Source organism: Streptococcus fermentans, from assembly GCF_040888305.1.
GTDB classification, from domain to species: Bacteria; Bacillota; Bacilli; order Lactobacillales; family Streptococcaceae; genus Streptococcus; species Streptococcus fermentans.
Map to the genome: position 1 here is coordinate 1 of NZ_JBFNFG010000011.1, position 57,671 is coordinate 57,671.

At 40.5% G+C, this 57,671-nt stretch carries 50 protein-coding genes (1 of these 50 running past the window's edge); 41 read left to right on the forward strand and 9 right to left on the reverse strand.

The genetic code is table 11. The annotated features are described in order from the left end of the window. The first annotated feature begins 600 nt into the window (after positions 1 to 600). The 17 genes from AB2B50_RS08810 to AB2B50_RS08890 all read left to right on the forward strand — a co-directional run bounded on the left by AB2B50_RS08810 (position 601) and on the right by AB2B50_RS08890 (position 18,554). Positions 601 to 1,023 carry an RbsD/FucU family protein gene (locus AB2B50_RS08810; protein WP_320693093.1) on the forward strand — a complete coding sequence of 141 codons (423 nt, stop codon included), beginning with the start codon at positions 601 to 603 and terminating at the stop codon, positions 1,021 to 1,023. Positions 1,024 to 1,165: 142 nt separating this feature from the next. Continuing rightward, positions 1,166 to 2,317 (forward strand): iron-containing alcohol dehydrogenase, encoded by a 1,152-nt coding sequence (locus AB2B50_RS08815; RefSeq protein WP_045762786.1) that lies wholly within the window; start codon positions 1,166 to 1,168, stop codon positions 2,315 to 2,317. A gap of 185 nt (positions 2,318 to 2,502) precedes the next feature. Then, positions 2,503 to 3,774: a glycosyltransferase gene (locus AB2B50_RS08820; protein ID WP_320693092.1), complete on the forward strand. Its 1,272-nt coding sequence runs from the start codon at positions 2,503 to 2,505 to the stop codon at positions 3,772 to 3,774. Then, positions 3,774 to 4,754, forward strand: a complete 981-nt coding sequence (locus tag AB2B50_RS08825) for an NAD-dependent epimerase/dehydratase family protein (protein ID WP_320693091.1) — start codon at positions 3,774 to 3,776, stop codon at positions 4,752 to 4,754. Before AB2B50_RS08820 ends, AB2B50_RS08825 begins: the two co-directional genes overlap by 1 nt. Continuing rightward, positions 4,729 to 5,544, forward strand: a complete 816-nt coding sequence (locus AB2B50_RS08830; protein ID WP_320693090.1) for an MBL fold metallo-hydrolase — start codon at positions 4,729 to 4,731, stop codon at positions 5,542 to 5,544. Before AB2B50_RS08825 ends, AB2B50_RS08830 begins: the two co-directional genes overlap by 26 nt. After that, positions 5,522 to 6,784: a F390 synthetase-related protein gene (locus AB2B50_RS08835; protein WP_320693089.1), complete on the forward strand. Its 1,263-nt coding sequence runs from the start codon at positions 5,522 to 5,524 to the stop codon at positions 6,782 to 6,784. Before AB2B50_RS08830 ends, AB2B50_RS08835 begins: the two co-directional genes overlap by 23 nt. A 14-nt stretch (positions 6,785 to 6,798) precedes the next feature. Beyond that, positions 6,799 to 7,743 (forward strand): 3-oxoacyl-[acyl-carrier-protein] synthase III C-terminal domain-containing protein, encoded by a 945-nt coding sequence (locus tag AB2B50_RS08840; protein ID WP_320693088.1) that lies wholly within the window; start codon positions 6,799 to 6,801, stop codon positions 7,741 to 7,743. Between the two features lie 170 nt (positions 7,744 to 7,913). Beyond that, positions 7,914 to 9,446 carry a cardiolipin synthase gene (gene cls / locus AB2B50_RS08845; RefSeq protein ID WP_320693087.1) on the forward strand — a complete coding sequence of 511 codons (1,533 nt, stop codon included), beginning with the start codon at positions 7,914 to 7,916 and terminating at the stop codon, positions 9,444 to 9,446. A 441-nt stretch (positions 9,447 to 9,887) separates the two neighbouring features. Continuing rightward, positions 9,888 to 10,178, forward strand: a complete 291-nt coding sequence (locus AB2B50_RS08850) for a thiamine-binding protein (RefSeq protein WP_320693086.1) — start codon at positions 9,888 to 9,890, stop codon at positions 10,176 to 10,178. Further along, positions 10,141 to 10,899: an ABC transporter permease gene (locus AB2B50_RS08855; RefSeq protein WP_320693085.1), complete on the forward strand. Its 759-nt coding sequence runs from the start codon at positions 10,141 to 10,143 to the stop codon at positions 10,897 to 10,899. The genes AB2B50_RS08850 and AB2B50_RS08855 overlap by 38 nt, the downstream gene beginning before the upstream one ends. 37 nt (positions 10,900 to 10,936) lie before the next feature. Further along, positions 10,937 to 11,944: an ABC transporter substrate-binding protein gene (locus AB2B50_RS08860; RefSeq protein WP_320693084.1), complete on the forward strand. Its 1,008-nt coding sequence runs from the start codon at positions 10,937 to 10,939 to the stop codon at positions 11,942 to 11,944. Then, positions 11,944 to 12,672, forward strand: a complete 729-nt coding sequence (locus AB2B50_RS08865) for an ABC transporter ATP-binding protein (RefSeq protein ID WP_320693083.1) — start codon at positions 11,944 to 11,946, stop codon at positions 12,670 to 12,672. Before AB2B50_RS08860 ends, AB2B50_RS08865 begins: the two co-directional genes overlap by 1 nt. 116 nt (positions 12,673 to 12,788) lie before the next feature. Further along, positions 12,789 to 13,247, forward strand: coding sequence for a CtsR family transcriptional regulator (locus AB2B50_RS08870; protein WP_001211286.1), 459 nt, complete (start codon positions 12,789 to 12,791; stop codon positions 13,245 to 13,247). Between the two features lie 6 nt (positions 13,248 to 13,253). Next, the gene (locus tag AB2B50_RS08875; RefSeq protein WP_320693082.1) at positions 13,254 to 15,686 is read left to right on the forward strand and encodes an ATP-dependent Clp protease ATP-binding subunit; all 2,433 of its coding nucleotides are present in this window, start codon (positions 13,254 to 13,256) and stop codon (positions 15,684 to 15,686) included. 248 nt (positions 15,687 to 15,934) lie between these two features. Next, positions 15,935 to 16,993, forward strand: a complete 1,059-nt coding sequence (locus AB2B50_RS08880; protein ID WP_320693081.1) for an AAA family ATPase — start codon at positions 15,935 to 15,937, stop codon at positions 16,991 to 16,993. Positions 16,994 to 17,002: 9 nt separating this feature from the next. Then, entirely contained in the window at positions 17,003 to 17,779 is a 777-nt protein-coding gene (pnuC, locus tag AB2B50_RS08885; RefSeq protein ID WP_320693080.1) for a nicotinamide riboside transporter PnuC, read from the forward strand. Position 17,780: 1 nt separating this feature from the next. Then, on the forward strand, positions 17,781 to 18,554 hold the full coding sequence (locus tag AB2B50_RS08890) for an NUDIX domain-containing protein (protein WP_049503793.1): 774 nt from the start codon (positions 17,781 to 17,783) through the stop codon (positions 18,552 to 18,554). A gap of 221 nt (positions 18,555 to 18,775) precedes the next feature. Here AB2B50_RS08890 and AB2B50_RS08895 read toward each other — a convergent pair whose 3' ends face one another. Continuing rightward, positions 18,776 to 19,006, reverse strand: coding sequence for a hypothetical protein (locus tag AB2B50_RS08895; RefSeq protein ID WP_320693079.1), 231 nt, complete (start codon positions 19,004 to 19,006; stop codon positions 18,776 to 18,778). A 281-nt stretch (positions 19,007 to 19,287) separates the two neighbouring features. Here AB2B50_RS08895 and AB2B50_RS08900 point away from each other — a divergent pair, with 281 nt between their 5' ends. Further along, on the forward strand, positions 19,288 to 19,980 hold the full coding sequence (locus AB2B50_RS08900; protein WP_320693078.1) for a hypothetical protein: 693 nt from the start codon (positions 19,288 to 19,290) through the stop codon (positions 19,978 to 19,980). Positions 19,981 to 20,192: 212 nt separating this feature from the next. Then, a complete protein-coding gene (locus AB2B50_RS08905; RefSeq protein ID WP_320693077.1) occupies positions 20,193 to 20,879 on the forward strand; it encodes a YoaK family protein in 687 nt (228 codons plus the stop codon). A 43-nt stretch (positions 20,880 to 20,922) separates the two neighbouring features. Here the strand turns inward: AB2B50_RS08905 and dusB are convergent, their stop codons facing one another. After that, positions 20,923 to 21,903 (reverse strand): tRNA dihydrouridine synthase DusB, encoded by a 981-nt coding sequence (dusB, locus tag AB2B50_RS08910; RefSeq protein WP_320693076.1) that lies wholly within the window; start codon positions 21,901 to 21,903, stop codon positions 20,923 to 20,925. Continuing rightward, positions 21,890 to 22,762 carry an Hsp33 family molecular chaperone HslO gene (gene hslO, locus AB2B50_RS08915; protein ID WP_320693075.1) on the reverse strand — a complete coding sequence of 291 codons (873 nt, stop codon included), beginning with the start codon at positions 22,760 to 22,762 and terminating at the stop codon, positions 21,890 to 21,892. The genes dusB and hslO overlap by 14 nt, the downstream gene beginning before the upstream one ends. Positions 22,763 to 23,151: 389 nt before the next feature. On the opposite strand from hslO, the gene dltB (AB2B50_RS08920) reads away from it, so the two are divergent. The 12 genes from dltB (AB2B50_RS08920) to AB2B50_RS08975 all read left to right on the forward strand — a co-directional run bounded on the left by dltB (AB2B50_RS08920) (position 23,152) and on the right by AB2B50_RS08975 (position 36,475). Continuing rightward, entirely contained in the window at positions 23,152 to 24,306 is a 1,155-nt protein-coding gene (gene dltB / locus AB2B50_RS08920) for a D-alanyl-lipoteichoic acid biosynthesis protein DltB (protein ID WP_320693074.1), read from the forward strand. 37 nt (positions 24,307 to 24,343) lie between these two features. Continuing rightward, positions 24,344 to 25,516, forward strand: coding sequence for a D-alanyl-lipoteichoic acid biosynthesis protein DltD (gene dltD, locus AB2B50_RS08925; protein ID WP_320693073.1), 1,173 nt, complete (start codon positions 24,344 to 24,346; stop codon positions 25,514 to 25,516). A 451-nt stretch (positions 25,517 to 25,967) separates the two neighbouring features. Then, positions 25,968 to 26,099: a teichoic acid D-Ala incorporation-associated protein DltX gene (locus AB2B50_RS08930; RefSeq protein ID WP_004254020.1), complete on the forward strand. Its 132-nt coding sequence runs from the start codon at positions 25,968 to 25,970 to the stop codon at positions 26,097 to 26,099. 20 nt (positions 26,100 to 26,119) lie between these two features. Next, on the forward strand, positions 26,120 to 27,670 hold the full coding sequence (gene dltA / locus AB2B50_RS08935) for a D-alanine--poly(phosphoribitol) ligase subunit DltA (RefSeq protein ID WP_320693072.1): 1,551 nt from the start codon (positions 26,120 to 26,122) through the stop codon (positions 27,668 to 27,670). Next, on the forward strand, positions 27,667 to 28,911 hold the full coding sequence (dltB, locus tag AB2B50_RS08940) for a D-alanyl-lipoteichoic acid biosynthesis protein DltB (RefSeq protein ID WP_320693071.1): 1,245 nt from the start codon (positions 27,667 to 27,669) through the stop codon (positions 28,909 to 28,911). The genes dltA and dltB (AB2B50_RS08940) overlap by 4 nt, the downstream gene beginning before the upstream one ends. A gap of 13 nt (positions 28,912 to 28,924) precedes the next feature. Then, positions 28,925 to 29,164: a D-alanine--poly(phosphoribitol) ligase subunit DltC gene (dltC, locus tag AB2B50_RS08945; RefSeq protein ID WP_075227755.1), complete on the forward strand. Its 240-nt coding sequence runs from the start codon at positions 28,925 to 28,927 to the stop codon at positions 29,162 to 29,164. Beyond that, positions 29,157 to 30,425, forward strand: a complete 1,269-nt coding sequence (gene dltD, locus AB2B50_RS08950; protein ID WP_320693070.1) for a D-alanyl-lipoteichoic acid biosynthesis protein DltD — start codon at positions 29,157 to 29,159, stop codon at positions 30,423 to 30,425. Before dltC ends, dltD (AB2B50_RS08950) begins: the two co-directional genes overlap by 8 nt. A gap of 138 nt (positions 30,426 to 30,563) precedes the next feature. After that, complete coding sequence (gene nt5e / locus AB2B50_RS08955; RefSeq protein ID WP_320693069.1) at positions 30,564 to 32,774, forward strand: cell surface ecto-5'-nucleotidase Nt5e; 2,211 nt, start codon at positions 30,564 to 30,566, stop codon at positions 32,772 to 32,774. A 244-nt stretch (positions 32,775 to 33,018) separates the two neighbouring features. Further along, the gene (gene adcR, locus AB2B50_RS08960; RefSeq protein WP_320693068.1) at positions 33,019 to 33,459 is read left to right on the forward strand and encodes a zinc-dependent transcriptional regulator AdcR; all 441 of its coding nucleotides are present in this window, start codon (positions 33,019 to 33,021) and stop codon (positions 33,457 to 33,459) included. Next, complete coding sequence (locus AB2B50_RS08965) at positions 33,459 to 34,163, forward strand: metal ABC transporter ATP-binding protein (protein ID WP_049548546.1); 705 nt, start codon at positions 33,459 to 33,461, stop codon at positions 34,161 to 34,163. The genes adcR and AB2B50_RS08965 overlap by 1 nt, the downstream gene beginning before the upstream one ends. Further along, positions 34,156 to 34,962 (forward strand): metal ABC transporter permease, encoded by an 807-nt coding sequence (locus tag AB2B50_RS08970; protein ID WP_075227759.1) that lies wholly within the window; start codon positions 34,156 to 34,158, stop codon positions 34,960 to 34,962. Before AB2B50_RS08965 ends, AB2B50_RS08970 begins: the two co-directional genes overlap by 8 nt. 10 nt (positions 34,963 to 34,972) lie before the next feature. Beyond that, on the forward strand, positions 34,973 to 36,475 hold the full coding sequence (locus tag AB2B50_RS08975) for a zinc ABC transporter substrate-binding protein AdcA (RefSeq protein WP_320693067.1): 1,503 nt from the start codon (positions 34,973 to 34,975) through the stop codon (positions 36,473 to 36,475). 142 nt (positions 36,476 to 36,617) lie between these two features. Here AB2B50_RS08975 and AB2B50_RS08980 read toward each other — a convergent pair whose 3' ends face one another. Beyond that, positions 36,618 to 37,475, reverse strand: coding sequence for a 5'-nucleotidase, lipoprotein e(P4) family (locus tag AB2B50_RS08980; protein ID WP_060956258.1), 858 nt, complete (start codon positions 37,473 to 37,475; stop codon positions 36,618 to 36,620). A 431-nt stretch (positions 37,476 to 37,906) separates the two neighbouring features. Here AB2B50_RS08980 and rpoB point away from each other — a divergent pair, with 431 nt between their 5' ends. The 3 genes from rpoB to AB2B50_RS08995 all read left to right on the forward strand — a co-directional run bounded on the left by rpoB (position 37,907) and on the right by AB2B50_RS08995 (position 46,024). Next, entirely contained in the window at positions 37,907 to 41,509 is a 3,603-nt protein-coding gene (gene rpoB, locus AB2B50_RS08985) for a DNA-directed RNA polymerase subunit beta (protein WP_075227761.1), read from the forward strand. A gap of 32 nt (positions 41,510 to 41,541) precedes the next feature. After that, positions 41,542 to 45,204, forward strand: a complete 3,663-nt coding sequence (gene rpoC, locus AB2B50_RS08990; protein WP_320693066.1) for a DNA-directed RNA polymerase subunit beta' — start codon at positions 41,542 to 41,544, stop codon at positions 45,202 to 45,204. Positions 45,205 to 45,460: 256 nt separating this feature from the next. After that, positions 45,461 to 46,024 (forward strand): sugar O-acetyltransferase, encoded by a 564-nt coding sequence (locus AB2B50_RS08995; protein ID WP_070461115.1) that lies wholly within the window; start codon positions 45,461 to 45,463, stop codon positions 46,022 to 46,024. 137 nt (positions 46,025 to 46,161) lie between these two features. On the opposite strand, the gene AB2B50_RS09000 is transcribed toward AB2B50_RS08995, so the two are convergent. Then, positions 46,162 to 46,845 (reverse strand): DUF4956 domain-containing protein, encoded by a 684-nt coding sequence (locus tag AB2B50_RS09000; RefSeq protein ID WP_320693065.1) that lies wholly within the window; start codon positions 46,843 to 46,845, stop codon positions 46,162 to 46,164. After that, entirely contained in the window at positions 46,838 to 47,614 is a 777-nt protein-coding gene (locus AB2B50_RS09005) for a polyphosphate polymerase domain-containing protein (RefSeq protein WP_320693064.1), read from the reverse strand. The genes AB2B50_RS09000 and AB2B50_RS09005 overlap by 8 nt, the downstream gene beginning before the upstream one ends. 206 nt (positions 47,615 to 47,820) lie before the next feature. Here AB2B50_RS09005 and AB2B50_RS09010 point away from each other — a divergent pair, with 206 nt between their 5' ends. Then, positions 47,821 to 49,053 (forward strand): carbohydrate-binding domain-containing protein, encoded by a 1,233-nt coding sequence (locus AB2B50_RS09010; protein ID WP_320693063.1) that lies wholly within the window; start codon positions 47,821 to 47,823, stop codon positions 49,051 to 49,053. Positions 49,054 to 49,115: 62 nt separating this feature from the next. On the opposite strand, the gene AB2B50_RS09015 is transcribed toward AB2B50_RS09010, so the two are convergent. The 3 genes from AB2B50_RS09015 to AB2B50_RS09025 all read right to left on the reverse strand — a co-directional run bounded on the left by AB2B50_RS09015 (position 49,116) and on the right by AB2B50_RS09025 (position 50,624). Next, positions 49,116 to 49,319, reverse strand: a complete 204-nt coding sequence (locus AB2B50_RS09015; protein WP_320693062.1) for a CsbD family protein — start codon at positions 49,317 to 49,319, stop codon at positions 49,116 to 49,118. 223 nt (positions 49,320 to 49,542) lie between these two features. Next, positions 49,543 to 50,175 (reverse strand): DUF421 domain-containing protein, encoded by a 633-nt coding sequence (locus AB2B50_RS09020; protein WP_320693061.1) that lies wholly within the window; start codon positions 50,173 to 50,175, stop codon positions 49,543 to 49,545. Next, positions 50,172 to 50,624, reverse strand: coding sequence for a DUF3290 family protein (locus AB2B50_RS09025; protein WP_049503387.1), 453 nt, complete (start codon positions 50,622 to 50,624; stop codon positions 50,172 to 50,174). Before AB2B50_RS09025 ends, AB2B50_RS09020 begins: the two co-directional genes overlap by 4 nt. 191 nt (positions 50,625 to 50,815) lie before the next feature. On the opposite strand from AB2B50_RS09025, the gene AB2B50_RS09030 reads away from it, so the two are divergent. From AB2B50_RS09030 to AB2B50_RS09055, 6 genes are all read left to right on the forward strand, one after another. Next, complete coding sequence (locus AB2B50_RS09030; RefSeq protein WP_320693060.1) at positions 50,816 to 51,580, forward strand: nucleoside phosphorylase; 765 nt, start codon at positions 50,816 to 50,818, stop codon at positions 51,578 to 51,580. A 32-nt stretch (positions 51,581 to 51,612) separates the two neighbouring features. Further along, positions 51,613 to 52,992: a TrkH family potassium uptake protein gene (locus tag AB2B50_RS09035; protein WP_320693059.1), complete on the forward strand. Its 1,380-nt coding sequence runs from the start codon at positions 51,613 to 51,615 to the stop codon at positions 52,990 to 52,992. A gap of 13 nt (positions 52,993 to 53,005) precedes the next feature. Further along, entirely contained in the window at positions 53,006 to 53,671 is a 666-nt protein-coding gene (locus tag AB2B50_RS09040; protein WP_320693058.1) for a potassium channel family protein, read from the forward strand. A 156-nt stretch (positions 53,672 to 53,827) separates the two neighbouring features. Further along, positions 53,828 to 56,092 (forward strand): SSURE domain-containing protein, encoded by a 2,265-nt coding sequence (locus AB2B50_RS09045; protein WP_320693057.1) that lies wholly within the window; start codon positions 53,828 to 53,830, stop codon positions 56,090 to 56,092. Between the two features lie 123 nt (positions 56,093 to 56,215). Further along, a complete protein-coding gene (locus AB2B50_RS09050; protein ID WP_075227771.1) occupies positions 56,216 to 56,914 on the forward strand; it encodes a response regulator transcription factor in 699 nt (232 codons plus the stop codon). Continuing rightward, on the forward strand, positions 56,911 to 57,671 hold the 5' portion of the coding sequence (locus AB2B50_RS09055; protein ID WP_075227772.1) for a sensor histidine kinase. 292 nt of this gene lie beyond the right edge of the window; 761 of the gene's 1,053 nt are visible here — the first part of the coding sequence; the start codon lies at positions 56,911 to 56,913; its stop codon lies off the right edge, out of view. The genes AB2B50_RS09050 and AB2B50_RS09055 overlap by 4 nt, the downstream gene beginning before the upstream one ends.

Consider the following 57,671-nt stretch of genomic DNA (forward strand, 5'->3'; position numbering starts at 1 on the left):
GGGACCAAGGTGTCGCAGGTTCGAATCCTGTCTTCCCGATTGATGTTACAAGAGTAAGAACACTAGTTGTTCTTTTTTTATTTATTATAAATCTTTTTCACTGTGTCAACTGCTGTAGAATGGTGAAAAAATTTCAATTTGAAAGAGTTTAATCGGGTCCTCTCCTTTTTGATATTTTAGCAGTGGATAAAACAACTTTTTGAATTATGGACTCTATTTTTGTCGTATTATTATTAACTCTTGAATAGTCATTAACTGTATTAGGAACACAAAGTTTTAGTAAGAAATAAAATATATCACCGATTCAATCATAATGGGTTGAATCGGTGATTTTTATATAAGGAAAAAATATGTATCTTGTTAAATACTCGTTTTAGTATGAAAGGAATTATATACTTTAGTTTTAATTATAGTCTTACCAAAGAATCTCGCATAAATGTTTTGTCTCAATTGTTGACTTTGGGAATTGTTCAATCAAGAGAGGAAGCACAAAACCTCATTCGACAATCAGAATTACTGAAAAGTTATGCAGTAGAAGATTTGGATAATGTCGAAACTAGTATACAGTTTTTCAAGTCATTAGTAGAGAAGGGGGAGTAAATGTTAAAGAATATTCCTAAAATTATTAGCCCAGAGCTAGTTAAGTATCTAATGGAGATGGGACATGGAGATGAGCTAGTCATAGCTGATGCTAATTTCCCAGCTCACAGGATCGGACAACGCATTGTTCGTTGTGATGGTCATGGAGTTCCTGTGATCTTGGATGCTATTTTGCAACTACTACCTCTCGATACATACAGTGACTATCAAGCAGGCCTTATGCAGGTTGTACCAGGAGATCCAACGATTCCAGTTATTTGGGATGAATATAAAACCTTACTAGGCAAGTATCATACAGGTGCATCTATCAAAGAGTTTGAACGTTTTGAATTTTACGATCAGGCAGAGAAAGCTTATTTAGTGATTCAAACTGGAGAAAGTGCTCTTTATGGAAATATTATCCTGAAAAAAGGCGTTTTGTAAAAAAATAAGGGGGATGTGGGGCTTCCCACTCCCTTCCTTTGCGATTTGTTTGTTAAAAAAATCACAAATATTTGAAAATACAGAAAATATATTATATAATTAACCTAAATATATAGCGTGAAAAGCGCAAGGAGGATAAAATATGGCAACATTTTACGTTCCAGCAGTTAACCTTATTGGTAAAGGTGTGGTAAATGAAGTTGGGCCTTATGTTAAGGAGTTGGGTTATAGTAAGGCTCTTTTGGTGACAGATAAATTTATTGAATCAAGTGATATCTTGCCAAAAATTTTAAAACCTTTAGATGATGAAGGAATTGCTTACGTTATCTTTAGTGATGTTGAACCTAACCCTACTTGTAAAAATGTTATGGATGGGGTTGCTGCATTGAAAGAGCACAACTGTGACTTTATCATCTCTGTCGGTGGTGGCTCTCCACAGGATGCGGCTAGCTGTATTTCTGTAATCGCGACTAATGGCGGTAAACCGCAGGATTATGAAGGTTTGCATAAATCTGCTCAAAAAGGCCTTCCTGTTGTCGCTATTAATACTACTGCAGGTACATCAGCAGAAATTACCATTAACTACGTGATCACTGATGAAGAACGTAAGGTTAAAATGGTAATGGTGGATAAAAACAGTCTTGCCCTTATCTCTGTTAATGACCCTGAATTGATGGTTTCAAAACCTCAAGCTTTGACTGCGGCTACTGGTATGGATGCTCTTACTCACGCCGTTGAAGCTTTGGTAACACCAGGTGCTTATGATGTGACTAAGAAACTTTCTATCGGAGCTATCGAGCTAATCAAAGAATATCTTCCACGTGCGGTAGAAAATGGACACGACATCGAAGCTCGTGAAGGTATGGTTAATGCTATCTTCCTTGGCGGAATGAGCTTTAACAATGCTGGACTCGGCTATGTTCACTCAATGGCTCACCAATTGGGTGCTGTCTATAACTTACCTCATGGCGTGTGCTGTGCTATGCTTTTGCCAGTCGTTGAGCGTGAAAATGCCAAACGTGTACCTGTAGCCTTCCGTAATGTTGCTAAGGCCTTGGGAATGCAAATTGAAGGAAAATCAGATGAAGAATGTGCTGCTTATGCTATTTCTGAAATTGAAAAACTTTCTGAAACTGTCGGTATTCCTAAGAAGTTGACAGAACTTGGTATCGAAGAAAAAGACTTTGACTTTGAATATCTTTCTAAGAATGCCTTGATTGATGCTTGTGCTCCAGGTAATCCATTCATGCCAACTTTGGAAGAAACCATTGCTTTCTATAAGGAATTGTTCTAAGCAAACCTATTTTAGAGCTTTTGTGGGATAGTAAATTTAAGATTCTTACATTACTGAATTCCTCCCGATTATTCAAATAATGTATGAGGAAATCAAATACTATTCCTATGATTTAAAGCCAATAATATTTAAGAAGAACTATCCTCGTGATAGTTCTTTTTTTGAAAATTTGATATGCTAGAACTATGAAGAAAATCAAAATTGATGTTGTAGTTGTCCCTTTAAGTGGTCATTTGTATCCAACTATGAATTTATTACTACCTCTATTAGACAATCCTCAGTATGAGATACGTTTATTTACAGGTCCACAGAAAAAAGCTGTTGCTGAGTCTGCTGGTTTTAATGTAGTTACCATACTAGAAGATCATATTGAGGAATTTGAAAAGGCAGCAAATAATGATGAGCAATTAGGAATTTTATCGGCTTATCATCAACTTTCTGCAAGTATTGATTTAATTAATCTTGTTTCAGATCAATTATTGGTAGAGTGGCAGAAAAATCGACCTGATATTGTTATCGCTGATTTTATAACTTTGTCTGGTGGCCTTGTAGCTGATCAGCTTGGTATTCCTTGGATCACTACCATGGCTACACAATTTGTTTTAGAGACTACTGACGGCCCGCCCTGTTTAATTGGTGGGATGGGGAGTCCCAAGAATGCCTGGCAGGCTGCGGTACAATTTTTAGGTAGAAAGGGAACTCGGTTAGTGAAACGGATTGTGTCTTTTTCGTTTCGTGATCGTTTAAAGAGATATAATTTTAGACTCTATAATCAGCTGGACCAAGAGACTATTTATTCTCCATATTCAATCCTTGGTATAGGGATGAAAGAAGTAGAGTTAAAAAAAGGATTCCCAAAACACTATAAATGGGTGGGACCTTCAGGTGCTTCAGTAGAGGCTGGAGAGGATTATCCATTAGATTTGTCGGCTTTCCCTAATCGAAAGAAGGTTTTGGTAACTTGTGGGACGCAACTAGCTTGGGCTAAAGATAATCTAATCTATCAAACAAAGCAACTAGCTAAAGCACATCCTGATTTTCACTTTTTTGTGACACGTGGAGTTGGTGGAGAACCTTTTCAGTGTGAGAATCTGATGGAGAATCTGTCCGTTGTTTCTTATCTTCCTTACAAAGAATACATCCCTCAGATGGATTATGTGATTCATCATGGTGGAGCTGGAATTTTTTATCAGTGTATCATTTATGGTAAACCGGCTTTGATTTTGCCTCATGACTACGACCAATTTGATTATGCCGTTCGTGGTGTGGAAGCGGGTGTTGCACTGACTGCTAATAAAGAGGATACGAGAGCTATTGGCTTAGCCTTTGAGAAATTAATTGCTAAAGAAGATTGGTCAGAATTAGAAATTTTACGCCAGGCTGCACAATCCTATCATCCAACAGAAATTTTGGAAAGCGAAATCCACCGTCTGTTAGCAGATAAGGAGAAAGAATGATGAAAAAAGTATTAGTTACGGGAGCCACTGGTTTCTTGGGTAAATATGTAGTAGAAGAATTAGTCGAGCATGGCTATCTGGTTCGAGCTTTTGGTAGAAACAGTAAGGTTGGTCGCTCTTTAGAGAATTCTTCGGTTAGTTTTTTTCAGGGAGATCTGACCAAAGCTGAGGATGTGCTAGAGGCTTGCAAGGGGATGGATCTGGTCGTACATGCGGGTGCCCTTTCAACAGTTTGGGGCCCCTGGGAAGATTTTTATCAGGCCAATGTTTTAGGAACTAAATATGTTCTCGAAGCTTGTCGTCAAGCTGGGATTCAGCGTTTAGTCTATGTATCCTCACCAAGTATATATGCTGCCCCTAAGGATCAGCTAGCTATCAAAGAAAGTGATGCTCCAGAGGAAAATAATCTCAATAACTATATACGTAGTAAATTGGCTTCGGAGAGACTCTTTAAGGATTATCCAGATGTTCCTAGTATTATCTTGAGGCCTCGGGGACTGTTTGGGATTGGAGATACCAGCATCTTGCCACGCGTGATCAATCTTAGTCAAAAAATTGGTATTCCTTTAATTGGAGATGGGCGTCAGCTCATGGACATGACTTGCGTAGAAAATGTTGTTCTCGCAATTCGTTTAGCCTTAGAAGCTCCAGAAGCTAAAGGGGAGGTTTATAACATTACTAATGGTGAACCGAGGGCTTTTAGGGATTTGCTAGAGGAAAGTTTGAAAGGTTTGGGTTACCCAATCAAATATAGAAAAATTCCAGCAGCTCTCTTATCAGGAATTGCAAGTAGTTTAGAATTTCTATACAAGACCTTGAACCTTAAAGGGGAGCCGCCTCTAACACGATATACCTATTACTTGCTTCGCTATAGTCAAACACTGGATATTAGCAAGGCTAAGAGGGAATTGGGGTATCGTCCGAAAATTAGTATTTCAGAAGGAATTGAACAATATGTCCAAGATTATCGAAAGCATTGAGTATTTCCCAGCGGGATATTGTACGAGTTATGCCGGTTTGCTTTTTAAGGGTGTCAAGAATAGAAAGATGACTTTCCCGGCAGGTGTCTTTTTGATCAAACATAGGGATAAGGGCTATGTACTTTATGATACTGGCTATCACTACGATATTAAGACAAAACTAAGATATGCTTTATATCGCTTGGGGACGCCCGTTCAAATGACAGAGCAGGATCAGATTTCGCATTTGCTGAAGGCTAATGGAATTAAACCAGAAGAAATTAATTATGTCCTGCTGTCTCATCTACATCCTGATCATTTGGGAGGGGCTAGCTTCTTTCCGAATGCAAACTTTATCCTAACCCAGGAAGTGTATGATGTTTACAAGAAACCAAAACTAAAAGATTTAATTTTTAAAGAATTTTTGCCGAGTGACTTCGAGGAAAGATTGACAGTCATCAAGGCAGATCAGCAAAATTCCAACTTCAATTATCGTTCCACCAAGGATCTTTTTGGAGACGGAAGTATCCTGGTAGCTTCTATTGATGGGCATGCTAAGGGCCAAGCCTGTCTCTTTATGCCAGATTATCGTCTCTTTATTGCAGCAGACCTTTGTTGGGGAATTGACCTCTTACCTTATACGAAACAGATGCATCTGATTCCTTCCTTGGTTCAAGATAGTAAGGCTGACTATATCAAAGGAACAGAGTTGCTGGAAGAGGTGTTAAATGATGGTATAGAAGCGCTTGTCAGCCATGACCCTGTAGAAAGGATTGAGCGGATTTTGTATGAAAAAAATAACCTTTCTTAAAACTTTTATCCAGACTCGTTGGCTTCATAATTTTAAGTCTCGAGAAGCCTTAGAAAGCTATCAGAAAAAGCAACTAGATGCCTATATGGACTTTCTAAAACGTGAATCACCTTATTTTAAAAATGGTGTGCCTCACGACTTTGACCATATGGATAAAGTTTTTATGATGACACATTTCAATGAGCTCAATACTCAAGGAGTGGATCGAGATGAGGCCTTGGCTTTGGCTATCGAAAGTGAAAAGACCAGGAATTTTACAGAGCTCAAGGGAGAAATAGCTGTTGGGTTGTCTTCTGGGACATCTGGACACCGGGGACTCTTTATCACAACTGAAAAAGAGAGAAGTATGTGGGCAGCAGCTATCTTGGCAAAGATGTTGCCTAAAGGTCACCTTTTTGGGCACCGCATAACCTTTTTCCTCAGAGCGGATAATGAATTGTATCAGACTATCAATACGGCGCTCATTCGTTTAGAGTACTTTGATATTTTCAAGAATACAGATGAGCATATCGAGCGTCTCAACAATTATCAACCGACCATCGTGGTGGCGCCTGCTTCTATGTTGATTGAATTGAGCAAGCGTCTAAAAGCTAGGGAGTTAGTCATTCACCCACAAAAAATCGTTTCGGTGGCTGAAATCTTGGAAGATAGTGATAAAGAACGAATTTCGAGCGCTTTTGAGTTGCCGATTATTGACCAAGTCTACCAGGCAACGGAAGGTTTTCTAGCTTGTACTTGTTCGGCTGGGAATCTGCATCTTAACGAAGACATCATCTTTGTGGAAAAACACTATTTGGATGACCGACGTTTTTATCCAGTCATTACTGATTTTAAGCGGAGCAGTCAGCCTGTTTATCGCTATCAGCTCAACGATATCTTGGTTGAAAATCCTGAACCTTGTTTATGTGGGTCTCATTATACAAGGATTGACAAGGTTGAAGGGCGTTCTGATGATATCTTCTATTTTGATGGGCAAGATGGAGGTCAGGTAACGATTTATCCTGACTTTATCAGACGTTGCATTCTTTTTGTGGAGAATGTCGGAGATTACCAAGTCAAACAACATTCTGAGGAGTTAGTGGAGGTTTGTCTGAGTCGAAGGGACGAGCAATTGGAAACAGCAATTACAGAGCAGTTCCAACTCCTGGCTAAACAAAAAGAGTTTAAAGAACCTGAAATTCGATTTTCAGATTATCACTGGGATACAAGTCGTAAACTCAAACGTATCCAACGTTTATGAAAGGACAAAAGATTATGACAGAAGTAAAAAGACATGTAGAAATTGCAGGCTATGGAGTTTACCTTCCAAAAAATACAGTGCAATTTAAAGACCAAACGCGTTACCGTGTCGTAGAAAATGAAGAAACACAGCTAGATTTGGCAGAAGCGGCTATCCAAGCTGCACTTGAAAATGCAAATTTAAATATTAAAGATATTGATTGCCTTGTATCAGCTAGTGCGGTTGGTGTTCAACCTATTCCATGTACGGCAGCTTTGATCCATGAGCGCGTGGCAAAAGGACTCTCTATTCCAGCCATGGATATCAATACGACTTGTACAAGTTTTATTTCAGCTCTATCAACGATGTCACATTTGATTGAAGCAGGAGAATATCGTCGTGTCTTAATTGTTTCCAGTGAAGTCGGTAGCTTGGGGCTCAATCCAAAGCAAAAAGAAAGTTATGAACTCTTTGGTGATGGGGCCGCAGCCTTTATTTTCCAAGCAAGTGACAAGGATAAGGGAGTGATAGCAAGCCTTCAACGCACTTGGTCGGAGGGAGCCCACGATACTGAAATCCGTGGAGGTCTGACTTCTTATCAACCAAAAGAGTACTCTGAAGAAACGAAGACCAATTTCATGTTTGATATGAAAGGGAAGAAAATCCTCTTGCTTTCTGCTCGTGTCATTCCAAAAATGTTCCAAGAATTCCAAGAGAAATCTGGTATTTCTAAAGATGCTGTAGACTATATTATTCCACACCAAGCTAGTCGGGCATTACCACTTGTCATGGATAAATTAGGAGTTAGCAAAGACAAGTATCTCAATATTGTCAGTGAGTATGGGAATATGGTTTCCGTTGCGGTACCTTTTGGCTTGGCCTATGCACTCGATCATGGCTATGTGAAGGAAGGAGATACTATCTTCTTGATGGGAACTGCAGCTGGTATGACGGTTAATATGTTGGCATTAAAATTGTAATATAAGAGCAGGCATGTATGTGGCCTGCTTTTTATTGTTCACCTCAGTTGGAGAACTATCGGCCTAAACAGAAAAGACTTGCTAAGTTCTTCTAAACTAAGTATACTAGAAGGTAACAAGCGTTTTCAGATGTTAAATTAGGGAGTAGACTTAGAAATTGAGGGGGAGTTATGGGAACTAGAAAATTGCGACTATTGATGTCCAAGTATGGTTTTAGCATTGCGATTATCCTTATAGAATTAGTTCTTGTTTTCGGAATTATTCTTTACATGAGCCAGATTGCTCCGATTATTTGGGTGACTCTTGTATTTTTGATTAGCGTAGCAACCGTTATAGCGATTGTCAATCGTTCGATGTCGCCTGAAAGCAAAGTGACTTGGTTGATTGTGACCTTTGTACCAGTGTTTGGTCCCTTACTTTATATCATGTTTGGTGAGCGTCGGTTATCAAAAAAGGAATTCAAACAACTGCAGGAACTTCGCTCTATTGCATCTCATGAAAAGCGAGAGCATAGTCTTCATCAGATCTTACAAGAAACTGATAAATCTGCCTACGGTATTATCAATGCCTTGCTACATATGGATAGTAATGCAGAGGTTTATGACTATACAGACTCACAATTCTTTGCTAATGGAGAAGAAATGTGGCAACAGATGCTCGAGGATTTGAAGAGGGCTGAAAAATTTATTTTTCTAGAATACTACATTGTCGACGAAGGTTTGATGTGGGATAGTATGCTTGAAATTCTTGAAGAAAAAGCTGCTCAGGGAGTTGAGGTCAAGATGCTCTACGATGATATTGGTTGTATGGTGACCTTACCTGGGGATTATACCGTTCATTTGCGTTCTAAAGGGATTGATGCTCATAAGTTTAATAAGGTGATTCCTCGTATGACAGTGGCCTACAATAACCGTGACCACCGTAAGATTTTGGTCATTGATGGGCAGATTGCCTATACTGGCGGGATTAATCTTGCAGACGAATATATCAATCAGATTGAACGTTTTGGACACTGGAAAGATAGTGGGATTCGGATAGATGGTCCGGCGACTCAAGCCTTTACCAGACTATTTCTCATGAACTGGTACATCAACCGTGGAGAAATTAGTGACTTTGATCAATATCATTTGGAAAATCAGACACGACCAGGTGGTGGTCTTTGTATCCCGTATGGAAGTGGCCCTAAGCCTATCTATAAAATGAAGGTGGGTAAAATCGTCTATCAAAATCTGATTAATCAAGCGGAAGATTTTGTCTATATCACCACGCCTTATCTCATTATCGATTATGATTTGACAGAGGATATAAAAAATGCGGCCATGCGAGGCGTAGATGTGAGAATTATAACTCCATTTATCCCAGATAAAAAGCTCATCCAGTTAGTAACTAGAGGGTCTTATCCTGATCTTTTATCTGCTGGTGTACGTATCTATGAGTATACTCCTGGTTTTATCCATAGTAAGCAAATGATTGTTGATGATCGATTTGCGGTTGTTGGAACCATAAACCTTGATTATCGCAGCTTGGTTCACCACTATGAAAATGCAGTTTTATTGTATGAAACACCGTCCATTGCAACTATTCGCAATGATTTTGAAGAAATTTTTGAAGAGTCGCAAGAAATTTTTACTGGAACAATCAAGCCTACTTGGTATCAAACATTAATCAAGGAAGTGACCCAGTTGTTTGCGCCAATGCTTTAAGTGGAAGAATTAATTGAGAATAGATGATTAGAGGAGAGGTTGGGACAAAAATCCTAGCCTCTCAATTTTCTTTGGATTGTCGAGCAAGACGCAGTGGTTGAGTGGGCTCTCCTACGCTGATTTCATCAGCTTTTACAGCCCTACTCAACTGTGCGGAGGTGGGACGACGAAATCGAATTCTAACGAATTACCGATTTCTGTCCCACTCTCTTTTCTGTAAGCAGTTTCCTTGACATCTTGTTTGTTTTGCGTTATCATATGTCCATATAATATATGGGAGTCTGTGTACAGTCTGAGAGGAAGTGTTAAACTTCGACCGCACCTGATCTGGGTAATGCCAGCGTAGGGAACGATACTTAGCCTAATTTTGCACCTTTTTCATATATGAAAGAGGTTTTTCTTTTGTCATAAAGAAAAACTGTACATTAAAAGGAGGTTTGAATGAAAGCAAGCATTGCTTTACAAGTCCTGCCCCTGTCACAGGGGATTGACCGCATAGCTGTAATTGATAAGGTCATTGCTTATCTGCAAGCTCAAGGAGTGACCATGGTGGTGACACCATTTGAAACAGTTTTAGAGGGAGAATTTGATGAACTTATGCGCATTCTCAAAGAAGCGCTTGAAGTGGCAGGACAAAAGGCAGACAATGTTTTTGCCAATGTGAAAATAAATGTAGGAGAGATTTTAAGTATTGATGAGAAACTTGAAAAGTATGATGAGACGTCATATTAGCTTATTAGGCTTTTTAGGAGTCTTATCCTTCTGGCAGGTGGCGGGATTCTTAAAACTCCTACCAAAGTTTATCCTGCCGACACCTCTTGAAATCCTCCAGTCTTTTGTTCGTGACAGAGAATTTCTTTGGTACCATAGCTGGGCAACCTTGAGAGTAGCCTTACTAGGTTTGGTACTGGGTGTCTTGATAGCCTGTATCATGGCTGTCCTTATGGATAGTCTGAGTTGGCTCAATGACTTGATTTACCCCATGATGGTGGTTGTCCAGACCATCCCGACCATTGCCATAGCCCCTATCCTAGTTTTATGGTTGGGTTATGGGATTTTGCCCAAGATTGTCTTGATTATCTTGACGACAACCTTCCCTATCATCGTCAGTATTTTAGATGGTTTTAGGCATTGTGACAAGGATATGCTGACCTTGTTTAGTCTGATGCGAGCCAATCCTTGGCAAATCCTGTGGCATTTTAAAATCCCGGTCAGCCTGCCTTACTTTTATGCAGGACTAAGGGTTAGCGTCTCCTACGCCTTTATCACAACAGTGGTATCTGAGTGGTTGGGAGGCTTTGAAGGACTAGGTGTCTACATGATTCAGTCCAAGAAACTGTTTCAGTATGATACCATGTTCGCGATTATTATTCTGGTATCACTGATCAGTCTTCTGGGTATGAAACTAGTCGATATCAGTGAAAAATATGTGATTAAATGGAAACGTACTTAAAATAGAGTGTTTTGGAAAAAGAAAAGAGGAAATAAAAATGAAGAAAACATGGAAAGTGTTTTTAACGATTGTAACAGCTCTTCTAGCTGTCGTGCTAGTGGCTTGCGGCCAAGGAACTGCTTCTAAGGACAATAAAGAAGCAGAACTCAAAAAAATTGACTTTATCCTGGATTGGACACCCAATACCAACCACACAGGGCTTTATGTTGCCAAGGAAAAAGGTTATTTCAAAGAAGCTGGAGTGGATGTTGATTTGAAATTGCCACCAGAAGAAAGTTCGTCAGACTTGGTTATCAATGGCAAGGCGCCATTTGCTATCTATTTCCAAGACTACATGGCTAAGAAATTGGAAAAAGGGGCAGGAATTACTGCCGTTGCAGCAATCGTTGAGCATAATACATCAGGGATCATCTCTCGTAAATCCGATAATGTAACTAGTCCTAAAGACTTGGTTGGGAAGAAATATGGAACCTGGAATGACCCAACAGAACTTGCTATGTTGAAAACCTTGGTAGAATCTCAAGGTGGAGACTTTGACAAGGTTGAAAAAGTACCAAACAACGATTCAAACTCGATCACTCCGATTGCCAATGGCGTTTTTGATGCTGCCTGGATTTACTACGGTTGGGATGGACTCCTTGCCAAATCTCAAGGTGTGGATGCCAACTTTATGTATTTGAAAGACTACGTCAAAGAGTTTGACTACTATTCACCAGTTATCATCGCAAACAATGATTATTTGAAAGATAATAAGGAAGAAGCTCGTAAAGTCATTCAAGCTATTAAAAAAGGTTACCAATACGCTATGGAGCACCCAGAAGAAGCTGCAGATATCCTCATCAAGAATGCCCCAGAACTCAAAGATAAGCGTGATTTTGTCATCGAATCTCAAAAATACTTGTCAAAAGAATATGCAAGCGACAAGGAAAAATGGGGACAATTTGATGCGGACCGCTGGAATGCCTTCTACAAATGGGATAAGGAAAATGGAATCCTCAAGGAAGACTTGACTGATAAAGGTTTCACTAACGAATTTGTAAAATAATGACAGAAATTAGACTAGAACATGTAAGCTATGCCTACGATAATGAAAAGATTTTAGAGGATATTAATCTACAAGTGACTTCAGGTGAAGTGGTTTCTATCCTAGGCCCTAGTGGTGTAGGAAAGACCACACTCTTTAACCTGATTGCAGGGATTTTGGAAGTCCAGTCAGGTAGAATTGTGCTTGATGGGGAGGAAAATCCCAAGGGGCGCGTGAGCTATATGCTACAAAAGGATCTGCTCTTGGAACACAAGACGGTACTTGGCAATATCATTTTGCCCCTTTTGATTCAAAAAGTGGATAAGGCAGAAGCTGTTGCGAAAGCAGATGAAATCCTTGCTACCTTTCAGTTGACGGCGATACGGGACAAGTATCCTCATGAGCTTAGTGGTGGGATGCGTCAGCGTGTTGCTTTACTTCGTACCTATCTTTTTGGACATAAGCTCTTTCTTCTAGATGAGGCCTTTAGTGCCTTGGATGAGATGACTAAGATGGAGCTCCACGCCTGGTATTTGGAGATTCATAAACAGCTAGGCCTGACGACACTCATCATTACGCATAGTATCGAGGAGGCCCTTAATCTTAGTGACCGTATCTATATCTTGAAAAATAGGCCTGGGCAGATTGTTTCTGAAGTCAAACTCGACTGGTCTGAAACCGAAGACAAGGAAGTTCAAAAAATTGCTTATAAACGCCAAATTTTAGCGAAATTGGGATTAAATAATTAGAAAGACAGGGAGTTGGTGAGGATTGTTCATTACCAGCCCCTTTTTCTTTAAAAAAATCGAAAAATTCGGTATAATAGTCAAAGATGGTCAAGGTTCAAAGAAAGAGGTGACGTTCTATGAGATTTAAAAATACATCAGACCATATAGAGGCCTATATCAAGGCGATTTTGGAGCAGTCGGGTATGGTTGAATTGCAACGAAGCCAATTAGCGGATACCTTTCAAGTCGTGCCTAGCCAGATTAATTATGTGATTAAGACTCGATTTACTGAAAGCAGAGGTTATTTAGTTGAAAGTAAGCGGGGAGGTGGCGGTTATATTCGCATTGGTCGGATTGAATTCTCAAACCACCATGAAATGCTCCGCGATTTACTGTATTCGGTAGGTGAAGAAGTTAGCCTAGCTATCTTTGAAGATGTTTTAAGACTCTTGTTTGAGCAGGATTTGGTGACTCGTCAGGAGATGAATCTATTATTAGCAATGGCGACAGACCGAGTTTTAGGCGATGATGCCAATCTTATCCGTGCCAATATGCTCCGTCAGTTATTACAAGAGGTAGATAGAAAAGGAAAATAGAACTAAATGAAATATTCAAAAGCATTGAGAGAATGTATAGAAAGTGCCTTTCTGGTCGCCAGTCATTTTGGGGCAGAATACCTAGAGTCATGGCACCTATTGATTGCTATGGCCAATCATGGTTACAGTGTGGCTGGGGCGACTTTAAACGAATTTCCATATGAGATTGATCGTCTGGAGGAAGTTGCTGTAGAGCTGACTGAAACAAAGTATAGCGATAAGGAACATTATCAGGAGCTGCCTTTTTCACACCGGTTGAAGGTATTGTTCTTGGAAGCAGAGCACGTTGCTTCTGTCGTACATGCCAAGGTATTGGGAACAGAGCATGTTCTTTATGCTATCTTACATGATGGTAATGCCTTAGCTACTCGCATTTTAGAAAAAGCGGGATTTTCTTACGAAGATCAGAAGGATCAGGTCAAGATTGCTGGACTTCGTCGAAGTCTTGAAGCGCGTGCTGGTTGGACTAGAGAAGATTTGAAGGCCCTTCGCCAGCGTCATCGTACGGTAGCGGATAAGCAAAATTCCATGGCTAATATGATGGGTATGCCTCAGACACCAAGTGGAGGTTTGGAAGATTATACGCATGACCTTACGGAGCAAGCTCGTTCGGGTAAATTGGAACCAGTCATCGGGCGCGACCAAGAAATCTCTCGTATGATTCAAATCTTGAGCCGTAAGACAAAAAATAATCCAGTCCTAGTTGGAGATGCAGGTGTCGGTAAAACAGCTCTAGCACTTGGTCTTGCGCAACGTATTGCCAACGGGGATGTACCTGATGAAATGGCTAAGATGCGAGTTTTAGAACTTGATTTGATGAATGTGGTTGCGGGAACTCGTTTCCGTGGTGACTTTGAAGAACGTATGAACAATATCATCAAAGATATTGAGGAAGATGGAAAGGTCATCCTATTTATCGATGAGCTTCATACTATTATGGGGTCAGGAAGTGGGATTGATTCGACCTTGGATGCAGCCAATATCTTGAAACCTGCCTTGGCACGTGGAACTCTGAGAACTGTCGGTGCGACCACTCAGGAAGAGTATCAAAAGCACATCGAAAAAGACGCAGCCCTTTCTCGTCGCTTTGCAAAAGTGATGATTGAGGAGCCAAGTTTAGCAGATAGTATGGCTATTTTGCAGGGTTTGAAGGCAACTTATGAGAAACATCACCATGTTCAAATTACAGATGATGCAGTAGAAACAGCTGTCAAAATGGCTCATCGTTATTTAACTAGCCGTCACTTGCCAGACTCAGCCATTGATCTACTGGACGAAGCAGCTGCAACAGTGCAAAATAAATCGAAACACGCTAAACAAGATGAGTCAGGTTTATCTCCAGCTGACAAGGCCTTGATGGATGGTAAATGGAAGCAAGCTGCTCAACTCATTGCAAAAGAGCAGGAAGTTCCAGTCTATAAAGATTTGGTGACAGAATCAGACATTTTGACCACCTTGAGTCGCTTGTCAGGTATTCCAGTTCAAAAATTGACTCAAACAGATGCCAAGAAGTATCTCAATCTTGAAGCTGAACTGCATAAACGTGTTATCGGACAGGAACAAGCTGTATCTAGTATCAGTCGTGCCATTCGCCGTAATCAATCGGGTATTCGCAATAACAAACGTCCAATTGGATCCTTTATGTTCCTTGGACCTACAGGTGTTGGTAAGACCGAGTTGGCCAAGGCCTTGGCGGAAGTTCTCTTTGATGATGAGTCTGCTCTTATCCGCTTTGATATGAGTGAATACATGGAGAAATTTGCAGCCAGTCGTCTCAATGGAGCTCCTCCAGGTTATGTAGGCTACGAAGAAGGTGGAGAGTTGACCGAGAAGGTTCGTAACAAACCGTACTCAGTACTTCTCTTTGACGAGGTAGAAAAGGCTCATCCAGACATCTTTAATGTTCTCTTGCAGGTCTTGGATGATGGTGTCTTGACAGACAGTAAGGGTCGCAAGGTTGACTTCTCCAATACCATCATCATCATGACATCAAACCTTGGTGCGACAGCTCTTCGTGACGACAAGACAGTCGGCTTTGGAGCTAAGGACATTCGTTTTGACCAAGAAAATATGGAAAAACGGATGTTTGAGGAGCTGAAAAAGGCTTATCGTCCAGAGTTTATCAACCGTATTGATGAGAAGGTAGTCTTCCATAGCTTGTCAAGTCAAGATATGCAAGAAGTAGTTAAGATTATGGTCAAACCATTGATTGCAAGCCTAACAGAAAAAGGAATTGACTTGAAACTTCAAGCATCAGCCCTTAAACTCCTAGCTCAGCAAGGCTATGATCCAGAGATGGGGGCTCGTCCACTACGCAGAACTTTGCAAACGGAAGTAGAAGACAAACTAGCAGAACTTCTCCTTAAAGGTGAATTGGAAGCTGGTAAGACTCTGAAGATTGGTGTCAAAGCTGGTCAATTAAAATTTGAGATTGTTTAAAATTGTGAGGTTGGAACAGATTGTTTCAGCCTCTTTTTTTGGAAAGTTGTTACTCAAATAAGTATTTGAATTGTGCATTTAGTTTAAGGAGTTCAAAAACGAATTTCTACTGATTCAGTTTTGTATATCAAGTAAAAAATCTTATAATTAAGAAATGTTTTTATAAAAAACAATAAAAAAGTCTTGACAAACAGAACAAGATAGAGTATGATATAAAATATAAAAAGTTATAAAAAGGTTGAAAAGACATGAAAAAACAGATAGCAGTGGTTTTTGGAACCTTTGCTCCCTTGCATCAGGGGCATATTGATTTAATCCAAAGAGCAAAACGTCAATGTGATGCTGTATGGGTGATAGTTTCAGGTTATAAGGGAGATCGTGGTGAACAGGTTGGACTTACACTACAAAAGAGGTTTCGCTATATTCGTGAAGCATTTCGAGATGATGAGTTGACCTCTGTTTGTAAACTTGATGAAACTAATATCCCTCGCTATCCAATGGGCTGGCAGGAGTGGTTGGATCAGATGTTGCAGGCAGTTTCCTATGACCAGACTGGTGAGGAACTAATCTTTTTTGTAGGAGAGTCCGAATACCAACAAGAATTGTCAGAACGTGGTTTCGAGACTGTTCTACAGGAAAGAAAATTTGGAATTTCGGCTACTATGATTCGAGAAAATCCAAGCAAATATTGGAAATATATCGCTCAACCTTTCCGCCGTCAGTTTACGAAAAAAGTGTTGATTATGGGAAGTGCTAGTAATGGTAAAACAACTCTAGCCAAGGATTTAGCTCGCTTTTATGATGCGCCAGTCAGTCTGGAGTATGCTCGTGAGTATCAGATAAAAAATAATGTTCGAGATGATGAGCTTACCCCAAAAGATTATTATTACCTTCTTTTGGGGCAATATGACCAAACTTCCAAGTTAATCGATAGCAATGCCAATCGAGGCCTAGTCATTGCAGATACAAACTCTTTGGTAACTAAGGGCTACTACGATTACTACATGGAAAGCGAAGAGCAGGAGGACTTATCCGGAGAGACCTTTGATAATCTCTTTGTTTCCATCTTAGCCAAGGAAAAGTGGGATTTAATCCTCTTTGTGCAACCTGTTGGCTCTTATGTCAATGATGGTTTTCGCGACATGACCATGGCAGAAGACCATATCCGTCATAGTTTTTCTCAGCATTTGGATATGATGAGGGAGCAATATCTTGCCAATATCCCTCATGTTTATCTAGCGGATGACTATCTAGGAAATTATGAAGCAGCAAAAGTGGCTATTGATGCCATTTACCAAGCAGATTAGGAGAAGAAAATGAAAAAAATAACTGAAAAAATCACACGATTTATTGAAAACTTTAAAAATGTTCACGCAGAAGCTCGTAAAATTGGTTTTGCAGGAGTTATGCGTTTGCTTTGGAAAGACCTCTTTGTGGGCCGTAGTCTTTTCCAGTGGCTCTATTTGATTGTTTTATCGAGTGTTCCTCTTATTCTGGAGTTTACACAAAATACAGAAAGTCATGACTGGATTGGTCTCTTGGCTTCTTGGACAGGGATTGTCTGCGTTATCTTAGTAGCTGAAGGTCGAGCTAGTAACTACCTTTTTGGTGCTATTAACTCTGCAATCTATTTGGTCCTAGCTATGAATGCTACTTTCTACGGTGAAGTTTTGACAACAGTTTATTTCTTTGTCATGCAGCCTATTGGTCTCTATACTTGGTTGTCTAATCGGATCAATGAACAAGGAAGACCAGAGGAGTCTCACTTTGAAGCTAAGAAACTTAGCCTGATTGATTGGCTCAAGTACTTGGCTTTGACAGCTCTCATCTGGATTGGCATGGGTTTGGCTTACCAAAGTATCCATAGCGCTCGCCCATTCCGTGATAGTGTAACTGATGCGACCAATGGTGTTGGTCAGCTCTTGATGACACGTCTTTACCGTGAGCAATGGATTTTCTGGATTGCAACCAATCTCTTTAGTATTTACCTCTGGTGGGGTGAAAACATCCATATCCAAGGGATGTACTGGGTCTACACCATCAATAGTCTAGTCGGTTGGTACCAATGGACTAAGGCCGTCAAGGAGGGATAAGATGACTGAAACGATAATCCCGGCTGGAATGACAGAGAGAGAATATTTTGAGATTCATGCGACTGAGAAGGAATTTTTAGACTGGTACTGCAAACAGGATCTTCCTCAGTATGAAAAACCGAGCGTGACGGTGGATATGGTAGCTTATTGCTTTGTGGAAGGAAAAATCAAACTCTTGCTAATTCGTCGCAAGGCCCATCCTTATCAAAACTGTTTGGCTTTGGTCGGTGGTTTTATGGATAAGAGCGAAGATGCAAGACATGCTTGTCAGCGTGAAGTGAGAGAGGAGGTCAACCTCGACCTTCCTTTGGAAAAAATCGAACAGTTGATGACAGTATCTACTCCAGGTCGTGATCCGCGGGGCTGGACGGTTACTATCGCCCATTTGGTGTATCTACCTAGCCGCGCACTTGATCTCGTTCAAGCTGGAGATGATGCCAAGGATGTGGTTTTTGTCGATGTCGATTTTCAGACGGGCAAGTGCTTCCTAGAGGGACTAGAGCTGGGGGAGCAAGCCTTCGCCTTTGACCATTATGCCATTATCCAAGAGTCTATTAAACGAATTCAAGGACGTCTTGACTGGAATCCGACCTTTCTCTATCTGCTAGAGGAGGAATTCACTGTCTATGAAGGAACCGAATTAGTCAATCTCATCAACCCAGGACGACCAATCGTCAGCAATAACTTTCTCGTAAAATACGGTGAGTATGTAGAAGAAGTTGGGCTCAAACGAGTGCCTAAAAAGAAACCAAGAAAAACCTATCGATTGAAATAAAAAGCTTGGGGATAGAAATCGATAGACCAAGTCTCGGTTTCCTAGTCTTGGTCTTGGGATGTTTCAATAAGTCCGATGACTGGTTGAGCTTGAGAATAGAGAAAATACAGTTTGTGTCAAAAGTCAATTCAGCCATCGTGTCAAAGACTCATTAGTCATAAAAAATCGAGGTCGGGATTTTTCCCGACCTCTTTTTTGATACTATTTGATAGCTTTACTAATTAAGGATGTTTATCTGTCTTTGAATTACTCATGATTCGAATGAATAAATCTTTGTATTTATATTTTAAATAGGTTTCGTGTAAATACAATAAAGCTACATAGACAATCATGAAAATGGCAGTTAGGTAGAACAAATCAAATGTTGTTTGAGCGTAATGAGTAGCTACCCCATAAGAAACGAAAGCATCTAAAATCACCCAAGGAAGATACTTGTAATATTTGCTTAACATAAGTCTACACCTCCAATATCCTATTTCAATTTTATTATATCCCTTCAAGAAAAAAATGCAAGCGATTACAAGTATAAAATATAGTATTCTCATAGGAAAAATTTTCCTGTTTTTTTAATTCTTTACGAATAAAAGATATAGGAGGGATAAGGAAATAAATGTACTAAAAAATAATTCTAAAAAATTTTAGATAAATAGTTGACAGATTCAAAAGCAAACATTACAATAATGTTACAAAAATATTTCTTAACATTTCAAAAATGTTACAAAAGGAGCATAAAATGAAAAATAAAACTTCTATCAAATTAATGGCTGCAACTGTACTCGCTTCAACATTACTATTGGGGGCTTGTGGCAATAAGAAAGAGAATACTACAAGTGATAGTTCTAGCAAGATAACACAAGCATCTTCTAGTTCTAAGGCAAGTTCTTCAAGTAAAGAGAACAAGACTCAGAAGTCCTCAAGTTCAGCTTCAACAGAAAAAGCTAAATCATCATCTTCTGATCAGTCAACGACTACTGCTAACCAATCGCAAGCAACACCAGCACCAGAAACAAAACAAAATCAAGAACCTTCTGCTAAGCAAACCCCTTCTCAAGCCCCATCCAATCAACAAGGAACACAAGCGAAATCGAATCAGTCAGCTTATGATCCAGCAACTGATCGCAAACTCCAAGACAAGCAGGCAGAACATAACAAACGTTATAAAGGTGTCTTGACTATGGTGGACAAAGATTTTTCGGCTGCGGCTGGAAATTGGAAGGGTGCTAATGGTGAAACTATCACTGTTTCATCAGGTGGTCAATTTACAGTAGAATCTGCTGATGGCAAGAAAGAAAACTACTCTATTCAAAGCTATTCTTATACCCTTGATGATGGGAAATACAATGCTGAAGTAGGTGGTGGAAAAGTCATCCAAATTACAACAGGTGCAGATGGTACTGTTTCAAGTGTTACTTTGATTAAGCCATAGACTTCAGTACTGAAATAATTTGTTTAAAAATAGTTTAGTTGATGAGTACCTACAGCATTTGAAGTTGATAAGACGTCATAAATGAACTTCAGAGATGAGACGAACTTAGGAGTATATGTAATCATATCTGCCTGAACTGACCGTTTTTCACTTAGTTTCTTTCAGAGAAAGTGGTATAATGAAAAAATCAAAGGGAAACGAGTGATGAATCAATGCCAGATAAATTAATTTTACCTCAAAACACACGACTCATGGGAGTGTTCCTTGGCTTTATCGGTGGTTCTTTGGATGTATTCTGTCACATCCAGTACCATAGTTTGGTGGCAACGCAGACAGGGAACATTCTCCTACTGATATCAGATTGGCACGATTCACATGTCATCAATACCATGTTGCGATTCTGCTCGATTATATTCTTTTCCCTAGGCTTTCTTTTTGCCTTACACATGAAAGAATATCGCACAACAGCCTATTGGCGAGTTAAGATGCTGCTTCCCTTATTTATCGGGACCCTTGTTCTGCCCTTCTTTTCCCGCTTTCCTCTATTAGAAGTTCCTTTTATTGCTTTTGGAACTGGAATGATGATGCTAACATTTACGGGTAGTTTGATTGAAGATCATCCCTATGTCATTTTTATGACGTCTGGAAATTACCGAAAAATGTTGACTGCTTTGTATCACATCGTTAGAGGAGAAGGAGATGTTCAAGAATATCGTCGTCAAGCCTTGAATTATGGCATTGTTGTAGGGAGTTTCGTAGTGGGGGCCATTAGCTTGGCTGTATCTATGCATTTTTTCCATGAATGGTCTATTTGGATTGTCAGCTTTAATTTGTTGTTGATTATGGCATACTATATTGCTAGAGTGAAGCAGCTAGATTTGCAAGATGAAAATATATAAAAAACGGCAGATCTCAATTTGAGATTTGCCAATTTTTATACGTTTATGCTTTTTCTAACTGTAAGAGAGCTTCAATTTCTGCAAGTGTGCTTGCCTGTGAGATAGCTCCACGGAGTTTGGCTGCACCTGATGTTCCACGGAGATAGTGAGGAGCGAGGCCACGGAATTCACGGACCGCAACCTTTTCTCCCTTGAGATCAATCAAGCGTTTTAAGTGCTCATAGGCAATTTTCATCTTGTCTTCAAAGGTTAAATCAGGCAGGATTTCTCCAGTTTCAAAGTAATGATTGATTTGATTGAAGAGGTAAGGATTTCCCATGGCTGCGCGTCCAATCATAACGGCGTCGGCACCGACTTCCTCGATGCGTTGTTTAGCTTCTTGAACCGTACAGATGTCTCCGTTAGCGATAAATGGAATCTTGGTCAGAGCTTGTGCAACCTTATGAAGAGTCTCAAGGTCTGCATGACCTGTATACATTTGTTCACGTGTACGGCCGTGCATAGCGAGGGCAGAGACACCTGCGGCTTCGGCAGCTAGGGCATTCTCAACTGCTAGGGATGGGTCAGACCAGCCCGTACGCATTTTGACAGTGAGGGGGATATCAAGGACAGATTGGACCTTGTTGATGATAGAGTAAATCTTATCTGGGTCCTTGAGCCACATAGCCCCAGCTTCGTTTTTCACGATTTTGTTAACTGGACAGCCCATGTTGATATCGACGATATCGGTCTTGGTGTTTTCTTGGATGAATTCTGCTGCGCGTGCTAGGCTGTCTTCATCGCTACCAAAAAGTTGGATAGAGACTGGGTTTTCGCCTTCATCGATATGAAGCATGTGAAGAGTTTTTTCGTTGTTGTATTGGATTCCCTTGTCAGAGACCATTTCCATGACAACGAGTCCAGCTCCAAGCTCTTTTGCAATGGTACGGAAGGCAGAGTTGGTTACTCCCGCCATGGGTGCTAAAACGGTACGATTGGGAATCTCAACATTGCCAATCATAAAAGGTGTATTAAGATTTGTCACGAATGAGTTCCTCCAGGTCGTTTTCATCAAAGTTGTAAGTAGTTTGGCAGAATTGACAAGTGATTTCTGCCCCGTGGTCTTCCTCTTTCATTTCCTGTAAGTCTGAGCTTGGAAGGCTAGCAAGAGACTTCATAAAGCGTTCATGGCTACAGTCACATTGGAAACGGATTTCTTCTTCAGACAGACGTTTGTATGGTTCGTCTCCGTAGATAGCCTTGAGAAGGGCTTCGATATGGTCGTCGCTTTCTAGAAGAGTCGAAATAGCTGGCATCTCTTGGATACGTTTTTCAAAGCGAGCAATCTCTTCTTCCTTGGCTCCTGGCAAGACTTGAACGAGAAAACCACCTGCAACTTTGACCTTGTCGTCTTCATCCAAAAGGACATTGAGGCCGACTGCAGAAGGGGTCTGTTGACTTTCTGTTAGGTAGAAAGCTAGATCTTCACCGATTTCTCCCGAGATGAGGGGAGTCATAGAGTTGTAAGGATTTCCAGTGCCGTAGTCTGTGATAACGAGGAATTGACCATTTCCGACAAAAGGCCCGACTAGGACTTCGCCAGTTGCAGTCTTTTTGATGTCGACACCAGGATTTTGAACGTAGCCTTTGACATTCCCCTTGGTATCAGCGACGGTGATAATGGCCCCTAGAGAGCTAGTTCCCAGCACCTTAACTGTTAGTTTGGTATTTCCTTTTTCATTGGCTGCGAGAATCTGGCTAGCAATGAGGGTACGGCCGAGTGCCACAGTTGAGCTAGCTTGGGTTTGATGTTTCTCTTGAGCAGTGCGGACGGTTTCAGTGCTGTCTAGAACAAAAGCACGAAAAGATCCACTTTCTGATATTGTTTTTATAATTTTATCCATAACTACTATTTTAGCATAAAAATGCCCAAAGGGGGAGTGGGGTGTTTGCTAGTTCTGAGGATTATTCTGGCATTTTTTATATTATGTTCCGCTTGAAGAAGAAAAGGAAAGGGATAACAAAAGTATTTAGGAGACTTGATGGAAAAAGCTGAGTCAAGTTAATTTTCTACTCTTGGATTTTATTTATTTTGTGAATAATTTTGTCTCGTTATTGGGATTTAGTGGTAAGAGTCATTTATTTTTTATTTTAGGAAATTGGATAATAGAAGTATATAGTTTTTAAATTATGATATAATTAATAAAGTTAATTATCCTTGATAATATGATAGGGGCTAATCCTAAAATGACAAATCAGGAGATGAGAAAAAGAGAAAAGGAGTCCATCTGGTATGAATTATTTTGAGGGGAATGAGTTTTTCCTTCTATTGTTTGTGGTTTTACTGATTGGCTTTGTTTTAAACTATTTTGGCAAGCGTAAGGATTATTATATTTTAAGTCTGTCAATTTTATTTGCAGGAGCCATCTATGGTAAGAGTAAATCCATGGTTGTTTATCTATTGGCTTTCATTATCTACCAATATGTCCTAGTTTTCATAGCACAAAGAATGGATTCAAAACGGTTAAAACCTCTAGTTATGTTATCCATTTTACCTTTAGTGGTCAATAAAGTCTTTGCCATAACCCAGCTACATTTGTTGGCTTTTATTGGGATTTCCTACATGTCCTTTAAGACCATTCAGATTATGCTAGAAATATCGGATGGTTTAATCAAAGAAAAAATCAGTGTAAAAGATTATCTGCAGTTTCTACTCTTTTTCCCTACAGTTAGTTCTGGGCCAATCGATCGTAGCAGAAGATTTCTAAAAGAGATCAATGAAGTCATGCCTAGAAAAGACTACCTAGAGTTAGCAGGAGATGGTATTTATCGCATCGTTTTAGGCCTTCTCTACAAGGTTGTTTTATCAACCTATGTTTACCAGATACTACTTGCTCTAAGCAATACTGGTACAGTTGTCTACTCAATCAAATATATGTACCTGTATACTCTTTATCTGTTTTTTGACTTTGCGGGGTATAGTTTGATGGCTGTTGGAAGCAGTAATGTTTTGGGTATTCAGACACCGATGAATTTCAATAAACCTTTCTTGAGTATTGATATCAAGGATTTCTGGACTAGATGGCACATCACCTTGTCAACATGGTTGAGAGATTTCGTATTTTCAAGAGTTTTGATGCAGGTTATCAGAAAGAAATGGTTTAAGAATAGATTACACAATGCAGCCTATGCCTATATGGTCAATATGTTGGTTATGGGATTTTGGCATGGAATTAGTGTCAGCTACATCGCTTATGGTTTTTACCATGGAATCTTGATGTCTGGATTTGAAATTTATCAAAAGAAAAGCACTTTTTATAAGAAACATAAAAATAAAACTTGGTACAAGCTAATAAGTTGGTTTGTGACCATGAATTTAGTTATGGTTGGTTTCTTTATCTTTTCAGGTGAACCTTATAAGATAATTATGGCAATTCTAAGTAGATAAATAGATCTGCTAAAACAAGGAGATTGGACAAAACAAGATGATTAAGTTAAAAGCATTTTTACTATCGCTTGTGCTCGTAATTGCGACTCTTGCTCTTTTAAATGTGACATATATCAAGAAGATTGACGACTATTATAAAGTCAAGGACAATAGTATTCGCTACAGCACTTCTTATGAAAAGTATAAAAGTAGAGATATTCTAACAAATAATATCTCTCCCAATACACTAGTTCTAATGGGTTCCTCAGAGTTAGTTGCGACGATAAATGAAGATTACCATCCCAATAAAATTTTTAACTACAATGATTTTAATATTATGCAGATAGGAACCAGTTACTCTCAAAATATCATTCAAGCTACAACCTTGAGCTCGATTGAGGGGGCTATGAGTAAGCGAAAAGTAGCCATCGTAGAGTCTGTTCAATGGTTCGAAAAGGATGGGACTCATCAAGACGCCTTCTTAAACAAGGCCTCTCAGGAACATATTTTTCATATGCTAGATAACGAGAAAATCAGTAAGGAAACGAAAGAAAAACTGATTAATCGCATTATTGAGATTACCAAAGGAAACAAACAACAAAATGATATCTATAAAAAGTATAAAAGCTATCTTATAGAAGGAAAAGGAACAATCATTGATAAAAAACTGTTGGAACTTGACAATGCCGTATATTCCTTTAAGCTTAAACGAAAATTCTATGAAAATCATGCCAAATCAGACTATCCTGTACTAGGAGATAAAACGCCGGATTATGATTGGGAGGAGATGACGAAGAAGTTTGTAGAAGAAGTTAAAAAGAAAACAGATAACAATGATTATGCTGTGGATAATAACTACTACAATACCTATTTGAGAGACCGCTATGCTTCGTTGAAAGATTCTAACAAAGACTTGAGCTACATAGAGTCACCAGAGTATTCAGATATGGAACTCTTCTTGACAGTTGCTAAGGAATTGGGAATTGAAGTTGAAGTCATTATCTTTCCTGTAAATGGTAAATGGAATGATTACACAGGTGTTTCACGAGAAATGCGTGAAGAAACTTACAAAAAAATAGAAAATATTGCCAAAAATCACGGTGCTACGGTGTTAAACTATGGAAATAAAGAGTATGAAGATTACTTTTTATTTGATGTGATGCACGTTGGGGTGAAAGGATGGATGGAAGTTGAAAAAGAACTTTACAAATTTGCAAATGAAACTAACTGACACACATCGTTTACTATTGTGGACCTTGTTTTTCTACACAGTTATTTTAAGCATCGTAATCTACTGTTTTGTGACTGATTTTTCGAACATTCAAGATTTTATCTATAGTGAATTTTAAGATTACATATTATAAAAATCTCTAGATAAAGGGAATTCTACCGATAAAGTGAGACATAAGATAAGGCTCTATAATATGTATAGTGGGGAAGTCCTCTATAGGTAGTATAGAGCTTACTTTGTTGTAGCTCCCGATATAATCTATACTGGAAAGCATTAAAGCTATCATTAGAAGGTATCATATGGAACAATTTAATGATGTTGAAATGTAGTGGAAATGGACGGAAAACAATTGAAAAAATAGTTTATAAAGTGGTATAATAGCAGAAAAATAAGTTAGTAAGAAATTGATTTTATTTTAGTTGAAAATTACAGGAATGAAAGGTTTTTCTTGATGAAACAGAGAAATGAACTCTATCTCTTTCTTGGTCGGACAGCCTTGTATTTTATCATTTTCTTGGGCCTACTTTACTTTTTTAGTTATCTCGGTCAGGTTCAAGGTAGCTTTATCTATAATGAATTTTAACTTAAAGGAGAACCCCTATTGTGTCAAATAAACCAATAGTAGATATGATTGAAACCATTGAGCATTATGCTCAAAAGCAGCCTAATTTTCCGGTCTACAATGTCCTTGGAGAAGAGCATACCTATGGCCAATTGAAGGCTGATTCAGATAGCTTAGCAGCCCATATTGACCAAATGGGACTTCCTGAAAAGTCACCTGTTGTGGTCTTTGGTGGCCAAGAATATGAAATGTTAGCAACCTTTGTGGCCTTGACCAAATCTGGCCATGCTTATATCCCAATTGATAGCCATTCTGCCTTGGAGCGCGTGTCTGCGATTGTTGAAGTAGCAGAGCCAAGCTTAATCATCGCCATCAATGAGTTTCCAATTGAAAACCCAGCTGCTCCAATCATGTCCTTGGAGCAAGTGCGTGAAGTTTATGCGGCTCAACATGCCTATGATTTGCAACATCCGGTCAAAGGGGATGATAACTACTACATCATCTTTACCTCTGGTACAACTGGAAAACCAAAAGGGGTGCAAATTTCGCATGATAACTTGCTCAGTTTCACCAACTGGATGATTACAGATAAAGAGTTTGCGACGCCAGAGCGCCCACAAATGTTGGCGCAACCACCCTATTCCTTTGACTTGTCTGTCATGTACTGGGCACCGACCCTAGCTCTTGGAGGAACGCTTTTTGCTCTCCCGTCAGCCATCACTCAAGACTTCAAACAACTCTTTGCGACGATTTTTTCTCTTCCGATTGCTATCTGGACATCGACACCATCTTTTGCAGATATGGCCATGTTATCTGAAGATTTCAATGCTGAAAAGATGCCAGGGATCACCCATTTCTACTTTGATGGGGAAGAGTTGACTGTTAAAACTGCTCAGAAATTACGCGAACGTTTCCCAAATGCGCGCATCATCAATGCTTACGGGCCAACAGAAGCAACAGTTGCTTTGTCGGCAGTTGCTATTACAGATGAGATGTTAGCGACACTTAGACGCTTGCCAATTGGTTACACCAAAGAAGATTCTCCAACCTTCATCATTGATGAGGCAGGAAATAAATTGCCAAATGGTGAGCAAGGTGAGATCATCGTGTCTGGACCGGCTGTTTCAAAAGGTTATATGAATAATCCTGAGAAAACAGCAGAAGCTTTCTTCGAATTTGAAGGTTTGCCAGCCTACCACACTGGAGATGTTGGAACTATGACAGATGAAGGTCTTCTTCTTTACGGTGGACGGATGGACTTCCAGATCAAGTTTAATGGCTATCGTATTGAACTAGAGGATGTCTCTCAAAACTTGAACAAATCCAAGTACGTTGAATCTGCTGTTGCAGTTCCACGTTACAACAAGGATCACAAGGTCCAAAATCTCTTGGCCTATGTTATCTTAAAAGATGGGGTCAAAGAACAATTTGAGCGCGAAATTGATATCACGAAAGCTATCAAGGAAGACTTGGAAGATATTATGATGTCTTACATGATGCCATCTAAGTTTCTTTACAGAGAGGAATTGCCACTGACTCCAAATGGCAAGATTGACATCAAAGGATTGATTAACGAGGTAAACAATAGATGATGGAGCTTCTTAAACAGCTTCCTCATATTGAGCCTTATGGGAATCCTCAGTACTTTTTGTATGTGATTACTGCTATTTTGCCAATCTTTATCGGTCTTTTTTTCAAAAAACGTTTTGGCTGGTATGAATTATTGGTTAGTCTGTTCTTTATAGTCACTATGTTGACGGGAGGCAAGACCAATCAATTAGCTGCCTTAGGAATCTATCTAGTTTGGCAAATGGTACTGGTTCTTTTTTACAAGCAATATCGAAAAGTCCGAGACGGTAAGTGGATTTTCTACCTAGTAAGTTTATTATCATTGCTTCCCATCGTCTTTGTCAAGGTGCAACCAGCTATTAACGGTACACAGTCTCTCCTGGGATTCGTAGGAATTTCTTATTTGACATTTCGTTCAGTGGGAATCATCATCGAACTTAGAGATGGAGTCATTAAGGATTTGAAGATGTGGGAGTATTTGCGTTTTCTTCTCTTTATGCCGACATTTTCAAGTGGTCCTATTGATCGTTTCAAACGTTTTAATGAAAATTATCAGACGATACCAGAGCGCGATGAGTTGATGGATATGCTAGCTGAATCCGTTCGGTATATCATGTGGGGATTTCTGTATAAATTTATCCTAGCTCATATTTTAGGCGAGATCTTATTACCACCGCTAAAGAATTTAGCTTTACAAACAGGTGGCGTCTTTAACTATTATGTAGTAGCCATCATGTACACATTTGGTTTGGAGCTCTTCTTTGACTTTGCAGGTTACTCTATGTTTGCTATAGCTATTTCAAATCTGATGGGAATTCGTAGTCCGATCAACTTCAACAAACCTTTCTTGTCAAGAGATTTGAAAGAGTTTTGGAATCGCTGGCACATGAGTTTATCCTTCTGGTTTCGTGACTTTGTCTTTATGCGCATGGTCATGGTGATGACGAGAAAGAAGATTTTTAAGAATCGAAATGTTACTTCAAGTGTTGCCTATATCCTGAACATGCTCCTTATGGGGTTCTGGCATGGGATAACATGGTTTTATATCGTTTACGGGTTCTTTCATGGGTTAGGTTTAGTGATTAATGATGCCTGGGTTCGAAAGAAAAAAGCGCTCAATAAGGAACGTAAGAAAGCAGGGCAAGCTCCCTTGCCTGAGAATCGCTGGGTTCAGTTGCTTGGCATGGTTATAACTTTCCATGTCGTAATGATTTCATTCTTAATCTTCTCTGGATTTTTGAATGATTTATGGTTTAAAAAATAAAAGGAATTAAAAAATGGATATCAAATCAGAAGTTATTGAAATTATTGATGAATTGTTTATGGAAGATGTTTCTGACATGATGGATGAGGATCTTTTTGATGCAGGTGTCTTGGACAGTATGGGAACAGTTGAATTGATCGTGGAAATCGAAAACCGCTTTGATATTCGTGTCCCGGTTACAGAATTTGGCCGTGATGACTGGAATACAGCTAATAAAATCATAGCCGGAATTACGGAGTTAAAGAATGCTTAAACGCCTGTGGTTAATCTTTGGGCCTATCTTTGTAGCGGGATTGTTGGTTCTTCTACTAATCTTTTTTTATCCAAGTACAAGAAGCCATAATCTGACGGAGGAGAAATACTCTGCGGCTTCTGTTAGTACAGAGAGCTTTAAGGAGAGAAGCCAAAAAGTGAGAGCTCTAACAGACCCTAATATGCGTTTTGTCCCTTTCTTTGGTTCAAGTGAATGGATTCGTTTTGATAGTATGCATCCAGGAGTATTAGCTGAAAAGTACAATCGCTCCTACCGCCCTTATTTTATGGGGCAGGCAGGGGCTGCTTCACTCAGTCAATTTTTTGGGATGCAACAAATCACGTCTGAACTTGAAAACAAACAAGCGGTATTTGTAGTCTCTCCGCAGTGGTTTACCAAAGAGGACCATGAATCAACTATTTTTCAAACCTATTTTAACAATGATCAGTTGACTGCTTTCTTGGAAAATCAATCTGGGGATGTGGCCGCTCAGTATGCGGCTAATAGACTCTTGAAGCAGAATCCAAGAGTACCGATGAAGGGGATTGTTGAGAAGTTAGCTAAGAACGAACAATTGTCGGACTTTGATCATTCAATCATTACAGCTTCTGCAGAGTTCAATGAAAAACAAGCTGCTCTTTTTGGTCAATTCTCGATTCGAGGCCGATTAAAGTACAAAAATCATGTTGAGAAATATTTGAGCAGTCTCCCAGATCAATTTTCTTATGAAGAATTGGAAAATATCGCTCGAAAAGAGGGCGAAGAAAATACAACCAATAATGATTTGGGAATGGAGAACCATTTTTACAATACTCAGTTAAAGAAAGATTTGAAAAAGTGGGAAGGATATCAAAAAAATTACAACTTTCTCAAGTCATCTGAGTACAATGATTTGCAGTTGGTCCTTAATCAATTTGCCAAGTCTAAGGTCAATGTGCTCTTTGTTTTTCAGCCTGTCAATAAAAAATGGATGGATTATACTGGACTGAGTGAGGAAATGTATCAACACGCAGTTGAAAAAATTCGTTACCAATTGGAAAGCCAAGGTTTCACCAATATTGCTGATTTTTCAAAAAATGGAGGGGATCCCTACTTTGTTAAGGATACGATTCATATTGGTTGGTTGGGCTGGTTGGCGTTTGATAAGGTTGTAAATCCTTTTTTGAGCAATCCAACAACCGAACTTAATTACCAAATGAATGATCGTTTCTTTAGTCAAGATTGGGCGGATTACGATGGTAACATCAAAGATTTTCAATAATATAGAAAAGGAGTTTGAGCTTTTTGTTCAGACTTTTTTTTGAAATGTCGGATAGGTTACCTTCAAAAAGGTTAAAAGTTTTAAAATGATGCTAAATAGCTTATAATGGTAAAAGAAAGAAGAGAAAGGGATTTCAATATGAATAAACGTTTTTTGTTGCCTGTCCTATCGACAGCCCTATTAGCTCCAGCCTTTTTAGCTGGACAAGTCTATGCTGAAGAAAGTACTAGTACTTCAGAAGTTACAGAAGTTGTGAGTACTGCAGAAGCACCAGTAGTGGCAGCAACTCCTGAGGTTGTTACAAGTCCGGAAACGCCAGCTGAAGAACCTGCACCTCAAAAAGAAGAAGCAGATACTGTTATCTTGCATACTAATGACGTGCATGGTCGTATCGTAGAAGAAAAAGGAGTAATCGGAGATGCCAAACTCGCAACGGTTATTGAGAAGGAGCGAGAAAAGAGCGATCAAACAACTCTAGTGGTGGATGCAGGGGATGCCTTCCAAGGTCTGCCAATTTCAAACTCTACAAAGGGTGAAGCTCGTGCCAAGATCTTAAACGAGATGGGCTATGATGCTATGGCTGTAGGAAATCATGAGTTCGACTTTGGACTTGATGAAGTTAAAAAATACAAAGAAATTTTGAACTTCCCATTGCTCAGCTCAAACACTTATGTTAATGGAGCTCGTCTATTTGAAGCAGCAACAATTGTTGATAAGAATAAGGATGTTGAAGGTGATGAATTTGTCGTCATCGGTGTGACAACTCCTGAAACAGCTACCAAGACCCACCCTAAAAATGTTAAAGGCGTAACCTTTACAGAACCGATTGCAGAGGTTAACAAGGTTATCGAAGAAATTCAAGCTAAAGCCTTGGCAGAAGGCAAAGACTACAAACACTATGTTGTCCTCGCTCACTTGGGAGTTGATACAACAACACCTGTAGAATGGCGTGGTTCAACACTTGCAGAAGCACTTTCAAAAAATCCTCTTTTGAAAGGTAAGCGTGTTACAGTGATTGACGGTCACTCTCATACAGTAGAATCGACTACTTATGGTGACAATGTGACATACAACCAGACAGGAAGCTATCTCCATAACGTTGGTAAAATCACATACAAATCTCGACAATTATTAGGTAATCCTTCACTCATTGCAGCTGCTGATGCTAAGAAATTGGAAGCTAATCCAAAAATTGAAAAACTTGTCAAGGACATCAAACAAAAGTATGATGCTGAAAATGCTATAGAAGTTGTTTCAAATAGTCCAGTTGAGTTGAATGGTGACCGTGAAAATGTTCGTGTCCGTGAAACCAACCTTGGGAATGTCGTAGCAGATTCTCTCTACCAGTATGGTCAAACAGGATTTAGTCATCCAACAGATATCGCTGTAACAAATGGTGGTGGCTTGCGTGAAACGATTGCCAAGGATAAACCAATTACAAAAGGAAATGTCATTGCGGTTTTACCATTTGGAAACACAATTTCACAAATCCAAGTAACTGGTCAGCAAGTTTTTGACATGTTTGAAAAATCACTCGGATCTATTTTGCAGGTTGATAAGGCAGGAAAAACTGTCTTGGATGAAAATGGTCAACCATTGCTAGAACCAAGTGGTGGATTCTTACAGATTTCAGGATCCAAGGTCTATTACGATACAAACCTAGCTGCAGGCAAACGTGTCTTGGCTATTCAAGTTAAGAATCGTGCGACTGGTCTTTATGAAAAACTAGATTTGGAAAAAGTTTACTACCTAGCAACCAATGACTTCCTTGCAGCAGGTGGTGACGGTTACACCATGCTTGGTGGTGCCAGAGAAGAAGGCCCTTCAATGGATGCTGCCTTTGAAGATTACCTTAAAACAGCTGATTTGACTCAGTATGAAAAGGTAAATCCAAATTCACGCACGATTTCTGTGGATTCAAAAACATTTAAACTACCAGAAGAGCAAGATCCAGCTAAACCAGGAAAAGATTCAGCAACAGATCCGGCTAAACCAGAAAAAGATCAAGCAATAATTCCTACTCAACCAGGAAAAAATCAGGGAACAACTCCGGCTAATTCAAGAAATGATGCAACTAAGCCAGGAAAAACTCAAGAGACCACTCCAGCTAAAACTGAGAAGGACTCAGCAACAAAAACAACTCCATCAGGAAAAAATCAAGGAACAACTCCTGCCCAAACATCTACTGTAAAAGTTGATTATAAGGTTGCAGATAAGTTTGCTAAAAAAACAGTAGTCTCAGAGAAACTACTTCCAAATACAGGTAGTGAGCAATCTATTTTCATGATGCTATTGGGTATGATTCTTGGAGCGACTGCCCTCTGGACTAGTCGTAAACAAGAAAAATAATTCTACAAGATGAAAACATCTCGGGTGTTTTCATCTTTTTTCTTGACTCCGTGCTTGGATGTGATATACTTAACTAGTAAAGGAATGGTGTGATACTCAATAAAAATCAAAGAGCAAACTAGGAAGCGAGACGCAGGCTGTACTTGAGTACGCCAAGACGAAGCTGACGTGGTTTGAATTTGATTTTTGAAGAGTATGAAAACCTTGTATTTATAGAAATTCCGTTCTGAGACAGGAGCAAATCATGAGACAGTTGGCAAAAGATATTGATCAATTTTTAAACGAGATTATTTTAAAAGCTGAAAATCAGCATGAAATTTTGATTGGTCATTGCACGAGTGATGTGGCCTTGACCAATACCCAGGAGCATATTCTCATGCTTTTATCAGAGGAGTCGCTAACCAACTCTGAGTTGGCGCGTCGTCTCAATGTCAGTCAAGCTGCCGTTACCAAGGCTATCAAATCCTTGGTTAAAGAGGGGATGTTAGAGACATCTAAGGATCCCAAGGATGCGCGCGTTATCTTCTATCGACTGACAGACTTAGCACGACCAATTGCTGAGGAACACCAGCATCATCATGAACATACCCTCTCGACTTATGAACAGGTTGCCACTCAGTTCACACCAAACGAACAAAAAATTATCCAGCGGTTTTTAACTGCTTTAGTAGGAGAAATCAAGTAATGAGATACATCACAGTAGAGGATTTGTCCTTCTATTATGACAAGGAGCCGGTTCTTGAGCATATCAACTATAGTGTTGATAGTGGGGAGTTTGTCACACTGACAGGAGAAAATGGAGCGGCAAAGACTACTCTTATCAAGGCTAGTCTAGGTATTTTACAACCGAGAATTGGGAAAGTAACCATCTCAAAGACAAATATTCATGGGAAAAAATTAAGAATTGCCTATCTTCCTCAGCAAATTGCAAGTTTTAATGCAGGCTTTCCAAGTACTGTTTATGAATTTGTCAAATCAGGTCGCTACCCAAGAAAAGGCTGGTTCCGTCGTTTGAATGCCCATGATGAAGAACACATCAAGGCTAGTTTAAACTCAGTTGGCATGTGGGAACATCGGGATAAACGCATTGGTTCTCTTTCTGGTGGGCAAAAGCAAAGAGCGGTCATTGCACGTATGTTTGCTTCAGATCCAGATATCTTTATCTTGGATGAGCCAACGACAGGGATGGATGCTGGCACCAAAAATGAATTTTATGAGCTCATGCACCATAGTGCCCACCATCATGGCAAGGCTGTTTTGATGATTACTCACGATCCTGAAGAAGTTAAGGATTACGCAGATCGTAATATCCACCTTGTTCGTGACCAAGATTCGCCTTGGCGTTGCTTCAACGTCCATGAAAGTGATCAGGAGGTGGACCATGCTTAATCTACTGTCTTATGATTTTATGCAGCGAGCCTTTTTAGCTGTTATTGCCATGAGTCTCTTTTCACCGGTTCTGGGGACCTTCCTTATCTTGCGTCGCCAGAGTCTTATGAGTGATACACTGAGTCACGTCTCCCTTTCAGGTGTTGCCTTTGGCTTGGTTTTGGGGATTTCTCCGACCATCTCAACCATTGTGATTGTCTTGATTGCAGCGGTCTTCCTTGAATACCTACGCACGGTTTATAAAAGCTTTATGGAGATTGGGACAGCCATTCTCATGTCTACAGGACTTGCAGTTTCACTTATTGTTATGAGTAAAGGTAAGAGCTCTAGTTCTATGAGTCTGGACCAATACCTGTTTGGTTCTATCGTGACTATTAGTCAAGAGCAGGTAATTGGGCTCTTTGTCATTGCAGCGGTTGTTTTAATCCTGACCTTCCTCTTTCTAAGACCCATGTACATCTTAACTTTTGACGAGGACACAGCTTTTGTAGATGGTTTACCTGTACGTACCATGTCTATCCTCTTTAACATGGTGACGGGTGTGGCTATTGCTCTTATGATTCCAGCTGCAGGGGCACTTTTGGTATCAACCATCATGGTTTTGCCAGCTAGTATTGCTTTGCGTTTAGGGAAGAACTTTAGTTCGGTGATGATTCTTGCTAGCGCCATTGGCTTTCTGGGCATGGTTGCGGGACTCTATATTTCCTATTATGCAGAGACACCACCGAGTGCAAGTATCACCCTTATCTTTGTAGTTGTCTTTTTATTAGTCAGCTTACTCAAACGTTTTATCAAATAGGAGAAAAAAAATGAAAAAACTAGGCCTACTTTTTGCAAGTCTTGTGACGGTATTCTTAGTGGCTTGTTCCAATCAAAAACAGGCAGACGGGAAATTAAACATCGTTACAACTTTCTACCCTGTCTACGAATTTACCAAGCAAGTAGCAGGCGATACAGCCAATGTCGAGCTCTTGATTGGGGCAGGGACAGAACCACATGATTATGAACCATCTCCTAAGGCAGTCGCTAAGATCCAAGACGCCGACGCCTTTGTGTATGAGAACGAAAACATGGAAACTTGGGTTCCCAAATTGTTAGATTCCCTAGATGCGAAAAAAGTAAAAACAATCAAGGCGACTGGAGATATGTTGCTTCTTCCAGGAAGTGAAGAAGAGGAGGACCATGACCATGGTGAAGAAGGTCATCATCACGAGTATGATCCTCACGTCTGGTTGTCTCCTGCGCGTGCCATTAAGCTTGTAGAGCACATCCGTGACAGTTTATCAGCTGACTATCCTGATAAAAAAGCAACCTTTGAGCAAAATGCAGCTGCCTATATCGAGAAATTGCAAGCTCTGGACAAGGCCTATACTGAAGGACTTTCTAGTGCAAAACAAAAGAGTTTTGTGACTCAACATGCAGCCTTCCGTTATCTTGCCTTGGACTACGGACTCAATCAAGTCTCTATCTCAGGACTTTCACCAGATGCGGAACCCTCAGCAAGCCGCTTGGCAGAATTGACCGAATATATCAAGAAGAATAAGATCTCTTATATCTACTTTGAAGAAAATGCCTCACAAGCTCTAGCGAATACTCTTTCAAAAGAAACAGGAGTTAAGTTAGACGTTCTAAATCCTCTTGAAAGCTTGACAGAAGAGGATATGAAGGCCGGTGAGAACTATATCTCTGTCATGGAGAAAAACCTCAAGGCACTCAAGCAAACAACGGATCAGGCAGGAGCAGAAATAGAACCTGAAAAGGTAGAGGAAACTAAAACAGTTCATAATGGCTACTTTGAGGATGCCGATGTTAAGGACCGTACTCTAAGTGATTACGTTGGTAACTGGCAGTCAGTCTATCCTTTCCTTGAAAATGGGACTCTTGACCAAGTATTTGACTACAAGGCTAAATTGACTGGCAAGATGACCAAGGATGAGTACAAGGCCTACTATCAAAAAGGTTACCAAACAGATGTAAGCAAGATTAACATTACAGATAATACTATGGAATTCATCCAAGGAGACCAAAGTAAGAAATATACTTACAAGTATGTCGGCAAGAAAATCTTGACTTATAAGAAAGGAAATCGTGGAGTCCGTTATCTCTTTGAAGCAACAGATGCGGACGCTGGACAATTCAAGTATGTTCAGTTTAGCGACCACAATATCGCTCCGGTCAAGGCAGAGCATTTCCATATCTTCTTTGGAGGTACTAGCCAAGAAGCTCTCTTTGAAGAGATGGACAACTGGCCAACCTATTATCCAGATAACTTATCTGGTCAGGAAATTGCCCAAGAAATGTTGGCTCATTAAGATACGAATCACATGATAAAAGCGGACAGGAAAGTTTTCTGGTTATCAGAATCCTCTCTTGTCCGCTTTTTTGAGTTTTGTAAGTTGAAGAGCCATTGTCCCTATTTATGTGCTTATAAATTTATTCAGTTTCAAGCTTACTTTATTTGTCAAAGCCTTGTAAAGCTTTTTCGCGTTCTTCTACTTGTCCCTTGGCATCTAGTTTGTTACCACCGTAAACTGCCGTTTCCCATGATCCATACATTGGATTTGGGAAGATGATGAATTTTTCACCAAATTCTTTTTGCAATTCTTCAAGTTGTTTGTCACGATCAGCTTCAGAAGTTTTAGAAAAATCTGCAAAGTCTACAAGGTTATCACCAAATAGTAACACAAGATTTGTTTTTTCTTGAACAGCTTGGCGACGACCTTCTTTAGATTTTACACCACTCTCTAGGAACATGAGATGGTCACGTCCCTGTACAGGGATACCTTCGTTTTCTAGATTTTTAATGGTAGCATCTACTTGGTCAACTGAGCGGTCAGAAATATAGTAGATTTGGACACCATTTTGATCGGCAAACTGAAGAAAATCTTTAGCACCTGGGACGGCTTTAGCTGCAGCTTTTTGGACCCAAACATCCCAATTTTCAGGTGTGAATGCTGTTCCATCTTTGACATTTTGAACTTGGTAAGGACTGTTGTCTAAGACTGTTTCATCCAAGTCCAAAACAATCGAATAAGGCTTGTCTGATTCTGTTTTCAGTAATTCCTTTAGACGATCTGTAGCAACATTATAGCCTTGTAGATACAAAGCTTTTGTTTCAGCTGCTTTTTGATACCAGAGAGTTGACATGGTATTTTCTCTAGACCGTAACTGGTCGTAAGTCATTGTAATCTGATTGTCAGATGAGTTATTAGCGGATGTTTGTGTTTCTGTGGATTTTGTAGCGCAGCTGGTCAATAAGATGACAGATGCAAGTGCAGAAACGACTGTAACAGTGGTTTTAGCTGTTTTCATAAAATGTCTCCTGTCTATTAATTTCAATAACAGTATAGCATGGGGAAATAGTTAAGGCAAGCGTTTTCCTAAATATGGACTTGGTTTTTCAAAGAAAGATACTGATAATTAACGGATTTACGGAAGAGAAAAATCTTTAAAAGACCTTGAAAAATCTAGCTAAATAGGGTATAATATAAATAATCATTTGTCGTAGGTTTTGTCTGAAATATTGTCCGGACAAGGCTCACAGCAGTTAAATCTCCTGAAAAAGTCGGATTTAGCTGCTCTTTTTGTGCTTTTTTTCAGGTTTTTCGATCTTTGTAACAAAGATTTAAAGATTCTGAAAATTAGTCGAGGGGGATAAGTTGATAGGGTTTTTAGAACCCTCTAACGATATTTACTAGCTTAGATCACTAAGCTTGGAACTTTATTTAAAAAGGAGAATCATCTTGGCAGGACATGACGTTCAATACGGGAAACATCGTACCCGTCGTAGTTTTTCAAGAATCAAAGAAGTTCTTGACTTACCAAATTTGATTGAAATTCAAACTGATTCATTCAAAGATTTCCTAGACCATGGTCTGAAGGAAGTGTTTGAAGATGTATTGCCAATTTCAAACTTCACAGACACAATGGAGTTGGAATTTGTTGGCTACGAAATCAAAGAACCTAAATATACGCTTGAAGAAGCTCGTATCCATGATGCCAGCTACTCAGCACCTATCTTTGTAACCTTCCGCTTGATTAACAAAGAAACTGGCGAAATTAAAACCCAGGAAGTATTCTTTGGTGATTTCCCAATCATGACTGAGATGGGGACTTTCATCATCAACGGTGGTGAACGAATCATCGTATCACAGTTGGTACGTTCTCCAGGTGTTTACTTTAATGACAAGGTAGACAAAAATGGTAAAGTGGGCTACGGTTCAACTGTTATCCCTAACCGTGGAGCTTGGTTGGAACTTGAAAGCGACTCAAAAGATATTGCCTATACTCGTATCGACCGTACTCGTAAAATTCCATTTACGACCTTAGTTCGTGCGCTTGGTTTCTCAGGCGATGATGAAATCTTTGATATCTTTGGTGACAGCGATCTTGTTCGTAACACTGTTGAAAAAGATATTCATAAGAACCCAATGGACTCTCGTACAGACGAAGCTTTGAAGGAAATCTACGAACGCCTTCGTCCAGGTGAGCCTAAGACTGCTGAAAGCTCACGTAGCTTACTTGTAGCTCGTTTCTTTGACCCACGTCGTTATGACTTGGCTGCAGTTGGTCGTTACAAGATCAATAAAAAACTCAATGTTAAAACACGTTTGCTCAACCAAACTATTGCTGAACCATTGGTAGATCCTGAAACTGGAGAAATCTTGGTAGAAGCTGGTACAATCATGACTCGTAGTGTGATTGAAAGCATTGAAAGCCATTTGGATGGCGACTTGAACAAGATTGTCTACATTCCAAATGATGCTGCTGTAGTAACAGAGCCAGTTGTTCTTCAAAAATTCAAGGTTGTTGCACCAACTGATCCAGACCGTGTTGTAACAATCATCGGTAATGCAAATCCAGATGATAAGGTTCGCACTATCACTCCGGCAGATATCCTTGCTGAAATGAGCTACTTCCTTAATTTGGCTGAAGGCATCGGTCGTATCGATGATATCGACCACCTCGGGAATCGTCGTATCCGTGCCGTCGGTGAATTGCTTGCCAACCAAGTGCGTCTTGGACTTTCACGTATGGAACGTAACGTTCGTGAACGTATGTCTGTTCAAGATAACGAAGTACTAACACCACAACAAATTATCAATATCCGTCCAGTAACTGCAGCTATCAAAGAATTCTTTGGTTCTTCTCAATTGTCACAGTTCATGGACCAACACAACCCACTTTCTGAGTTGTCACACAAACGTCGTTTGTCTGCCTTAGGACCTGGTGGTTTGACACGTGACCGCGCTGGATATGAAGTGCGTGACGTGCACTACACTCACTATGGTCGTATGTGTCCGATTGAAACACCTGAAGGGCCAAACATCGGTTTGATCAACAACTTGTCTTCATACGGGCACCTCAACAAGTATGGTTTCATTCAAACACCATATCGTAAGGTTGACCGTGCAACTGGAAAAGTAACCAACGAAATCGTTTGGTTGACAGCCGATGAAGAAGATGAGTTCACAGTAGCACAGGCTAACTCTAAATTGAACGCAGATGGCACTTTTGCTGAAAAAGTTGTCATGGGACGTCACCAAGGGGTTAACCAAGAATATCCAGCGTCAAGTGTTGATTACATGGATGTTTCTCCTAAGCAGGTAGTTGCCGTTGCGACAGCATGTATTCCTTTCTTGGAAAACGACGACTCCAACCGTGCCCTCATGGGTGCCAACATGCAACGTCAGGCTGTGCCATTGATTGATCCCAAAGCACCTTACGTGGGTACTGGTATGGAATACCAAGCAGCTCATGATTCAGGAGCTGCAGTTATTGCACAACATGGTGGTAAGGTTACCTATGCAGATGCTGACAAGGTAGAAGTTCGTCGTGAAGATGGCTCGTTGGATGTTTACCACATCCAAAAATTCCGTCGTTCAAACTCAGGTACTGCCTACAACCAACGTACTCTCGTAAAAGTTGGCGATATCGTTGAAAAAGGTGATTTCATTGCTGATGGACCTTCTATGGAAAATGGAGAAATGGCACTTGGACAAAACCCAATCGTTGCCTACATGACTTGGGAAGGTTACAACTTCGAGGATGCCGTTATCATGAGCGAACGCTTGGTTAAAGATGATGTGTATACATCTGTCCACCTTGAAGAATACGAATCAGAAACACGCGATACAAAGCTTGGGCCTGAAGAAATCACTCGTGAAATTCCAAACGTTGGTGAAGATGCCCTTAAAGACCTTGACGAAATGGGTATTATCCGTATCGGTGCTGAGGTTAAAGAAGGGGATATCCTTGTAGGTAAAGTAACACCTAAGGGTGAAAAAGACCTTTCAGCTGAAGAACGTCTCTTGCACGCTATTTTCGGAGACAAATCTCGTGAAGTTCGCGATACTTCACTTCGCGTACCCCACGGTGCCGATGGTGTTGTTCGTGATGTTAAGATCTTTACACGTGCAAATGGTGATGAATTACAATCAGGTGTTAATATGCTGGTTCGTGTTTACATCGCTCAAAAACGTAAGATTAAGGTCGGAGACAAGATGGCCGGACGTCACGGAAACAAAGGGGTTGTCTCTCGTATCGTTCCTGTAGAAGATATGCCTTACCTTCCAGATGGAACTCCAGTCGATATCATGTTGAACCCACTTGGGGTGCCATCACGTATGAATATTGGTCAGGTTATGGAACTTCACCTTGGTATGGCAGCTCGTACCCTTGGTATTCACATCGCAACACCAGTCTTTGACGGAGCAAGTTCTGATGATCTTTGGTCAACTGTTAAAGAAGCAGGTATGGATAGCGATGCCAAGACCATCCTTTACGATGGACGTACTGGTGAACCATTTGATAACCGTGTGTCAGTTGGTGTCATGTACATGATCAAACTCCACCACATGGTTGATGATAAATTGCACGCTCGTTCAGTCGGACCATACTCAACAGTTACGCAACAACCACTCGGAGGTAAGGCTCAGTTTGGTGGACAACGTTTCGGTGAGATGGAGGTTTGGGCGCTTGAAGCCTACGGTGCCTCAAATGTCCTTCAAGAAATCTTGACTTACAAGTCTGACGACATCAACGGACGTTTGAAAGCCTATGAAGCTATTACAAAAGGAAAACCAATTCCAAAACCAGGTGTTCCAGAATCCTTCCGAGTTCTTGTTAAAGAATTGCAATCACTTGGTCTTGACATGCGTGTTCTTGACGAAGATGATCAAGAAGTTGAACTTCGTGATCTTGACGAGGGCATGGACGAAGATGTCATCCACGTAGATGACCTTGAAAAAGCACGTAAAAAAGCTGCTGAAGAAGCAAAAGCTGCTTTTGAAGCTGAAGAAGGTGCAAAAGCGGAAGCAACAGAAGAAGCTACTGAACAAGAATAAGTAGCTCACTTAGAATAGAAAGGGAAGAAATAGTGGTTGACGTAAATCGTTTTAAAAGTATGCAAATCACACTAGCTTCTCCAAGTAAAGTCCGTTCATGGTCTTATGGAGAAGTCAAAAAACCTGAAACAATCAATTACCGTACGTTGAAACCAGAACGTGAAGGACTATTTGACGAAGTCATCTTTGGTCCTACAAAAGACTGGGAATGTGCTTGTGGTAAGTACAAACGCATTCGTTACAGAGGAATTGTTTGTGACCGTTGTGGGGTTGAAGTAACGCGTACAAAAGTTCGTCGTGAGCGTATGGGGCATATCGAATTGAAAGCTCCTGTATCTCACATCTGGTACTTCAAAGGGATTCCAAGCCGTATGGGCTTGACCCTTGATATGAGCCCTCGTGCCCTCGAGGAAGTTATCTACTTTGCGGCTTATGTGGTGATTGATCCTAAGGATACACCACTTGAGCACAAGTCTATCATGACAGAGCGCGAATACCGTGAGCGCTTGCGTGAATATGGTTATGGATCGTTCGTTGCCAAGATGGGTGCCGAAGCTATCCAAGACCTTTTGAAACAAGTAGATCTTGAAAAAGAAATTGCTGAACTCAAAGAAGAGTTGAAAACAGCGACTGGACAAAAACGTGTCAAAGCCATCCGTCGTTTGGATGTTTTGGATGCCTTTTACAAGTCTGGAAACAAACCTGAATGGATGATTCTCAACATCCTTCCGGTTATTCCACCAGATCTTCGTCCAATGTTGCAGTTGGATGGTGGCCGTTTTGCCTCATCTGACTTGAATGACCTTTACCGCCGTGTTATCAACCGTAACAACCGTTTGGCTCGTTTGCTTGAGTTGAATGCACCAGGTATCATCGTTCAAAATGAGAAGCGTATGCTTCAAGAAGCGGTCGACGCTTTGATTGACAATGGTCGTCGTGGTCGTCCAATCACAGGACCAGGTAGCCGTCCATTGAAATCATTGAGCCACATGCTTAAAGGTAAACAAGGACGCTTCCGTCAAAACTTGCTCGGTAAACGTGTTGACTTCTCGGGACGTTCCGTTATCGCCGTTGGTCCAACTCTTAAGATGTACCAATGTGGTGTGCCACGTGAAATGGCGATCGAGCTCTTTAAACCATTCGTGATGCGTGAAATTGTTGCCCGTGATATCGTGCAAAACGTCAAAGCTGCTAAACGCTTGGTGGAACGCGGAGATGAGCGTATCTGGGATATCCTTGAAGAAGTGATCAAAGAACACCCAGTGCTTTTGAACCGCGCACCGACCCTTCACCGTTTGGGTATCCAAGCCTTCGAGCCAGTCTTGATTGATGGTAAGGCCCTTCGCTTGCACCCGCTTGTCTGTGAAGCCTACAATGCCGACTTTGACGGGGACCAAATGGCCATCCACGTACCGCTTTCAGAAGAAGCCCAAGCAGAAGCTCGTATCTTGATGTTGGCCGCTGAGCACATCTTGAACCCGAAAGATGGTAAACCAGTTGTTACTCCATCTCAGGACATGGTTTTGGGTAACTACTACTTGACCATGGAAGAAGCTGGTCGTGAAGGTGAAGGAATGGTCTTCAAAGACCGTGACGAAGCTATTATGGCTTACCGCAATGGCTATGTTCACCTCCACTCACGTGTTGGTATCGCAACAGACAGTCTTAACAAACCATGGACAGAAGAGCAAAAACACAAAATCTTGCTTACAACTGTTGGTAAGATCCTCTTCAACGATATCATGCCAGAAGGTCTACCCTACTTGCAAGAACCAAATAATGCCAACTTGACAGAAGGCGTTCCAGCTAAATACTTCTTGCCACTAGGTGGAGATATCAAGGAAGCTATCAGCAAACTTGAGCTTAACCCTCCATTCAAGAAGAAAAACCTTGGAAATATCATCGCTGAAATCTTCAAACGTTTCCGTACGACAGAAACATCTGCCCTACTTGACCGTATGAAGAACCTCGGTTATCACCATTCAACTCTTGCAGGTTTGACAGTGGGTATTGCCGACATTCCAGTCGTTGAAGACAAGGCTGAAATCATCGAAGAATCACACAAACGTGTAGAACAAATCACAAAACAATTCCGTCGTGGTATGATCACAGATGACGAGCGCTACAATGCTGTTACAGCTGAATGGCGTGCTGCCCGTGAAAAATTGGAGAAACGTTTGGTTGCCAACCAAGATCCTAAGAACCCTATCGTTATGATGATGGACTCTGGAGCCCGTGGTAACATCTCAAACTTCTCACAGCTTGCCGGTATGCGTGGTCTGATGGCTGCTCCGAACGGACGTATCATGGAATTGCCAATCCTTTCAAACTTCCGCGAAGGTTTGTCAGTACTCGAAATGTTCTTCTCAACTCACGGTGCCCGTAAAGGTATGACCGATACGGCTCTTAAGACAGCCGACTCAGGTTACTTGACTCGTCGTTTGGTTGACGTTGCCCAAGACGTTATCATCCGTGAGGATGACTGTGGAACTGACCGTGGACTCTTGATCCGTTCTATTACTGAAGGTAAAGAGATGATTGAGTCTCTCGAAGAACGTCTCAATGGTCGTTACACTAAGAAAACTGTTAAACACCCAGAAACTGGTGCAGTTATCATCGGTCCAAATGAATTGATCACAGAAGACAAGGCGCGTGAAATCGTCAATGCTGGTGTTGAAGAAGTGACTATCCGCTCTGTATTTACATGTAACACTCGTCATGGTGTCTGCCGTCACTGTTATGGTATCAACTTGGCGACTGGTGATGCGGTTGAAGTTGGTGAAGCAGTTGGTACAATCGCTGCTCAATCTATCGGGGAACCTGGTACACAGCTTACAATGCGTACCTTCCACACGGGTGGGGTTGCCTCAAATACCGATATCACTCAGGGTCTTCCTCGTGTCCAAGAAATCTTTGAAGCCCGCAATCCTAAAGGGGAAGCGGTTATCACAGAGGTCAAAGGACAAGTTACTGCTATCGAAGAAGATGCTTCAACTCGTACTAAGAAAGTCTTCGTTAAGGGTGAAACTGGAGAAGGCGAATACGTGGTACCATTTACAGCTCGTATGCGTGTTGAAGTTGGGGACCAAGTCTCTCGTGGTGCAGCATTGACAGAAGGTTCAATCCAACCAAAACGTCTCCTTGCTGTACGTGATGTCTTATCAGTTGAAACTTACCTACTCGGTGAAGTACAAAAAGTTTACCGTAGCCAAGGGGTAGAAATCGGTGACAAACACATCGAGGTAATGGTTCGTCAAATGATCCGTAAAGTTCGTGTTATGGATCCAGGAGACACAGATCTTCTCATGGGAACTCTTATGGACATCAACGACTTTACAGATGCTAATAAGGATGTTCTTATCGCAGGTGGAGTGCCAGCGACTGGTCGTCCAGTCCTTATGGGAATCACCAAAGCCTCACTTGAAACAAATAGTTTCTTGTCAGCAGCTTCCTTCCAGGAAACAACTCGTGTCCTTACAGACGCAGCTATCCGTGGTAAGAAAGACCATCTCCTTGGTCTTAAGGAAAATGTTATCATCGGTAAGATTATCCCAGCTGGTACAGGTATGGCACGTTACCGTAACCTTGAACCACAAGCAGTCAACGAAGAGTCTTACCTAGCAGCTTCACAAGAAGAAGCTCCAGTTGATACGACTGTAGAAGAAGTTGTTGAAACTGTTGAAGTAAGCGAATAAGTAGGTGTTACTTAAGGTCTGATATAAAAAGGACTTTAGAAAACATTCACTATAAATTCTTAAACATTATATATTAGGTAAAAAAGCGAACAAGGCAGAATTCTGATTGTCAGAAAACTGGATTTGTTCGCTTTTTGTATTTAATGTTAGGTTTGCGTTCTACTCACATTTTCAATTCATAAAGAGCGACTTATTTTAACTTGCTCGAGATACAATACTATGCTACAATCATCTAAAAAAGCAAGGAAATTAAAACATGAAAACAGAATATCAAAAAATGATCGCGGGAGAACCCTATCACCCATTCGACCCAGACCTCCGTTCTCTAGCACAAACAGCGCGACAAAAGCAAGCCGCTTTTAATGAAGAGGTAGATCCAGTAAAAGGTATGGAAATCATCAAAGGATGGTTTGGTTCTACTGGTGAAAATCTCTACATCAACACTCGCTTGATGGTAGATTACGGGGTCAATATTCATCTGGGAGAAAATTTTTATTCCAATTGGAATTTGACCATGTTGGACGTATGTCCGATTACTATTGGTGATAATGCCATGATTGGTCCTAATTGTCAGTTTTTAACACCTCTTCATCCGCTGGATCCCGATGAACGAAACTCGGGATTAGAATTTGGGAAACCAATCACGATTGGCAAGAACTTTTGGGCAGGTGGTGGTGTCATTGTCCTACCGGGTGTTACTTTAGGGGATAATGTCGTTGCAGGAGCAGGAGCGGTCATTACTAAATCTTTTGGAGATAATGTCGTTCTGGCAGGAAATCCAGCACGAGTTATCAAAGAGATTCCAGTTAAAGGAAATTAAAGGTTGTAGAAAGAGAAAATGAAGTTTTGTTAAAGTAGTTTTTTGGAGTCTAAGAGGCAAATCAGCTATAGTATCAAAAACTTATTGCTAGCAAAAAAACGAGGTTGGAATTTTTATCCCAGCCTCGTTTTTCGTCTTTAGAGATTCTTTCTCTTTTTAGCTTTTTTAGTTAATGCCACATCGCACTGATCAATATTTTGTGTAAGATAGCTAGTCACTTGGAAATCATCGCTCTCTGTTTTTAGCTCGACTTCATAGACAATGCTAAGGTTGTCCCCTGCATTTGTGCTATTGATCGTAATCATGTCAATTTCTGAGCAGAATTGGTCAAGAGCAGATTGGATAGCATCTTGAATCTTCTCTTGATTAGCTACCGTGATTGTCAAAAGTCTACGGCGTTGATTGTCAGTTTTAATCTGTTGATTTTCCAAAAGGAACCAAACACCCAAGATAAAGAGGGTGAAGAGAATAGCCAAGAAGAGATAGCCTGTTCCACAAGCCAAACCGATAATCATGGCTAGGAAAATAGCAATCAGTTCTCTTGAACCACTCGTTGCAGAACGGAAACGAATCAAACTAAAGGTTCCAGCTACAGCAATTGACGTACCCAAGCTCCCATTGACCAGAAAAATAACCAAGGTCATAAGGCAGGGAAGCAGAGTCAAGCTGATAGCAAATTCTCTGGTGTAGAGGGTCCGATATTTGTAGGTCCAAGTAAGTGCCAAACCGAGGACTAGACTGACTAGAAGTGCCAGCAGTAGTTGGAAGGGTTCTGCACTTGCAGTGGCGTTGTTGAAAATGGAATTAAATAGATTAAGCATAAGCGGTACCTGCGCTTTCTATACTGGGACGTGGTGCATAAGGAAGCCCTTGAGATTTGTGGTAAGCGCAACTGTATTTTGAAAATTTGTGCTCCATCAAACCATACTTGTCTAGAATATCTTGTAACCACTGAGGTTTGTTTCCAGGAGCTTTAATCTCCATAATCACAGTATTGTCATCTAATAGAGGAGCCCCTTGATTTCCTGCGAAGAGACTGACATTTTCATCTCTATAGATTAGATTTTGGTCAATGGTGATACGAATTTTATTATAGTCGTAGCCCTCGATGTATTTTTTTTCTTTTAATGAATAACGATCGTAGTAGATGTACATACGAGGCTTGATAGCCTGCTTGTAATCTTGGTGAAGCTTTTTCACTTTTTCAATGACGACTGTATCAGTAATACTAGCATCCAAGTGCCCTTTGGTCATAAAATTAAGGATAGAAATAGGAGTTGAGAGTAGTCTAAATTTGCGACCAACTCCTTCTTGGTCCTTGGTTTTTATTTCTAAAAATACTTGACTATCTGCTTTGGGTTGGCTGAGATAGGTCCGCATCCGAACCTTTTCTTTTCGATTATTTCCAAAATCATCATCTTGGAGCACAGCAAAGTCTTCCGTATCAAAGTAGATATTTGAAATAGTTGAAATTGGATAGTCGTCTTCTACTAAATATTCCTTTAAATCTTGAATCAGTTTGCCTAGTTTATCTTTGGAGACAATATATTTGGTTTCAATCCGCTTAAAAGTTGTTTCTAATGGTTTCATAAGTCTTTCTCCTCTTTCTTTCAGTTATACTATTTTTAAACAAGGTGAACTTGCTTGTCTACAATTCTAGAGGGGATTTCTAAAACTTTTGTTAAATTTAACTTAATTGAAACTAAGCTTAAGAAAACTTTCAGAAAAAGTTTAGGCTTCTTTTAGGAAAGACCCGTAGACTAAGAGCATGTAAAATGAAAGACGAGGAAACGAGCATGAAAGCAAAAAAATGGACATTCCTATTAACAAGTATAACAACTCTAGCACTGGTAACAGCATGTACCCAGTCAACTTCGAATACAACAGCTAGCAATAGTACTGCAACGACAACAGTAACTACCAATAAGAAAACATCTAGTTACTTTACAGATAAGGACTATGATACTTCTTATGATGAAAAAACAGCAGCAACTGTAACCTTGTCAGGATCAACGGCGACGGTATCAGGTGACGGAGTGGCCGTATCAGGATCTACCGTTACAATCTCTAAGTCAGGTACCTATGTGATTTCTGGTCAATCTGATGGAGTTCAAATCAAGATCGAAGCTGGAAGTTCTGATGATGTACATATCGTACTAAACGGCGCCACCATGACCAACGCCAATGCAGCTATTTCTGCAACATCAGCTGGACATGTTTACCTAACTCTAGCAGATGGCACAACCAATAGCCTTTCAGATTCAGCTTCAAATAGTGATGACAAGGCTGACGCGGCCCTCTTCTCTAAAGTAGACTTGACCATCAATGGTAAAGGAACTCTCAATGTAGATGGTAAGAAAAACAATGCTATCAAGGCCAACGACACACTTCACATCACAGGCGGTACTTACAATATCACAGCAGTTGGAGATGCCTTTAATGTCAATGACGAACTTAACATTACTGGAACCACCATGACTATCGATGCCAAGGAAGACGGAGTTAAGGTTGATAATGATGACGATACTTCTGTTGGAACCATGTATCTCTCTGACAATACCATTACTGTTACCGCAGGTGATGATGGTATCCACGCTTCAGGTGATTTGGTCATCGATAGTGGGACCTATACTGTTCAGAATTCTACAGAAGGACTTGAAGGTAAGTCAATCACTATCAACGGTGGAGATATCACCATCTATTCAACAGATGATGGTGTCAATGCAGCCAACAAAAATGCCCAACAAAGTGAAATTTTCTTCACTATGAATGGTGGGAACTTGACAGTTGAAGTTGGTCAAGGGGATACAGATCCAATTGACTCAAACGGTAATATCACAGTCAATGGCGGAAACATCAAAATGACAGGTCAATCAGGATTTGACTTTGATGGGACAGCGACCTATACAGGTGGAGATATCTACATCAACGGTGAAAAACAAACTGAGATTGTAAATTCGATGCCTGGAGGCGGAGGAGCACCTGGCGGTGGCCCTCAAGGAAATGGAGGCCCTGGTGGACGACCATAAAAGAAAATCTCCTTTCTCGAAAGAGAAGGGAGATTTTCTTATGTTATTAGGACGAAAAAGAATTATTCTTCGTCTTTTTTAAAGATATTTTTTACACCAGCTACTGCACCTTCGACAGCTTCTTTTGCATCTTCAGCAACTTCTTTAGCTTTTGAAGCTACCTTTTCTGCAGCTCCCTCTGCTTGAGTTTTTGTATCGCCAGTTAGTTTACCAAAACCTTCTTTAACAGAACCTTTAGCTTGGTTGAATTTTTCTTCGATTGACATGGGGGATACCTCCGTTAAATTTTTGAATTATCTAAACTAATACTCAATGAAAATCAAAGAGCAAACTAGGAAGCTAGCCGAAGGCTGTACTCTAGTACGGCAAGGCGAAGCTGACGTGGTTTGAATTTGATTTTTGAAGAGTATAAATCAGATATTAATTTAAGTATATACCCTTTTATGCTAAAAAGCAAAAAACTGACACGAAAAGCATCAGTTTATTTTTTTAATAGGTTACAATATTCAATTGACCTTTATCATATTCAGCGATAAAGATATTTGAGACTTCTTCGAAACCTTCTTCTTTCAATTTCTCAGTTAGCCACTCCTCGGATTTGCCAATGGTTTCTAGGATTTCAACTTGGACAACACCGTCTGTAATGACTGGGTACTTAGGATTTTCGTCACCCATTCTTACAACAATTAGCTGTCCATTTTGCTCAATCACAGCTCTCTTGACATCCTTCAGTTGGAAGATTCCTTGAGAGCGCAATTTAAGAGCTACATCTGCAGCCGCAAGACCTTTTGAGCGACAGGCTTCAGGATCTAACTTACCATTTTTAATGATAATAGTTGGTTTCCCGTCAATCAGATGTTTGATGAAGGAAACATTGGTATTCAACCATTTAAGGAGTAAAATGAGAATAGTCCAAATAATGAGGATAACAATGTATTGGATGATGGTAATCGAGCTATTGTAGATAACCCCACCGATAATACCCCCGAGAACAAAGTTCTGGATTTGGTCCACTGCAGAACTTGGTGCTAGATTTCCTTTACCTGTTACGTTAATAACAAAAACAAGAGAAAGAAGCCCCAAGGCCAATTTAATTGCAATTGTAGCAAAAAAGCTTATCATTTTTCAACCTCCACGAGTTCAACATCTGATTTATAGAGTTCCATTTTTTCTAATAAATAGCTATCTTGGTCAGTCCCGCTAATGGCACGATAAAAATGTTCGCCAACCTTAATAATAGCTCCATCAGTTACTGCTGAGGTATTGACATAGACCTCTTTTTTATCTACACCTAATTCTTTTGAAACGACTTCGATAAAGTTTAGGGAAGAGCGGAATTGATTATCATTGGATTGACTGTTTTGAAGATTCGTAATGCTTATCAAAACGAATGCGATTAAGGTCAAAATAGAAATGAGCGATAATTCACGGAACTTGCTCCCTTTTTTATCTTTGAAAGCTTTAAATGCAAAAAATCCAGTCACGATCAGCAGTAAAGCTGATACGATAATCATGGCCCAATTCTGTTGACTGATCTGACTGAGCACATAGTCATAGGAATAGAATTTCATAAGATTTCTCCCTTTTTCAAATTCAATCTATTATAAGATAATTCCTAAGCTATAGCAAGTTTATTATGACGAAAAAAGCATTTAATTGTTGTTTCCTACTTAAGGTAGGTTTTTTCTGATTTGACTTAGGCTTCCGTCTTGACTTTCGTTTTGCTTTTGTTATAATAGTACAAATTTAGAGGAGGTACTCTATGATTCAAAAACATGCCATTCCTATTTTAGAGTTTGATGATAATCCTCAGGCAGTCATCATGCCAAATCACGAAGGATTAGATTTACAGTTGCCAAAGAAGTGCATCTATGCATTTTTGGAGGAGGAGATTGACCGCTTTGCTCAGGAAGTAGAGGCGGAGTGCGTTGGGGAGTTTGTGTCTGCCACTAAAACCTATCCTGTTTATGTCATGAGTTACAAGGGTGAGGAAGTATGTCTGGCTCAGGCTCCTGTTGGTTCTGCCCCTGCGGCCCAGTTTATGGATTGGTTGATTGGTTACGGTGTGGAGAAAATCATCTCCACGGGAACCTGCGGGGTGCTGAGTAATATAGAAGAAAATGCTTTTCTAGTTCCAGTTCGAGTCCTACGCGATGAAGGAGCCAGCTATCATTATGCATCCCCTTCTCGTTATATGGATGTGCATGTTCAAGCAATTTCTGCTATCGAGCAAGTCTTGGAACAACTAGGTGTCCCTTACGAAGAAGTCATGACTTGGTCGACAGACGGATTTTACCGAGAAACAGCTGAAAAAGTTGCTTATCGCAAGGAAGAAGGCTGCGTAGTTGTGGAGATGGAGTGTGCAGCTCTTGCGGCAGTAGCTCAGCTTCGCGGAGCAGTTTGGGGTGAGTTGTTGTTTACGGCAGATTCTTTGGCAGATCTTGATAACTATGACCAACGCGATTGGGGTGCAGAAGCTTTTGATAAGGCGCTAGGTATCTGCCTTGAGATCGTTAGTCATATGTGAGTATTCTCAGATTTTTGTGGTACAATGTAGCTATGTTATTAAAATCAATTGTTGAAAAAATAAATACCATTCTAGGGCGTTTATCACCCGCTCGGAGAATCTTTTTAAGTTTTGCTTTGGTTATCCTCTTGGGGTCTCTCCTTTTGAGTCTGCCATTTGTACAATCTCCAACATCTCATGCCGGTTACTTTGATCATTTATTTACAGCCGTATCTATGGTCTGTGTGACAGGACTTTTTACCTTACCTGTCGCTTCGACCTACAATGTCTGGGGGCAGCTGATCTGTATGTTCTTGATTCAGATTGGTGGTTTGGGTCTCATGACCTTTATCGGAATTTTCTATATCCAGGGCAAGCAAAAACTCAGTCTTCGAGGTCGAGAAACGATTCTGGAGAGCTTTAGCTTCGAAGAAACCCAGTCTCTGAGGGATTTTCTACGTTCCATCTTCGTGACGACTTTTCTAGTAGAAGGATTCGGAGCCTTTCTGCTAAGTTTTCGTTTTGTCCCCGAGTTTGGTTGGGGGCGGGGACTTTTTACTTCCATTTTCGTAGCTATTTCAGCTTTCTGTAATGCTGGATTTGATAATTTTGGAAGTACAAGTTTAGTAGCTTTTCAAACTGATCCTTTGATTAATTTAGTGATTGCAGGATTGATTATTACAGGTGGCCTAGGTTTCATGGTCTGGTTCGACTTGGCTACCCAATTAGGAAAGAAGAAAAAGCGTCGTCTTCGTTTCCATACTAAGCTAGTCCTCTTCTTAACAGTGGGGATTTTATTTGCTGGAACAGTTTCAACCCTCTTGATAGAGTGGAACAATTCGGGAACGATTGGCAATCTCAGTTTCCCAGATAAATTGCTGGTTAGTTTCTTCCAAACTGTCAGCATGCGGACGGCAGGATTTGCTTCTGTTGATTTTACTCAGGCTAGGCCTGTTACCTTGATGATCTATATTTTGCAGATGTTTCTGGGTGGGGCACCTGGCGGTACAGCAGGGGGACTAAAAATCACAACCTTCTTTGTCTTGTTGGTATTCGCACGCAGTGAACTTTTAGGGTTACCTCATGCAAATGTGGCTAGAAGAACAATTGAACCTCGGACAGTTCAAAAATCATTCAGTGTTTTTATCATCTTCTTGATAACTTTTTTATCGGGCTTAATCTTAGTAGGAATAACAGCCGAGGGGAATCCGCGCTTTATCTACATTATATTTGAAACAATTTCTGCTCTTGCTACGGTTGGAGTAACTGCTAATTTGACACCAGAGTTAGGTAAGCTAGCGCTTAGTGTCATCATGCTACTGATGTTTATTGGGCGAATCGGACCTCTGACGCTATTAGTTAGTTTGGCTGAGTATCAACCAGATAAGAAAGATATGATCCACTATATGAAAGCAGATATTACCATAGGATAAGAAAGGATAAACTATGTCAGATCGGACAATCGGAATTTTAGGCTTGGGTATTTTTGGGAGTAGTGTTCTGGCTGCTCTCGCCAAGCATGATATAAATATTATCGCTATTGACAACCATGAGGAACGAATCAATCAATTTGAACCAGTCTTGGTGCGTGGTGTTGTTGGAGATATCACAGATGAGGACCTCTTGCTATCAGCTGGAATTGATACCTGCGATACCGTAGTCGTCGCAACTGGTGAAAATCTAGAGTCTAGTGTTCTTGCAGTCATGCATTGCAAGAGTCTAGGGGTACCGACTGTTATTGCTAAGGTTAAAAGCCATACAGCAAAAAAAGTCCTTGAAAAAATCGGTGCAGACTCAGTCATTTCACCAGAGTTTGAGATGGGTCGTTCGTTGGCACAGACGATTCTCTTTAATAACAGTGTAGATGTCTTTCAGTTGGACAAGAATGTCTCGATTGTCGAGATGAAAATTCCACAATCGTGGTCAGGTAAGAGTCTAAGTCAACTTGATCTTCGAGGACGGTACAATCTCAATATCCTCGGTTTTCGTGGCTACGAAAATGCTCCCTTAGATGTACAGTTTGGACCAAATGATTTATTAAAACCGGATACCTATATCATGGCGGTGATTAATAACCAATATTTGGATACCCTAGCAAGCCTTAGTGAGTAGAAGAGGAATGACTATTCTTTTTTCAACGACTATTGAGTCAATATAAGTATTTTATAAGAGGGATTTAAGAAAAATTTTAACTTTTTCTTAATCCTTTTTAATTTTAGGAGATTATACTAGAGTCATCAAATAAAGAAAAACTCTAAGGAAAATCCTATGAAATTCAATCCAAATCAAAGATATACTCGTTGGTCTATTCGCCGTCTCAGTGTCGGTGTTGCCTCAGTTGTTGTGGCCAGTGGCTTCTTTGTCCTAGTTGGTCAACCAAGTTCCGCACGTGCCGATGTAGTCAATCCCACCCCTACTCAAGTCGTGCCAGACGCAACTTCAGTGAGTGCAAAGAGTGACTTACCAGTAGAGCTTCTCAAAGAAGCAGTCGATACAGCTCTTCCTTCAGAACAGGTAGACTCAACACCTAAAGCAAGCTTGGATGCTACAAGCTCTCCAGAAAAAGTGAATGTAGCTGATAAAGACCAAGTGGTAGTGCCAAAAGAAGAAGTGCAAGCAAAACCAGAATCTAAGAAAGAAACAGAAGATGCGGTTAAACCTGCGACAAATCCTGCGCCTACAGTTTCTGGACAAGACCGTGAAGCAAATGAAGCTCAACCAGCAACTACTCCAGCTGAAGTTCAAAAAGGCGTAGCCGACAACACTAAAGACACAATAGATGTTCCAGCTACTTACTTGGACAAGGCCAACTTCCCAGGCCCATTCACAGCCGGCGTCAACCAAGTCATTCCATACGAATTCTTCGCTGGTGATGGTATGTTGACCCGTCTTATCTTGAAAGCTTCAGACAAGGCCCCATGGTCAGACAACGGTTCAGCTAAAAATCCCGCCCTTCCACCAGTAGAAAAATTGGGCAAAGGTCTCTACTTCTATGAAGTGGATTTGGCAGGTACCCAAGGTAAATCTGATAAAGAGCTGCTTGACCTATTAAAACAAAACGGTACTCAAAGTTATAAAGCTACTATTAAAGTGTACGGTGCAAAAGATGGCAAGGCCGATTTGAGCAATCTTGTAGCGACTAAGGATTTGGATGTCAAGTTGAATGGCTTGACTACTCCAGCTGAAGTTCAAAAAGGTGTGGCTGACAACACCAAAGACACAGTAGACGTCCCAGCCACTTACTTGGGCAAGGCTAATTACCCAGGTCCATTCACAGCCGGTGTCAATCAAGTCATTCCATACGAATTCTTCGCAGGTGATGGTATGTTGACCCGCCTCATCTTGAAAGCCTCTGACAAGGCCCCATGGTCAGACAACGGTTCAGCTAAAAATCCCGCCCTTCCACCAGTAGAGAAATTGGGCAAAGGCCTCTACTTCTATGAAGTGGATTTGGCCGGCACTCAAGGAAAATCTGATAAAAAGCTTCTTGATTTCTTGAAACAAAACGGCACTCAAAGTTACAAGGCAACTATCAAAGTGTACGGTGCTAAAGATGGCAAGGCCGACTTGAGCAATCTCGTAGCGACTAAGGATTTGGATGTCAATTTGAATGGCTTGACTACACCAGCTGAAGTCCAAAAAGGTGTGGCTGACAATACTAAAGACACAGTAGATGTTCCAGCTACATACTTGGACAAAGCTAATTTCCCCGGCCCATTCACAGCAGGTGTCAACCAAGTCATTCCATACGAATTCTTTGCTGGTGACGGTATGTTAACCCGCCTTATCTTGAAAGCTTCTGACAAGGCCCCATGGTCAGACAACGGTTCAGCTAAAAATCCCACTCTCCCACCAGTAGAAAAATTAGGCAAAGGCCTTTACTTCTATGAAGTGGATTTGGCAGGCACCCAAGGTAAATCTGATAAAGAGCTTCTAGACCTCTTGAAACAAAACGGCACTCAAAGCTATAAAGCAACTATCAAAGTGTACGGTGCCAAAGATGGCAAGGCAGACTTGAGCAATCTTGTAGCGACTAAAGATTTGACAGTGAACTTGAATGGACATCAGTCTCTTGTTCCGATGCAGTCAGGTTCCGTCCCATCTTCTAATGGTTCAGCTATGCCGGCTCCAATGATGAATAGTCATCAAGATGCGTCTAAGATGAACGCTCAAATGCCAAGTGCTAATCAAGATGAGATGAAATCTAAAATGCCAGCTACTAGCCAGGATAAGATGATGCCTAATAAAGAGCAAGATAAAACCATGAATGCTAGCCAGCCTATGGCAACACCAAGTATGAAACAAGATCAAGTTCCAGCAGCCACAAGCAAAATGCCTGATGAAGGCAAGATGGCATCTAATAACAAGATGTCAAGTCCGATGATGGCTGATCAAATGAAAGGCAAAAAAGACATGCTTCCATATACTGGTGAAGCCCAAACATCAATGGCTCCTATTGGCTTCCTTGGACTCGCCTTGGCCGGACTACTAGGTGGCCTCAGTTTGAAAGCTAAAAAAGAGGAAAATGACTAGTCTAGCTACAGACTTTCTATCTAGGATTTGAAAAATCCAGATATAGTTTAGAATGTTCGTAAAGCGATTAAAATAGTGTTATACTATTGTAGTATAGCACTGTTTTTTTCAAAGGAGAGACAGATGGGAAAGACCATTTTACTCGTTGACGACGAGGTAGAAATCACAGATATTCATCAACGCTATCTGGTTCAGGCAGGGTATCAGGTTTTGGTGGCTCATGATGGAGTAGAGGCCTTGGAAATCTTCAAGCGAAAACCGATTGATTTGATTATTACAGATATCATGATGCCTCGGATGGATGGTTATGATTTGATTAGTGAGGTTCAGTATCAATCTCCAGATCAGCCTTTTCTATTTATTACAGCTAAGACAAGCGAGCAGGATAAGATTTACGGCCTGAGCTTGGGGGCAGATGACTTTATTGCCAAGCCCTTTAGCCCTCGTGAGCTGGTTTTGCGTGTCCACAATATCTTGCGTCGCCTTCATCGTGGAGGTGAGACAGAAGTCGTCAGTCTCGGGGATTTACGGATGAATCACGGTAGCCATGAGGCTCAAGTCGGAGATGTAGCACTTGATTTGACAGTCAAATCCTTCGAGCTTTTATGGATTTTAGCCAGCAATCCAAAGCGAGTTTTCTCTAAGACAGATCTCTATGAAAAGGTCTGGCAAGAAGACTATGTGGATGATACCAATACCTTAAATGTTCATATTCATGCTCTTCGACAGGAGTTAGCTAAATATGCTAGTGCAGAAACGCCCACCATAAAAACAGTTTGGGGCTTGGGCTACAAAATTGAGAAAGCACGAGGTAGTCAATGAAATTAAAAAGTTATATCCTAGTGGGTTATATCATTTCAACACTCCTAACGATTATCGTAGTTTTTTGGGCAGTCCAGCGAATGTTAATTGAAGAAAGAGAGATTTATTTCCTGATTGGCATGACTCTAATCGCAAGTTTTGTCGGTGCTGGGATTAGTCTCTTTCTCCTATCACCAGTCTTTACTTCATTGGGTAAACTCAAGGAACATGCCAAGCGAGTAGCGGACAAGGACTTTTCTTCAAATCTGGAGGTTCAAGGGCCTGTGGAATTTCAGCAATTAGGCCAAGCCTTCAATGAAATGTCCCATGATTTGCAGGCCACCTTTGATTCCTTGGAAGAAAGCGAGCAGGAAAAGGGCTTGATGATTGCCCAGCTATCGCATGATATCAAGACTCCAATCACTTCAATCCAAGCGACGGTAGAAGGAATTTTGGATGGAGTTATCAAGGAAGGAGAACAAGCCCATTATTTAGCAACCATTGGACGCCAGACAGAACGGCTTAATAAACTGGTTGAAGAGTTGAATTTTTTGACCCTAAATACAGCTAGAAATCAGGTGGAAACGACCAGCAAGGACAGTATTTTTCTGGACCAGCTCTTGATTGAGTGCATGAGTGAATTTCAGTTCTTGATTGAGCAGGAGGAACGAGATGTCCATTTGCAGGTAATCCCAGAGTCTGCCCGGATTGAGGGAGATTATGCTAAACTTTCTCGTATCTTGGTGAATCTGGTCAATAATGCTTTTAAATACTCAGC

Coding starts and splice junctions, on each gene's coding strand:
- dltB (WP_320693071.1), top strand. CDS start 27,667: ATGATGGAGCTTCTTAAACAGCTTCCTCATATTGAGCCTTATGGGAAT.
- adcR (WP_320693068.1), top strand. CDS start 33,019: ATGAGACAGTTGGCAAAAGATATTGATCAATTTTTAAACGAGATTATT.
- AB2B50_RS08855 (WP_320693085.1), top strand. CDS start 10,141: ATGAGAAACTTGAAAAGTATGATGAGACGTCATATTAGCTTATTAGGC.
- AB2B50_RS08890 (WP_049503793.1), top strand. CDS start 17,781: ATGACTGAAACGATAATCCCGGCTGGAATGACAGAGAGAGAATATTTT.
- AB2B50_RS09000 (WP_320693065.1), bottom strand. CDS start 46,845: ATGCTTAATCTATTTAATTCCATTTTCAACAACGCCACTGCAAGTGCA.
- AB2B50_RS08970 (WP_075227759.1), top strand. CDS start 34,156: ATGCTTAATCTACTGTCTTATGATTTTATGCAGCGAGCCTTTTTAGCT.
- AB2B50_RS08810 (WP_320693093.1), top strand. CDS start 601: ATGTTAAAGAATATTCCTAAAATTATTAGCCCAGAGCTAGTTAAGTAT.
- AB2B50_RS09020 (WP_320693061.1), bottom strand. CDS start 50,175: ATGATAAGCTTTTTTGCTACAATTGCAATTAAATTGGCCTTGGGGCTT.
- AB2B50_RS09005 (WP_320693064.1), bottom strand. CDS start 47,614: ATGAAACCATTAGAAACAACTTTTAAGCGGATTGAAACCAAATATATT.
- AB2B50_RS08880 (WP_320693081.1), top strand. CDS start 15,935: ATGAAAAAACAGATAGCAGTGGTTTTTGGAACCTTTGCTCCCTTGCAT.
- AB2B50_RS09040 (WP_320693058.1), top strand. CDS start 53,006: ATGTCAGATCGGACAATCGGAATTTTAGGCTTGGGTATTTTTGGGAGT.
- AB2B50_RS09045 (WP_320693057.1), top strand. CDS start 53,828: ATGAAATTCAATCCAAATCAAAGATATACTCGTTGGTCTATTCGCCGT.
- dltD (WP_320693070.1), top strand. CDS start 29,157: ATGCTTAAACGCCTGTGGTTAATCTTTGGGCCTATCTTTGTAGCGGGA.
- AB2B50_RS08875 (WP_320693082.1), top strand. CDS start 13,254: ATGAAATATTCAAAAGCATTGAGAGAATGTATAGAAAGTGCCTTTCTG.
- AB2B50_RS08840 (WP_320693088.1), top strand. CDS start 6,799: ATGACAGAAGTAAAAAGACATGTAGAAATTGCAGGCTATGGAGTTTAC.
- AB2B50_RS09010 (WP_320693063.1), top strand. CDS start 47,821: ATGAAAGCAAAAAAATGGACATTCCTATTAACAAGTATAACAACTCTA.
- AB2B50_RS08865 (WP_320693083.1), top strand. CDS start 11,944: ATGACAGAAATTAGACTAGAACATGTAAGCTATGCCTACGATAATGAA.
- AB2B50_RS08850 (WP_320693086.1), top strand. CDS start 9,888: ATGAAAGCAAGCATTGCTTTACAAGTCCTGCCCCTGTCACAGGGGATT.
- dltC (WP_075227755.1), top strand. CDS start 28,925: ATGGATATCAAATCAGAAGTTATTGAAATTATTGATGAATTGTTTATG.
- AB2B50_RS08870 (WP_001211286.1), top strand. CDS start 12,789: ATGAGATTTAAAAATACATCAGACCATATAGAGGCCTATATCAAGGCG.
- pnuC (WP_320693080.1), top strand. CDS start 17,003: ATGAAAAAAATAACTGAAAAAATCACACGATTTATTGAAAACTTTAAA.
- hslO (WP_320693075.1), bottom strand. CDS start 22,762: ATGGATAAAATTATAAAAACAATATCAGAAAGTGGATCTTTTCGTGCT.
- AB2B50_RS09030 (WP_320693060.1), top strand. CDS start 50,816: ATGATTCAAAAACATGCCATTCCTATTTTAGAGTTTGATGATAATCCT.
- AB2B50_RS08975 (WP_320693067.1), top strand. CDS start 34,973: ATGAAAAAACTAGGCCTACTTTTTGCAAGTCTTGTGACGGTATTCTTA.
- AB2B50_RS08895 (WP_320693079.1), bottom strand. CDS start 19,006: ATGTTAAGCAAATATTACAAGTATCTTCCTTGGGTGATTTTAGATGCT.
- AB2B50_RS08995 (WP_070461115.1), top strand. CDS start 45,461: ATGAAAACAGAATATCAAAAAATGATCGCGGGAGAACCCTATCACCCA.
- cls (WP_320693087.1), top strand. CDS start 7,914: ATGGGAACTAGAAAATTGCGACTATTGATGTCCAAGTATGGTTTTAGC.
- AB2B50_RS08905 (WP_320693077.1), top strand. CDS start 20,193: ATGCCAGATAAATTAATTTTACCTCAAAACACACGACTCATGGGAGTG.
- dltD (WP_320693073.1), top strand. CDS start 24,344: ATGATTAAGTTAAAAGCATTTTTACTATCGCTTGTGCTCGTAATTGCG.
- AB2B50_RS09025 (WP_049503387.1), bottom strand. CDS start 50,624: ATGAAATTCTATTCCTATGACTATGTGCTCAGTCAGATCAGTCAACAG.
- AB2B50_RS08820 (WP_320693092.1), top strand. CDS start 2,503: ATGAAGAAAATCAAAATTGATGTTGTAGTTGTCCCTTTAAGTGGTCAT.
- AB2B50_RS08900 (WP_320693078.1), top strand. CDS start 19,288: ATGAAAAATAAAACTTCTATCAAATTAATGGCTGCAACTGTACTCGCT.
- AB2B50_RS09015 (WP_320693062.1), bottom strand. CDS start 49,319: ATGTCAATCGAAGAAAAATTCAACCAAGCTAAAGGTTCTGTTAAAGAA.
- AB2B50_RS08830 (WP_320693090.1), top strand. CDS start 4,729: ATGTCCAAGATTATCGAAAGCATTGAGTATTTCCCAGCGGGATATTGT.
- dltB (WP_320693074.1), top strand. CDS start 23,152: ATGAATTATTTTGAGGGGAATGAGTTTTTCCTTCTATTGTTTGTGGTT.
- AB2B50_RS08815 (WP_045762786.1), top strand. CDS start 1,166: ATGGCAACATTTTACGTTCCAGCAGTTAACCTTATTGGTAAAGGTGTG.
- AB2B50_RS08825 (WP_320693091.1), top strand. CDS start 3,774: ATGAAAAAAGTATTAGTTACGGGAGCCACTGGTTTCTTGGGTAAATAT.
- AB2B50_RS09050 (WP_075227771.1), top strand. CDS start 56,216: ATGGGAAAGACCATTTTACTCGTTGACGACGAGGTAGAAATCACAGAT.
- AB2B50_RS08835 (WP_320693089.1), top strand. CDS start 5,522: ATGAAAAAAATAACCTTTCTTAAAACTTTTATCCAGACTCGTTGGCTT.
- AB2B50_RS08860 (WP_320693084.1), top strand. CDS start 10,937: ATGAAGAAAACATGGAAAGTGTTTTTAACGATTGTAACAGCTCTTCTA.
- AB2B50_RS08980 (WP_060956258.1), bottom strand. CDS start 37,475: ATGAAAACAGCTAAAACCACTGTTACAGTCGTTTCTGCACTTGCATCT.
- nt5e (WP_320693069.1), top strand. CDS start 30,564: ATGAATAAACGTTTTTTGTTGCCTGTCCTATCGACAGCCCTATTAGCT.
- AB2B50_RS08930 (WP_004254020.1), top strand. CDS start 25,968: ATGAAACAGAGAAATGAACTCTATCTCTTTCTTGGTCGGACAGCCTTG.
- AB2B50_RS09035 (WP_320693059.1), top strand. CDS start 51,613: ATGTTATTAAAATCAATTGTTGAAAAAATAAATACCATTCTAGGGCGT.
- AB2B50_RS08965 (WP_049548546.1), top strand. CDS start 33,459: ATGAGATACATCACAGTAGAGGATTTGTCCTTCTATTATGACAAGGAG.